Below are 57,671 nucleotides of genomic sequence, written 5' to 3' on the forward strand. Positions count from 1 at the left end.
TACATCGCTTCACTAATAATATACTCACGTAGCATTGGACCGAGTGCAGCACGACCATCACCGCGGCGTGAATATGGAGTTGGACCGGAACCTTTCAATTGAATATCAAACCGTTCGCCTGAAGGAGTAATTTGTTCTCCAATTAAAAGGGCACGACCATCTCCTAACATGTTGAAATGACCAAATTGGTGCCCAGCATACGCTTGAGCTAGTGGATGAGCTCCTTCTGGAATAGTATTACCAGCTAAAATGGCGATTTCAGCGTCCTTTTTTAGTTCCTCAGGATTAAAGCCAAGAGATATTGCTAAAGAATTATTTAGTTTAATTAACTCCGGTGAGTGTACAGGAGTTGGGGGGATTTCTGTATAAAATGATTGTGGTAAAGTCGTATAACTATTATCTAAATTCCAACCTGCTTCATTATTTTTAGTCATTTTATCTCCTCCTTGTTTATTTTTTTATTATGTATTTGTACGTATGTATTCTTTGTAAAATTAGCTAAAAGTATAATATGATATTTCCCCTTGAAATCTATTGTAAGGACTTCATTGCACTATGTCTATTTAACAGCAAATAATAAAACTCCATTTTAAAAAAATGGAGTTTTATTATTATTTGATTTTTACAATTATCTTTCCTTTTGCTCTTCCAGACTCTGAATATTCCATTGCTTTTTGAGTATCTTCAAAAGGGAAAATGCGATCGATTATAGGTTTGATTTGTCCAGATTCAATATACTTTGCAATTATACGTAATTGATCTCCGCTTGGTTTCATAAACAAAAACGAATATTGAGCATTATGCTTTTTTCAAGTGCAGTAAGTTTTTTGCTTGCTAATGAAAATAAGAGTGTTTTGAAAAATCCTGAACCAAATTCTTTACCGAAGCGAGCATTCGGCATTCCTGAAACGGAAACAATGTTCCCTTCGCTTTTTATAATATCGAATGATTTTTCAAGTGTTGTACCGCCAAGTGTATCAAATACCGCATCATAATTTTTCAGTATATCTTCAAACTTTTCTTTTTTGTAATTAATAATTTCATCTGCGCCAAGAGACTTTACTAAATTTTCACCAGCTTCACTAGCAGTTGTTGCAACAGTGGCACCCATTATTTTTGCTAACTGAATTGCGAAAGTACCAACACCGCCGGATCCAGCGTGAATCAAAATCTTTTGTCCTTTTTGTAATTGCATGATGTCATGTAATGCTTGATATGATGTTAAGCCAACGAGTGGAATCGACGCCGCTTCCTCAAAAGTTAAATTTTTCGGTTTTAAGGCTATATCATCTTCATGAATGGCTATATATTCCGCAAAAGTACCGATCTTATCTTTTCTTGGACGTGCATATATTTCATCACCAACTTTAAATTGAGTCACCTTTGTTCCGACTTTTACAATGACACCAGAAAAGTCATTACCAAGAATAAGGGGCATTTTATATTTAAGTAACAACTTCACTTTTCCATCGCGTATTTTAAAATCAATTGGGTTAATGCTAGCTGCATGAATTTCTGCGAGCACCTCATACTCATTTATTTCAGGGGTGGGCATCTCAGTCATGCGCATTGGAACTTTCCCATACTTATCAATCACCATTGCTCTCATTTCTTATACCTCCAAATTTCAATAAAAGTTTTGCAGTAGCTTCTCAATATCTAATACAAGATTTTTTAATAATCCTAATTTTGTACGTATGTCAATATAATAAAAGTTCTTTGTACCTTCTTTACGCATTAAAATAATACCAGCTTCTCGTAAAATCTTAAGGTGATGTGATACTGCTGGTCGAGAAAGGTGTGTTTGTTTAGTGATTTCGCCAACACGTAATCCAGTTTGACATTCTGTTTTCATTAGAACTAACAAAATAGCTTGACGTGTTTCGTCACCAATTACCACTAATACTTTTTGACAATTAATAAAATCTTCTTTAATAACATTTAATTGTTCTTGTTTATTCATTTCAATCACTATACCTCCAATAATTAGTCGAAAGGTTTAAGATGATGAACCATTACATCGATACGGTAATGCTACATGAATGTTGTATGAGCTGCAATATTGAGAAAGAAAATCGAGACGAATCCATTTTTACGTATTGAAAATTATGGAGTATTTATTATAAGGAATAGAAGGATATATATATATATTTTCTATAGTAATTAATGAATTCAAAAGGTAGGAAATGATTTAACAATGCGTTGTCTGCCGAGGATAAAGGGTAGCCATTTAACAATAAAATAAGCGGTCGTAACCTTGTATAATTTACAAGGTTACGACCGCTTATTTTATTGTTATTATTTTTGATGTCTATATCAGAGAATAGTTCAAAGTAAAGTAGAGCCTTCTTTTTTATCCTTTCATACACACACAAATTAAGTGACTTGTAGATGTATGAAAGGATAAAAGTAATTTGGGGCGTAATCTATCTATATGATAATTCAAAATGAAATATAAGTCTATATTTTTGTTGGTTTTTTGATTATATTTATGTCACTGAGCTCAGAAGAATATATGTGGAGGGAAAATGTATGGAATCGAAACATGTACCAGTTTTAATTGTTGGAGGGGGATTATCAGGATTATCGTCTGCATTATTTCTTGCGAAACATAACATTGATTATGTACTTATTGAAAGGCATCCGTCTACTGCGATTCATCCGAAAGCGGGTGGAATTACATTTCGCACAATGGAATTATTCCGAGAACTGGGTCTAGAAAAAGGAAGTAGATTAGCTGGTAAAGCATTAGAGAATTGTCACGGGAGAATTGCAGTTCAAACAATAGCTGAGGTAAAGCATGAAGAGTTGGAACAAATAAGGGCGGCGCAGTATGAAAATAACGAAAATTCATTTCGTAAAGTGGAAGAGATTAGCCCATCAAAACAAACTGCTTGTTATCAAATTACTTTAGAAGAGATGATGTTACAATGCGCGAAAAAATTAGGCGGAGAGCTATCTTTTTATCATGAACTGGTTTCTTATGAACAAAATGAGAACGGAGTAATAGCAACTATTCGAAATCGTGACACGAAAGAAGATAGCATGATTCATTGTGATTATGTAATTGCAGCAGATGGAGCGAAAAGTAAAATACGTGAACAGCTAGGTATTCTAACTGAGGGCCGTGGTACAATCGGTGGTTATTATATGAACATATATTTTGAAGCGGATTTGAGTGAATTTATTAAAGGAGACGCATTCGGTTTTACTATGATACTTCATCCAGAAGTAATTGGTGCGCTTATTCCAGTCGATAACGAAAGTAAATGGATTTATCATGTAGCTTATGATCCAGTAAAAGGGGAGCGACCAGAGGATTTCTCTATAGAACGCTGTAAACAAATTATTCAAACTGCAATTGGAAGTACGGATATTAAGCCAGAAATAGTAAGTGTTTTGCCGTGGGAAGCGAGTGAAAGTACAGCGGTAAAATTTCAGGACAATCGCATCTTTTTAGTTGGTGACTCAGCGCATATTATGCCGCCAACAGGAGGATTCGGTTCAAATACAGGAATACAAGATGCACATAATTTAGCTTGGAAATTAGCGGCTGTTATAAAAGGGAAAGCAAATCCAAAATTGTTAGAAACGTATCATGACGAGAGATATCCTGTTGCAAAATTAACGACCGCTTATGCAAGTAGTTTACTGTTTCGTGCTGCGAATAGAGAGGAAGGCAGTTTGAATAATATAGATGGTTTAGCTGTTACAGTTGGATATCAGTATTGTTCAGAGGCGATTATAGATAATTCAGTCACTCCACATAGAATGGATAGCATAGAGTTGAACGGAAGACCTGGAACGCGAGCGCCACATTTATGGGGAACGTATGAAGGGAAGGAAGTTTCTATATTAGACTTATTCGGTAACAGTTTTGTATTACTTACAAGAGTAGAAAATAGTTCTTGGGCTGAAGCAGCACATACTGTTTCAGCTAAATTAGGAATAAATATAAAAGGGTATCGTGTTGGCTTAAGTGGAGACTTTATTGCTCCAGAAGATATTTTTAGCAAATTATATGGTATAGAGAATGGAGGTGCTGTATTAATTAGACCAGATGGCTTTATAGGATGGTGTTCGGAAAAAGCGGTAGTAAATCCAGATATAGTATTGGACGAGGTAATGGGAATTTTATTATGTGATTTTTAAGTGAAAATAGAAGTATTGTCTTATATGGGACAATACTTCTATTTTTTTTAGCTGACAAAATAAAAATTATGAAGTGAAAAGACATTATTATTATAAAAATATGTATTAATTCTCTTTCTTTTTTTGTTGTTAGAATTTTTTTAGTTTTTAGTTTTAAACGTTGGTAATTACTAGATTGAATCATTTTTTTATTGTATTATATTTCTTAGAGATTACATATTACACTAGGGAGTGGGACTACTTGACTATTGAACCTCTTATTTTATCAAATAAAGAAGTATATGTATTAACTGGTATATTTGACCATGAAACGATGATTGGAATTGAGAACCCCTTTGAAAATTGGTCAGATGAGGAAATAGACAAAGAATTGGATGTAATGTACGAGAATTGGACAAACGAAGAGCTACTCATAATAAAAGAAGATGAAACATTATGTGACAAACAACTTTTAGAATATTTTCGTATTTGTTTAACTACAGGATTTGTTATTGAAGTACAGATAAGTAAAAACAGCGCTTTAGAAAAAAACATTTTCTATTTTAGTGAAAAAAGTTATACAAAATGTAATAACAGATGCTAACGGTGAAAAACAATGTACATTTAAAGAATGCGGGACACCAGAGGTAGCTTGGCAATTTATATATCAAGCATTACAGCCTAAAAATACTTTCTCTCGTCCAAATTATACATTTAAAATCCCTTCTTCTGCATATAAGGAAAACATTTTAAATCAATCAAACAAGCAATTAGTAGATTACTTGAAACTTTACTTAGATGATGAAGCTTCCTTAGAGTTAGCAAACATTATACATAATCGTGAAGAGTTAAATACTGTTCAAGTTCATTATTATATAAAAGACTCATGGTCTACAGACTGTATTCAGTTTTTATATAGTCAAAATCAATATTGGCTAATCCAAAAAGTTTTAGATAATGAGCAAACACAAACGAATTTTATTTGTCTTGACACCTTTACAATTACTGAAGAGATAAAGAAAATGGTACTTTATCTTAAATCATTAGGCGGTGAAACAAGGTGAGTGGCGAAATTAAGGTTACTCCTGACCATTTAAGGAAATTGTCTTCTAATATAGAACAAACAGCTCATGAGCTGTTTGAAACATATCAACGTATCAATCAGCAGTTATTTGATATTCCATTCCAGGTATCTGGAAGAGATGCTGTGTTGAATCAATCCCAATACGCAGGCTCAGTGTTAGCTACTATAACGACAGTTTTAAAAGAACAAAGTGATGCATTAAGAAAAATTGCTGATCGTTTTGAGAAGGTTGATCAACAAGAAGTTTCATTTGGGGAAGAAGCAATTGATATTAATTGGTTTGCACCGATGGGTGGCGATATTGATGATTGGAAAGATAACCCTACGGGATCTTTATTTACTTTACTTGGTACTGTAACTGAAGGTGCAGCAGCTTACAAGTTGGCAGCTTTACATAATAAAGGTTTGCGTGTAACACCCTACAAAAATAACAAAGGAAAAGAAATGGTAAGATTTCAAAATCGCACCGTACTAAAGGATAAAAATGGACTTAATGTGATAAGGCGTACAAAATTACCTTTAGCTGAAGTAAAGCAAATAGACGATGTAAAAAGACATGTTTTATCACCAAAAGAAATTCTGAAAGATTCATTGAAATTAAAAACAAATGCTTTAGGCTATGCAGCTATAGGATGGGATGTAATTAATGATACAAAGGAAAATATTGAAAATAAAGCGTCAAAAACTAAGATAGCTGGTGATATCATTGGTGATGCAGCAATTGGGGTTGGCTCTACTGCTGCTAGTGCCTGGACTGGTGCTGCAATAGGTACAGCAATTGGGGGACCAATTGGAACTGTAGTTGGGGCTGGTATTGGATTTGGTGCTTCTGTATTTTTAAGTGTGTTAACTGATGGGATTAAATTTAACAAAGGTGATTGGAATAATGATGGTAAACAAGATTCAGTAAAAGATAGAGTTAAATCAGGAATTGGAACTGTATTAGATAAAATCTTTTAATTTTTTATGAGGTGTATAATGGACAAATATAATGGCAACAGCATAGATGATTGTATACGAATATTAATACCATTTGATATAAGAAATATTGTAGGGGCTTTTGTGTGGTTTTTTATGAATTTTATGCTACTTATCATTCTATTCATATTTCCACCGTACAATATATACTCTTACATAGCTTTACCATTTTATGTGATATGTAATCTGTGGGGAATTTGGGTTTCTATTTATAAGCCTAGGCAGCCGCAATTGCAACATTTACTATACTCTGGATTTGTTGCATTAAGTATTTCATTTTGTAGTTTTATAGCTGTGCAAAAGTTAGCTTACGAATTCGTAGAAATAGAGTCTCCTTTATTTTTAATTTTATCACTTATTGCATATAGTTTAATTGGTTATAAATCTGTATTATTTTGGATTCAATATTTTACAGACCGCTTAAGAGGGACAACTAATCAAGAAGTAAAAATCCCTAAAATTGTACTTTTTTCAAGTTTAGGTTATATGGTTGGTCAAGTTATTATTGGTATTTTGAGTCAAAAGGCTATGGCTATCGTATTAATCATTCTCGCCTCATTGTTTTCCGTTGTTTTCTTAGCTCTAAGTACACATTTGTATTTTTACTTTGACTTCAAAAAACAATCTATTGCTTCAGGACATTTAAACAAATTACATTCTCAAAAGAAGCCTAAACTGTCAAGGAAGGAAAGGAGACAATCCACGGCTGCTTCGGGACATGTAAATACACCACATTCCCAAAAGAAACCTAAACTTACAAGAAAGGAGAAAAGACAATGAATTCACAACTGCTCCCTATAGGCTCTATTGTAATTTTAAAAGAAGGTACAAAGAAACTCATGATTTTTGGACGTAAACAACAAGTGGAAACAGATGAGATAAGAAAGTTCGACTATATGGGATGTCCTTATCCAGAAGGCTATATGAATCCAGATTTCACTTATTTATTTAACCATGATGATATTCAAGAAGTTGTTTCAACAGGATATGAAGATCAAGAAGAACGTACTTTCCAAGAAAATGTATTGTCTAAAATATAATAAGAAATAATGTGAAAAAACTGTTTAAATAAGCAGTTTTTTTTACATTATTCCTTAATTCCAGTTTGGATGTTTCATTCCATGTAAACTAGTACCACCTGTGACGATAATTTGTGCACCTAAACCTTGTTGATAAGCATGTAAAGGAGTTTGCCAATTACCAGGATGGGAACCACCGAAAACGAAAATTGCATCACACTGTTGTCGTGTTGATTCTTTTAGGAAAGCGATTTCGGTTATTTCTTCAATTTGTTTTTTCGTAAGATGTGGGACTTCAGGATATTTAGGGATTACCATATGAAAACCTCCTATAAACAAAAGTTCTCCTTCATCATAAAATCCATCTTCATCATGAATTATCTCTTGGAAATGCAATGTTTGGATGCTGTTAGAAATTGATATTTTCCATTCATGCCCGGAGTCGGAAGCATTGGAGAGGGGAATCCATTTTTGAAATTCATTATCTCTATTGAAAAAATTTTGAAAGTAGTCATCGTTTTTAAATATGATGATTTGTGAGTTCCATAAGCTTGCTATTTTGATCATAACAACGACTCGATATGTATTTGTATCGTTCGGTTTCATTGTCATTAATTGATTCGCTTGATTTAACAGGGTTTGAATGCACAATCGCTTTACTTTCCTAGGTGTTGTACTAGAATCGATAAAAGCTTGAGAGCCTGGTAAAGGCATATGCCAGTATTCATCGTTATAGAAAGTAGACGGAAATGCTTTAGTAGAGTCTTCAATTCTTTTTATAAGAGTTTTTGTTTTTCGTTTCATTCCGCGTATTTTTTTTTCACGCATTGTTGATCATCTCCATAAATTTTTGCAAGGCAGCTGAGTGGAAAATATCTTTTCGAATAATAAAAGTAGTAGGAACCTTTCTAAAGTGATTTGGTAATGTATTTAAAGATAAACCATGTTCGTAATCTGGAATAATAGATTTCAGCATAATAGCCGTACCCATACCTGATTTTACACATGCAAGTATTGCTTCAATTGTTCCGAACTCTAGTATTCTTTTAGGTGAAATCCCTTCTTCTTGAAGCCAGTTTTCTAATAGTTTTCTGTAATAACAACCTTGACTAAAAGCGAGTAAATTCAGTTCTTCTATTGTTTTAAAGGAAGATAGAGGAGTCTTGCTAATGAGAACGAGTTCTTCTTCTCGAAATGAAAGTGTATGAAGTTCAGTATGCTGAATATTTCCAGCGATAAGAGCCCCGTCTAGTTTTCGCTCTAAAACGAGCTGAGTTAATTGGTCTGTCGTATTTGTTTCTAGAATCAATTCAACTTCTGGATACTTTTCATAATAGGTCGTTAATATAGGCGGGAGACGAACGGCTGTTGTCGATTCTGTACACCCGATTTTTGGCTCGGTTCCGTTACTTTGGACAGCTTGAATGGATTGATCGATTAAATGAATGATTTGTTTTGCATATGTTAATAAAATTTCTCCGTTAGAAGTTAAAGTAACGCCTTTTCCATTTCGATAAAATAAAGGCACACCTAACTCAATTTCTAGTTGTTTTATACGCATCGTTACACCTGATTGTACATAGTTTAAGTTTTTAGCAGCATGAGATATATTTCCTACTGTCGCAACTTCGTAAAAAACCGTTAAATCTTTTATGTCCATTTATTATCACCCCGAAAAAGGTATCAATTTTTTTGATGGATTCTATTATTAACACTTATTTTACATGATATCAGAACCTTCATACAATGAAAGGGATATGGGGGAGATAACGTTGATAAGTGAAGAAAAAATTGAAAAGTACAGTAGTTCTAATAAATGGATCATGTTAACTTTGGCAACGGTAGCACAGGCAAGTACAACACTTATAACATATGGATTAGGGGTACTTGCGTTATTTTGGAAAGAGAAATATGCACTTTCGAATATGCAGGTTGGGTTGTTAATAAGTGCTGTAAATATTGGTCCGCTGTTTTGTATGCTTTTTGCCGGAAGGTTACTTGATCGATATAATGAAAGAATATTAATTGGAGCGAGCACTGTATTACTTGGCGGGGCACTTTTACTTGCTCATATGGCAAGGGGCTTTATTGGGTTATTATTTGTCCTTCTTTTAATAGGAACTTTTTATAGCGTATCTCAGCCAGGGGGAAGTAAAGTAATCTTGAAATGGTTTCCGAAAGAAATGCGCGGATTAGCTATGGGAATACGGCAAGCTGGTATACCTATTGGCGGGGCATTAGCAGGAGTAACGATCCCTTTGCTTACAATTAAATTTAGTTTAGCTTATACGATAAATGTAATTGCAACTATATGTATAATAGGCGGGTTATTGTTTTTCATATTTTATAAGGAATCGTACGTACGAGAACACACGAGCCAAGAAAATGTAAGTATTTCTTTTTGGATGCAGTTAAAAAAGGTAATATGTAAAAAAGAGCTGTATCCAATTTTTATTACAGGTATTTGCATGATTTCTTTACAAATGATATTAGTCGGACATTTTATAAAATTTTTAGTCATTGAAAAATCGATAACACCTATTGTAGCAGGGAAAGTATTTTCAGTTATGCTAGTTGCAGGAATGATTGGGCGAATTATATTAGCTACAATAAGTGATACATATTACAAAGGTGATCGTCGTACACCTTTATTAATAACTGTATGTATTTCTTTTTGCTTAATTTTAGTTGTTGTAATGAGTATAAACACAATGACACTTGAGGCATTGTTTGTGATGAGCGGACTGCTAGGGTTCTTTGCGATCGGTTGGTTTAGTCTTTTTATGGTTGAAGTTGCTGAGTCTGCAAGTGAGGAATTGGTAGGCGTAACAGTGAGCTTTGCGCTTACGCTTAATCAAATTGCTATTATCTTTGCGCCTGCTTTGTTTGGTTATATAGTAGATGGAAAAGGCTACACATATGCATGGATGGGGATAGCTGCATTACTAAGCGTTTCAGCAGTGAGTTTATGTAAAAGTAAACGAATATTAAAAATGTAAATCTTTTATGAAGAAAATCTAAAGAAATGTCGTGGGAGTGACATTTCTTTTTTAATATGTTGTATAATCAAGTTATAAATGAGATTCGTTTTCATTAACGCTCATTTCCTCTTTTGAAATTACCTGTAATTTTAGCCATAATAAGCTGTTTTTCTTTTTCGTTACTTGCCCGATTTATTTTGTTTGAAAATTTTTCAGCATCATTTCCTTTTAAAATTATAATCTGTTTTCCGTAATATTCAATTGAAACTATATTGTTTTTTGTTACTCGATAATGAAACATCATATCATCTAAACGATTGCGCTTAGCGGTCTTTTTCAAATTAACGCCTCCATTCTTGTTAATGTGTAACGAATGTTACATAAAAAATTAAAATTAAAGTTGGATGTATCCGATTGTAAGGTGGAAATTTTGTAAAAAAGAACTACAATAGAGAGTAGTTAAAATTTGAACGTTAGAAAAAGGAATCTAGTTTACTATGAGGAATAATAGAGTAGATAGATTATAAGATATTTAAAAACTAAAAGATATAGAATAGAATGGAAAAGTATAAAGTGAAACTAGATAAAAGAGGGTTCCCATATGTTTAAGAAATGGTTAATCGCTTTCTTTGTTTTTGCTATTTTTTGTGGGAGTGTCGCTGCACTTATACATGCAAATAAAGAAAAGAAATACAGTTTGAAGGCATTTTCAAATTTTGAGGATAAAGTTGGAAATGTTCAACCGAAAGTTGATGCGAATCAGCAAAAACGTTATGATAGTGCAGCAACGAAACTCGATCAATATTTAAAAGATAAAGGATTTAACGGGACAGTTCTCGTAACGGATAAAAATAATGTGGTTTTACGAAAAGGCTACGGGTATGCGAATGTAAAAGATAAAGTTTTAACAACGCCAAGAACAAAATATCGCATCGGTTCCATAACGAAAACAGTAGTTGCAATATCTATATTACAGCTAAGAGAAAAAGGGAAATTGAATATTGAAGACAATGTAAATAAGTATATTCCATCGTTTCCAGCAGATAAAAACATTACGTTACGAAATTTGTTAACACATACGTCCGGGTTACCAGATCAGGGACAAGGTAGTGTTGATGCGGCATCACGTTTAAAGTTAGTAACGTGGATTGGAGCGCAAAAGTTGCAATTTTCTGCAGGGACAGGATGGAAATATACAGATTATAATTATATGGTGCTTGCGTATATTGTAGAAAAGATATCGAATAAACCGCTTGCTGAATATGTGAAAGAAAACATTTTTACTCCTGTTGAAATGAATGAATCTGGTATGGGTGCAACTCTCCCTGAAGATATTTTCTTAGCAGAAGGTTACACGAAAAAAGATAATGAGTTAATAGCTGCACCCCGCTTAAAAATGAACTGGCTGTATGGTTGTGGTGAAATGTATACGACCGTTGAAGATATGAAAAGATTAGATGAGGCTATTATGGATGGAAAGCTGATTTCTAAACAAAGCTTATCAGATATGTTTACAGTATCACCTGCGAGAAAATATGGATTTAGCTTCTATATTTACCCAGATTATTATCATAACCACGGTGTATTAGCTGGCTGGAACACTTTTAATAATTTTAACTGGGATAAAAGAACGTTTGTAATATTATTCTCTAACGTACAAAATGGTATGAATGATACATTTAATCAAGAGTTTAGGAAATTAGCGAATGATTTAATAGAAGGAAAATAATTATTTAAAAATCGGTATTGATATAAAATTATCAATACCGATTTTTTTATTTAGTGAACAAGCATGTATGAGAGGGGATTAGTATTAGAATAAATTTATGAAGGAAGTTAAATGATATGGATGTTAAATATAGGAAGCGTATTTTGTGAATGTCATCTATTTGTATTGAAATTATGTGATTATCATGCGGAAGAATAATTGGTAATTTTTACATTGATGAAAAAGCTTGAGCTTCACACTATGTTAAGCCTTACAGTATTGTAGACATGAACAGGAGGTTGAAAAATGAAAAAAATAGTAAAGTTTTGTTTAATAGCTACATTATCTACAACGATTATTAGTGGATGTTCTTTTGAAGGGAATAATGAAAATGCTAAAGGGAAAGAGAAAGAGGATAAAAAAGTAGAGGTACAGAAAAACGCTGGAAAATATACGATGCCGGATGAAAAAGATAAACATGAAGGTACATGGCTACAATGGCCTCATGAATACACATATGGTCAAGAGTATAAACAAGAAGTTGAACCTATTTGGATTAAGATGGCAAGTGCTTTAACTGAGGGTGAAAAAGTCCACATTGTTGCATATGATGAGGAAGAGAAAGAGCGAATCAATAAGCTTTTAATAGATAAAGGGCTGAATATGGATAAAGTTGATTTCTTTATCGCTCCTACTGATGATGTGTGGGCAAGAGATAGTGGACCGATTTTTGTTTATGATAATAATAAAAATCTGAAAATATTAGATCCAGCATTTAATGGTTGGGGAAAGAAAACTCCATATAAAAATGATGCCCGTATACGTGAGAATGTTAGTAAACAATTAGGGATTGAAAGAATTGATTGGGGGAAATTTGTCCTTGAAGGTGGCGCAATTGAATTAGACAGCAATGGGACTGCTTTATTAACTCGAAGCGCAGTAACGAATAAAAATAGAAATCCTGATTTATCAGAAGCGGAAATTGGAAAATATATAAGTGACCTTGGGGTGACAAACTTTATTTGGTTAGATGGAGTGCCTAATTTAGATATTACTGATTTTCATATTGATGGATTTGCTAAATTCCATGATAAATCTACAATCGTAACGATGGCAGAAGATGACTTGGCTGAATGGGGCTTGTCAAACAAAGATATGGATAAATTGTTAGATGCAAAAAATGCTTCAGGACAGAAATATAAGTACGAATACTTACCGCTTAGTAAAGATAAAGTTACTTTAGAAGGTGGAAAAACTCTAGATTATAAGGGGTCGTATATCAATTATTATGTTGGGAATACAGTTATATTGGTGCCTAACTATAATGATCCAAATGACAAAATCGCAAACGATACGATTCAGAAATTATACCCGGATCGTAAAGTAGTGGGAATTGATGTGAGAGAGCTTTATAAAAATGGCGGAATGATCCATTGTGTGACACAGCAACAACCGATTCAATTGAAGTAATCGATTATAGTTTCGTTATGTTGCTTTATAGACAAAATAGGTGAAAAGCTATCTTTACTTATTTTGTCTTGTTTTAACATCTGTAACAAGAATAAAATGTATAATTTTAATGTAACGATAATTAAATATAAGTATATTGTCATTATTGTTTTATATGGAAAAGGAGAAAAATGTTTGTGGTAAAGAATTTAAAAAGAGTATTTTCGTTTTTCCCTATCGTTCTACAGTACATTATAAATGTAGCTTTGATCTGTTTGGGAATTGTTTTAAGTGTGTTTCTTATGAAAGAAGTCATTCAATTTATACAAGAACTTAAATTAAATAGTGAGGAATCTAGTTATCATTTAATTGATAGCATTGTCGTATTCTTTTTATATTTTGAATTCATTGTAATGATTATAAAGTATTTTCAAATGAACTTTCATTTTCCATTACGATATTTTATATATATAGGTATTACGGCTGTTGTTCGTCTAATTATTATAGACCATGATAATCCAATGGATTCATTGATATATGCTTGCGCGATTCTTGTATTAATTAGTGCTTTATTCATTGCAAATTCTAAAATAATGCGTCGTGATTTAGAAGAGTGAACGTTTGTTGTTTAAATCAAAAAAGATGTTTTATCTTTTGATAAAAAGGAGTAATAGTATTGAAAGAAATAATCTTAACCAGTTTTATAATAATAGGGTTTATGATTCTACTATTTAATTGTATACTTTCATAATTTAAAAGAATAAAAGGTTAATAAGGAAAGAGGTTTTTGTAAATATGGTTCATTACAATAATCAAAATAGTTTACATCAAATATTTACATTAAAGGGAACAGTTATAAGAGATATTTTCCCGCAAATTTTATTATATATATGTATTTCAACGATAGTAACTGTGATTAATTATTATTATGTAGAAATAAAAATTAATCAAACTCCTTGGGTAATTGTTGGAGGAGCTTTAGGGCTACTGTTAGTTTTTCGTACTAACACTGCCTATGATAGGTATTGGGAAGGTAGAAAGTTATTTGGCACGGTTGGTGCTTGTACTAGAAATTTGGCAGTTAGTTTTTTGTGTTATTGGGAGTCTGAAGGGAAAAAGACGGATCAGGAAAAATTAAAATTTTTACATTTGTTAATTGCTTTTCCAAAGATAGCGAAAGGACATTTGAGAGATGAAAAAGATTTATCCGAAATAAAAGCATTGTTTGATATTTGTTCTGAGAAGGAAAAAGAAATGTTGGCTGAGTCTATTCATTTACCGATTAGTATAGTTTTTATGTTAAAAACTATACTATCAAAAGGTTTGAAAACGGGTCAAATTCACCCAAATGCAATAATTAATATGGAAGCTGATTTGAATACTCTGCTTACGGCTGTGGGTGGATGTGATCGGATCAAAACAACGCCTATTCCTTTTGCATATTTTGCTCATATTAAAATTTTACTGCTCATATTTTGCGGGACTTTATCGATTGGTCTTGTTGATAGTCTTGGATGGTTTACAGTACTTGCAACTACGTTCATAAGTTTTGCATTTATAGGGATTGAAGCAATAGGGGTTGAAATTGAGGATCCATTTGGTCAGGATCCAAACGATCTTCCGCTAGAAGGGATTTGCATAGGGGTAGAAACACATTTAGTGAATTTATATAATCAAAACGCCCTGTTAGAAGTAATGGATTTGAATCTTGATAAAAAAATCATCTAATCCGTCATTGTGTACGGCGATTAAAATTTAAAAATCTTGTCAAGAGTCAGTTTATGGCTTAACGACGTCTTTATATTTTTTATATAAATATATAATATTTCTCCGTGCTATAATCCATTCATGAGATGTGCACGTTTCAAAAATTGTAATGAAAAGAGAAATGAATTGGGGAATAGTTGGCTTATTGAAAACAGTTATTCAATCATTATTAAAAAGCGAGGTAAGTAATATGGAACAAAAACATAGTGGCATTATTTTTACTGCAATACCAGATGAATCGAATGAATATTATCGACCATTTTATGAAGACATTATTTATTTTAATGAATACTTAAATGAAAATAAAGCATTTACCGATCAACTTATATCTTTATCTGTTGAAGAGCAAAACTTTCATACAAACTTTTTTGAGTATGATGATATTTGGCTAAGAGATGTTGCGCCAGTTGTAACAAATCATCTAGTTAAATTCAAATATCAACCAAATTACTTACCGAAAGATCAAGGACGATATTTAGATCAACAATTTAATAAATGGTTGAAAAAGAACGACTTTGAATATGTGACATCTCCATTGATATTAGACGGTGGAAATCTTATTTGGAATAAAAAAGATACCGTTATATTAACGGAACGCATATTTGATGATAATTATGATTGGACGGAAGAAGAAATTATAGAGCAACTGGAATGGGATTTAGATGTGAGTCGGGTTATTATTATTCCTGCTGAAGAGGGAGATGTACTTGCACACGCAGACGGGATGGTTAAATTTATTGATGAACATACAATGTTTATTAGTGATTTTTTAGGGGATCATGAATTTAGATATAAGGTTCAAGAGATTATTCAAGAGCAAATGCCAGAGGCTGAATTTATAGTTGTTCCTTCGTCATATACAGAGAAGGGTCAATACGATGAAGAGATAGCGTCAGCAAAAGGTTTATATATAAATATGTTAGAAACATGTGATACGCTTTACGTTCCTAAGTTTGGATTAGCTAAAGATGAGGAAGTTTTACGATATATTCAACAGCATACTGAGAAACAAGTTATTCAAAGTCATGTAGGAGAAATATCGACAATGGGAGGCGCCATGAATTGTTTAACGTGGTATTGTCCTAGTCATTTGTTACCTTCAAAAATGAAAAGGCTGAACGATCAGAATGAAGGTTCTTCAATCAGAAAAATATTTGATTGGTTTTAATAAATAAGCTTATATATAAGAAAATGTGTTCAAGGGGTATTTATATGTATACAATTACTGAATTTTCACGGATTTGTAAAATGAGTACACGAATGTTAAGGCATTATGATAAAGAGGAAATATTGAAACCAGCATATGTGAATCCGGTAAATGGATATAGATATTATGAGCAAGGACAGCTTGAAATAGCGTTGAAAATTAAAAAGCTAAGGGAGTACAAGTTCCCTTTACCGAAAATTAAAATAATTCTTCAATCATCAGATCAAGATTCATTTATTAAACATATGCAATCACAAATTATAGAGTTGTCTCATGAGGTGAAACAAAATTTACAGGTTATTTCAGAAATGAATGAAATGGTAAATATGAATCATGCTTTAAATACTGCTTGTCATAGAAATTACGATATATTTATTGGAATGAGAAATGAAATAACAGTAATTGCTCAAAGACTGCAAATAAATATAGATGATATGGATGATTATTTTTATGACTTATATGAAAAAGTACAAAAGCATAACTTACAAATGGTTGGTTCGCCCTCTACGGTCTTTTATGATGAAGAGTATATTCCAAATGAAAGTGATGTTGAATTAAGGATTCCGGTCATGCATGGGAACAATAAAGATGTAGTACAAGAATATGAAATAAAAAAATTAAATCCACATCAAATCGTTACTACTATGCATTATGGAAGTTATGACTATATAGGCTACGCTTATATTGCGTTAGAAAAATGGATTGAAAGAAATGGTTATGTAATAGATGGTTCACCATATGAGGTCTACATAAAGGGACCTGAATGTGATTGTTTAGTAGAGGAGTATGTGACACAAATTTGTTTTTTAGTTATGAAAATAGACTGAGAATAAGGATTGACATTAACATTATGTCAATCCTTATTCTATTTATGTAAGTAATTCATCATAATAAAAAGGAGAAAGAATATGAAAAGAACAATCATGATTATTTGTCTGATTCTAAGTATGACATGGGTTTCAGCGTGTACTCCTGGAGTAGGAGAAGGTGAGAATGGTAGCTTCGTTCTACCAAATCAGTTGCCAAAAAATGTAGTGTTTAAAAATGGTACAATCTATACTTCAAATGACAAGCAAGACATTGTAGAGGCTGTAGCCGTTAAAGAAGGGAAAATTACATTTGTTGGTTCAAACAAAGATGTAGAAGGATTTATAAATGAAGATACGAAAGTGGTGGATTTACAAGGGCGTTTTATTCTTCCTGGTTTTGTGGACAATCACAATCATATATTTGAGGCGAAATCACCAGCAGCAGGGAATTGTAGTGTTTCACCGGATGCTGCGCTGCAAGAACAACGCTCGTATTTAAAGGCTTGTAAAAAAGATGTGAAAGATGGCGAATGGATAAGCGGAACAGGATTTAGTTTGGAAGAGCTGTTAAAAGATATGGACGAAAAATCAGAACAACAAACGCCATTACAAGTTCTTGATGAGTTATTTCCTAATAACCCTGTATTAATTATGGAAAGAACTTCTCATTCTGTATGGGTTAACTCAAAGGCATTGGAATCAGCAGGAATAAATAAAGAGACGAAAGATCCGCAAGGCGGAAGAATCATCCGGGATCCAGAAACAGGAGAACCTTTCGGGCTTCTGTATGATACAGCAGGGGATATCGTGATGGAAAAAGCATGGAATTCCCAGCCCAATCTCTTTGAAAAAAATTATGAAGGTTTGTTAGACGGTTTAGATGAGGTTGCGAAGAATGGTATTACTACAGTCGGCGATGGACGTCTTTATTGGAAACGAGGCTGGTTAGATGTTTGGAATAAAGTTAATGATGAGAAAAAGTTAACGTCGCGAGTAGTACTTCGTCCGTGGGTATATCCGAACTTAAATGAAGCAGAGCAAATGGAGTATTTCAAAAAAATTAAGCGTGATGATGTATCATCTAGAATGCTTATTAATCAAGTGAAGATGTATAGTGATGGAATTAGCATTAACAGCACAGCTAAAATACTAGAAAAATATAAATTTGAGTGGTTTAAAGGAACACCGTACGGTTTGAACTATATTCCAGAAGAAAAAATGAAGTGGTGGTTGAGTGAACTCAATAAAATTGGTTACGGTGCACTCATCCACACAATTGGAGATGGCGGAGTAAGAGAAAGTTTAAATGCAATTGAAGCAGCGAAAAAAGAAGGGGCGAATCAACCTTATACGCTTACACATGTGGAAATGGTAGAAGATAGTGATATAAATCGTTTTGCTAAGTTAGGTATTAGCGCTGATTTCCAAGTAGGTCATGATTTTGCAGAAGATCCTAAACAAAGCTGGGCAAGTGCGTATTTTACAAATCAACAGATGAAACGAATTATGCCGTTAGGACGCATTTGGAAAACAGGAGCAAACGTATCACTTAGTAGTGATTGGGATGTAAATGAACTAAATCCACTTGTGACGATTTCGAATGCACTAAGTATTGATGAAAAGGGCTTGTCTGATGTATACGCAGCTATTGATGCATATACAATTAAGCCCGCCAAAGCATTAGGTCTTGATAATATTACTGGTTCAATTGAAGTAGGTAAATCAGCCGATATGGTATTACTAAATGAAGATATTACTAAAATGAGTGCCGATAAGATTCCGAATGCGAAAGTTTTAGTGACGGTTTTACAAGGAGAAGTAGTGTATCACAAGGGAAAATAAAGAATCGGTTTATGAAGTAGTTAATATATTTCTGTTGACCTTAACATGATGTCAAAGTTTAGACTGAACTTACATTCGAAGAAGGGGTGAACACGTATGAGAAATATAGAAAATAGTTTGTTTTATATGCCTGCTGAGTGGGAAAATCATGAGGGGACATGGCTCCAATGGCCTCATGATAAGGCTCATAGAGGCGAAGGTTACAGATCTAAGCTAGATGATATTTGGGCAACGATGGCAAAGGAGCTTCATTACGGAGAGAATGTGCATATTGTTGTATTTGATGAGGAAGAAAAAGTACATGTACAATCGAAGTTAACTGAAGCGAATGTAGATATGGATAAAATTGATTTTTTAATTGAAGAAACGGATGATGTTTGGATAAGAGATAATGGACCGATCTTTGTAAAAGATAAGGAAGGCAATCTCTGTTTAACACACTGGGTATTTAATGGTTGGGGGGATAAATATCCGTATGAAAATGATGCTGTTATTCCGGAAAAAATAAGTGGAATGTATAGCATTCCAAAAGTTAAATCTAGTGTCTGTATAGAAGGTGGAGGAATAGAGATAAATGGAAATGGCACCTTAATGGCGGCAAAAACTTCTATTATAAATGAAAATCGAAATCCTACACTAAATCAGGAAGAGATTGAAATAGAGTTAACGAAGTATTTGGGAGTAACGAATTTTATATGGATAACTGGTATTCGCGGAGAGGATAATTATGATGAAGATACAGATTACCATATTGATGGGGCAGCGCGTTTTGTAAATGAAAATACAATTCTTTATGAATATGATCCTTTTGGGGAGAGTGAATCCTACCTTTTGGAGGCGTACGAAAGGCATTATCAAGAATTGCGACAAGCAAGAACTATAGATGGAAAGCCATTTCAGCTCATACCAGTACCGGTAACAAGAAGTGTTGTAAAAGAAGCAGACTGTAAGGGCTCGTATTTGAACTTTTATATTGGAAATGAAGTTGTATTAGTTCCTATATATGGTGATGAACATGATAAGTTAGGACTTCAAATCATTGAAGGGCAGTTTCCAGGAAGAAGAATTGTCGGTGTTTATGTAAATGAACTGTTTGCGTATGGTGGTATGATTCACTGTGTGACACAGCAACATTTAGCATAAAGTAACCGAAATGAAAAAAGCATGCAGATTCTATAATCTGCATGCTTTTTTCTATAATGCTGAAAACTCTTCAACAAGTTGGGTGAATCGATTTAATGCACTTTCAATCGGTTCTGGTGTAGTTAAATCAACGCCAGCTTTTTTCAGTAAGTTTAATGGATAGTCAGAACTTCCGCCTTTAAGGAATTCAATATAGTTTTTCTGAGCATTTGGATCGCCGCTCAATAACTTATCAGCAATTTGGATTGCAGAAGCGAATCCAGTTGCATATTTGTACACGTAAAATGGACGATAGAAATGCGGTATTCTAGCCCAGCCGTATTTTACTTCTTCGTCAAATACGAGAGAGTCGCCATTATACTCTCTAAATAAGTTTTCATAAACTTCGCTAAAGACTTGGGCATTTAATGGTTTACCTTGTTCGGCCATTTCATGTGTGATTTTTTCAAATTCTGCAAACATGATTTGTGTAAAGAAAGTACCTTTAAAGCTATCGATAAAGTAGTTAATTAAATGATTACGTACGTTCGTTTCTTTTGCTTCTTTTAATAAATAATGAATTAATAGCACTTCATTTACTGTAGAAGCGACTTCTGCAACAAAGATAGTATAGTGTGCAGAAATTCTTGGCTGGTATCCGTGTGAGTAATGTGTATGCATGCCGTGTCCACATTCATGAGTAAGAGTGAAAAGGCTATTTAAATCATCATGATGATTTAAAAGAATGAAAGGATGAACACCGTATACACCAAAGTTATAAGCGCCAGAACGTTTTCCTGGTGTTTCTCTCACGTCTATATAGCGTTTATCTTTAAAGTTTTTTAATGTTTCGATATATTCTTTACCTAAAGGAGCTAGTGACGCGATCATTATATCAAACGCTTCGTCGTATGGAATGTCTTGTTTTACACCTTTTACTAAATCAACACTCAAGTCGTATTGTCGTAGTTCATCTACATTTAATTTTTCTTTTCTAAGTTCATTATACGTATGTAATGATTGAATGTTTTTTTTCGTTGTCTCAATTAAATTTTCATATACTTCTTTCGGAACCATGTCGCCAAATAATGATTTTTCTAAAGCTGATGGATATTTTCGTAGCTTTGAGACAGTAACATTGTTTTTAATAGCTGCGGACAAAGTAGAAGCGATAGAATTCTTTAATTGAACGTATGGTTTGTAATAAGCTTTATAGGCTTCTTCACGTTTCTCACGATTCTCATCTTCTATTAGCTTTGAATACATTCCACGTGTTAAGTTTACTTTTTCCCCATCATCAGTAGTCACTTCACCAAAAATTATATCTGCATTATTTAACATGCTAAATGTATGCTGCGGGGAGGAGAGTGCTTCACCCATTTGTGATAAAATCTCTTCTTGGTCTTTATTCAAAACGTGTTTTTTATAACGGTATAGCTCAAATAAGTCTTCTTTATAATAGTGTAAGCCTTCTGTTTCTTCTATGTAAGAATGTAATGTGTTTTCATCTACACTAAGTAAGAATGGGGAAAAGAAAGATTTAGCCGCACTTACTTTCACGTGTAATTGTGATACTTTATCGACAAGGGATTGAGCGTCAGTATCGCGTGTATCAAGATCAGATTGTAATCGTGCATAAGCGAACATTAAAGATATTATGCTAGATATTTCTTCACTCTTTGTTAAATAAGCTAATAAACTATTGCCATCGTGAATATTTCCATTAAACTTGTGTAATTCATTCGTTAATACTTCAATTTTATGAAAATCGCTTTCCCAATCTTCAATTGTATGATAAATATCCGTTAAATCCCATTTTTCTTTATCAGCTACTTGTAGTCGATCTTTAAGTTCAGTCATAATCATTTCCTTTCTAAATATGTAGTTATATTCCTATATAACTATGAAATACAACAAATTGCAAAAAATCCCTGCTGGAAAATGAAAAGCCTTGCCGAGAATGGCGAGGCTTTAAAAGTTATAATGTAATGCCGAACGTTGAATGAAGGAGGTTTGTATATTGCTCTTTTGTAATTGTTTCTTTTGTTTTATTTCTATTTTTCGTTACTGTAAGGCTATCTTTTGTTAATGATGCGTGCCCGTCATGAGTAAGTTTTACAACAAGAGGTACTTTGTTAAATGGTGAACCTTCATGTTCAACAATAATTTTTTGTGCTGCATTTGCTTTCGTTTCATCCACTTCTTCCAAGTAAAATGCATAACCTACTGTCCAATCATCAGTAGAAGATTGATCTAGAAACTCATTGCTTTTACGCATTTCTAAAATATAATTACCTTTTTCAGTCGTTTCTTTACGAATACGATAGTCGCCTGTTACAGAATGAACGATCTCACCTGAGAAAGGAACAGGGGAAAGGGGTAAATATGATCCGAAACCTACTTCAATTAAGTAAAGTTTATTATGATGTTGTAAAACAGTTGCGATATGCCCTGAATCTACAGCCCATATAGAATTTGCAGCGTTATAAACTGTTCCTGAAACGAGATGGACATCGAATTTAGAGTCTTTAAGGAAGTAATACATAGCCGGATTCAATTCATAACAAAGGCCGCCACGGTTGTTTATTAAAATTTTTTCTTTTAGATTTTTTTTGATATTTCTTTAAAGTTGTTTTCGAGAATATTTAAGTTTTCAAAAGGGACAGTTTGTGCCATTGCATACATAATGTTAGGTAAATCTTCAAATGAAACTTTGTGTTTTTCTTCTATATTTAATCTTGCGAAAAATTGTTTTTGAAAGTTTGTCATGAAAATCCCTCCGTTATGATTTTATAGGTAAATTGTAAACAATCTTGAATAAGATGTGAAATTTAAACTATGTGGGGGTACTTGTGGAATAGTTGAATTCATATTTTGAAAAATAATGTGAGAGATTAAAAGATTGTTACTTTACTAACTGTAGAACGAATATTATAATAACTTTAACGAATTATGCAAACGTTTTCTTGAAGGGGATGGTGTAAATATGTTGAAAAGGATTACGGTAGTCTGTTTATTGTTTATTTTGCTTTTTCCTAATATATATGAGGGAAATAAGGCAGAAGCAGCAACAGTGAACAATGGAACATTAATGCAGTATTTTGAGTGGTACGCTCCGAATGATGGGAATCATTGGAATCGTTTGCGTTCCGATGCTGAAAGTTTAGCTCATAAAGGAATCACATCTGTATGGATACCACCTGCATATAAAGGGACTTCGCAAAATGATGTAGGGTATGGGGCCTATGATTTATATGATTTAGGGGAGTTCAATCAAAAAGGAACGGTGCGGACGAAATATGGGACGAAAGCACAGTTGAAATCTGCAATTGACGCATTACATAAGCAAAACATCGACGTATACGGTGATGTAGTTATGAATCATAAAGGTGGGGCTGATTATACTGAAACCGTAACAGCTGTTGAGGTAGACCGTAACAATCGAAATATTGAAGTATCAGGTGATTATCAAATTAGTGCATGGACGGGGTTTAATTTTCCAGGTCGCGGAGATGCTTATTCTAATTTCAAATGGAAATGGTATCATTTTGACGGAACGGATTGGGATGAAGGAAGGAAATTAAATCGAATTTATAAATTTAGGGGTGTAGATAAAGCGTGGGATTGGGAAGTGTCTAGCGAAAATGGAAATTATGATTATTTGATGTATGCAGATCTTGATTTTGATCATCCTGATGTTGCGAATGAGATGAAAAATTGGGGAACATGGTATGCGAATGAATTAAATTTAGATGGCTTTCGTTTGGACGCTGTTAAACATATTGATCATGAATATTTACGCGATTGGGTAAATCATGCCAGACAGCAAACGGGGAAAGAAATGTTTACAGTAGCTGAATATTGGCAAAATGATGTTCAGGCTTTAAACAATTATTTAGCGAAAGTCAATTATAATCAATCTGTATTTGATGCACCGCTTCATTACAATTTTCATTATGCTTCAAAAGGAAATGGGAATTATGATATGAGAACTATTTTAAATGGAACAGTAATGCAAAATCACCCTGCACTCGCAGTTACTCTCGTTGAGAATCATGATTCTCAACCTGGACAGTCATTGGAATCTGTAGTAAGTCCGTGGTTTAAACCGTTGGCATATGCATTTATTTTAACACGTGCAGAGGGCTATCCTTCAGTTTTTTATGGTGATTACTATGGGACAAGCGGAAAGAGTAGTTATGAAATTCCAGCGTTAAAAGATAAAATTGATCCGATTTTGACGGCACGAAAAAACTTTGCATATGGTACGCAGCGTGATTATTTAGACCATCCAGATGTGATTGGCTGGACAAGAGAAGGTGATGGTGTACATGCTAATTCTGGTTTAGCGACATTACTCTCGGACGGACCAGGAGGATCAAAGTGGATGGATGTTGGAAAGAATAACGCTGGGGAAGTATGGTACGATATTACGGGTAATCAAACAAATACTATAACAATTAATAAGGACGGATGGGGGCAGTTCCATGTAAGTGGAGGCTCAGTTTCCATATATGTTCAACAGTAAATTGGTGATGAAAAAGAAGAGGTAGACTGAAATATAAGTTTTCTTCTTCTTTTTTACATTCTGCATAGTTATTAAAGTATGACACCTTTACTTCTTATAAAACATATAGTATGATGATTTCAATAAATTAGATTTCAATGAACATAAAATATAAATTAATGAGAGGTGCTTTTTGTGAGTGCGGTAGGTACTAAATAGGAAAAATTTAATGAAATAAATCGGATAAGACCAGGGGATTTTTATGTACATCATACCCCTAATTTTGTCATGGATTTATTTCGAAACCTATGAAGATACCTACAATACTTTATAAAGCGTGTAATAAGGGGATTGCCATCTGTTTTTTTATGGCTTATTTCCTCATATGTTATTACACTTGCCTTGTAAATGTAAAAGCTGCGGTATCCCCGCAGCTTTTTTGTATATGTTTTTAATGTATAAAAATGGTGATTGAATAATGTAGAATTCATTGGAATCTAATGAGTAGGTATCTTCATTGATGATAGAAATCAATCATAGTGAGGAGAAACAAAATGAATACGATGACTTTTGAAAAGTTACAGTATAACGAATTAATGGAAATAGTGAAATCTTATTGTGTAAGTGGATTAGGTAAGGAATTATTAAATAAATTAGAGCCGAGTACGAGTATAAAAGTAGTGAGAAATCGCTTAAATGAAACGACAGAAGCACGAGCTATAGTAGATGCAGAAGGGCACGTTCCTTTCTTCGGAATTTCTAATATTGCTAGTACAATTCAAAAATTAGAAAAAGGGATGATTTTAGATCCAGCAGAGTTAGTGAGTGTTTCAGACTTTTTACGTGGATGTAGAAAGATTAAAAAATTTATGTTAGATAAAGAATTCTTTGCGCCAGTATTATCTTCGTATGCAAATTCAATGACTGAATTTAAAAGTATTGAAGAGGAAATTAACTTTTCAATTAAAGGAAATAGCATTGATGCAGCGGCTAGTAAAGAGTTAAAACGAATTCGAAATAACATTGATTCTGTAGATGGAAAAATAAAAGAACGTTTAACGAAGTTTTTAAATAGTAGTGCAAATAAGAAATATATTCAGGAATTCTTTATTAGTAAGAAGGACGATAGGTATACGATTCCAATTAAATCTTCTTATAAAAATCAAGTTGCGGGAAGTATTGTTGAAGCATCTGCAAAAGGTTCTACTGTATTTATAGAACCACATACGGTTACAAAGTTAAATGCGGAACTAGCAAGTTTGAAAGCAGAAGAAGCGATGGAAGAGTATCAAATTTTAGCGACATTATCAGGAATGGTATTAGAAAACATTTATCATATAAAAATTAACATGGAATTGATTAGCCAATATGATATGGTATTTGCGAAAGCGAAGTTTAGTAAATCAATCGATGGAATAGAGCCGAAATTAAATGATCATGGCTACATTCATTTAGTGAATTGTAAGCATCCGCTTTTAAGTGGGAAAGTAGTACCATTAAACTTTGAAATCGGTCAAAACTACCGAAGTTTAATTATTACAGGACCAAATGCGGGCGGGAAAACAATTGTGCTAAAAACAATCGGATTGTTAACATTAGCGACAATGTCAGGCCTGCACATCGCTGGAGATAAAGAAACGGAAATTGCTATTTTTGAAAATGTGTTTGTAGATATTGGTGATAATCAAAGTATTGAAAACGCACTAAGCACATTTTCATCTCATATGAAAAATCTGTCTGAAATTATGAGGATGTCAAATAATAATACGTTACTACTATTTGACGAAATAGGAAGCGGTACAGAACCGAATGAAGGTGCGGCGCTTGCGATATCTATTTTAGAAGAATTTTACCTTGCGGGATGTATTACAATTGCGAGTACGCATTACGGTGAAATTAAGCGCTTTTCAGAAATGCATGGTGATTTTATGAACGCGGCAATGCAATTTAATAGTGAAACACTAGAGCCACTTTATAAATTAGTTATCGGTAAATCAGGCGAAAGTAATGCACTTTGGATTGCGAATAAAATGAACGTAAAAGAACATGTACTGCAAAGAGCGAAAGAGTATATGGGAAATAAAGAATACGCTATAGAAAAAGTGAATGAAAGTAAAATTAGAAAACCGAAATTCGTACAAGAAAAAAGAGGAAATGACTATGAATATAAAATTGGCGACCGTGTGAATTTGTTAGATCATGATGATTTCGGAATTGTATATAAGGAAAAAGATAATTTCTATAATGTCGTTGTATATTATAACGGTGAATTTATTGAAGTGAATATAAAACGTATGAACTTAGAAGTAGCAGCGAAGGAATTATACCCGGAAGGATACGATTTAAATACACTATTTGCCGATTATACAGAAAGAAAAATGCAGCATGATATAGAGCGCGGATCGAAAAAAGCGCTTCGTAAAATCCAAAAAGAAATAAGGAAGAATAGAGGATAATATAGAATGGTAACGATTAGACAAGAACAACAAAATGATTATAGTAAAACTGAAGAAGTTGTAAAAGCAGCATTTTTAAATGAAGAATTCAGTGATAAAACAGAACATGAACTTGTGAGTCGTATTAGAAAATGTGACGCGTTTATTCCCGAATTATCAATCGTTGCGGTAGATGAAGAAATTGTTGGGCACATTCTGTTATCAAAAATAAAGATAGAACAAGGTGCAACTTCTGTAGAATCATTAGCACTTGCACCAGTTTCAGTAGCACCAAGCCATCAGAAGAAAGGAATTGGTGGAAAGCTTATCACGGCTGCTTTAGAAAAAGCGAAAGAATTAGGATACGGGTCAGTTGTAGTATTAGGGCATCCAGAGTACTATCCGAAATTCGGATTTAAAAAAGCAAGTGAGTGGAATATAAAAGCACCATTTGAAGTGCCTGAAGAAGTGTTTATGGTAATGGAATTAACAGAAAATGCTCTTGAAGGTGTAGAAGGAATTGTACAATATTCGAGTGCTTTTGCTGAGTAGGAGTATCGGTTAAGAAATGTAATCATAAAAGATGCTATCTTTTTGTAGGGATATACAGAAAGATAGCTTTTCTTATTAAGCAAATGCACTTACGTATATTTTGCTCAATGAATAATTGAAGTGGTAAAATTGATATAGAAATGTAAAGGGAGAGAATAGAATGAAGAATCGAGAAACAGATAGCAATGAGAATGTAGTTACGTTATATGTTACAAGACACGGTAAAACAATATTAAATACGAACCATCGCGCGCAAGGTTGGGCAGACTCTCCATTAGTAGAAAAAGGTGTGGAAGTAGCCACAAATTTAGGAACGGGATTAAAAGATATTCATTTTACGAATGCGTACAGTAGTGATAGCGGCCGCGCGATTGAAACTGCTAATTTAGTATTAAAATATAGTGAGCAATCAAAATTGAAACTTGAGAAAAGAAAAGATTTGCGAGAATTAAATTTCGGTATTTTTGAAGGTGAAAAACTTGAAAATATGTGGGATGTGGTTGGAAAAGCTGCAGGCGTTGCATCACCAGAAGAACTTATGAAGTTTTCTATTCAAGAAGTTATTGATCTTATTAGAGCAGCAGATCCTACGAAACAGGCGGAAGATTGGGAATTATTTTCTACTCGTATAAAAGCAGAGATTGATAAAATTAGTGAAGAAGCTGCTACAAATGGAGGCGGCAACGTTTTAGTTGTCGTTCATGGGCTTTTGATAACTGCATTAATAGAAATGATAGATCGTAGTAAAACAAAGCTTGGAGTGGAGAATGCAAGTGTAACGAAAATTTTATATAAAGACGGGGAATATGTCGTCGAGTCGGTTGGAGATATGAGTTATGTTGCAAAAGGAACAGAAAGTGTGGAAATATAATCCTATCTCAAATAGATATAAGAAAAGGAAGTTAGTAAAATCTAGCTTCCTTCTTTATTTTGTGAATTATGGGATTAATAAAATCTTCCCTGTGCTTTTTCGGCTTTCTAATAATTCATGTGCAAGAGCACCATCTTGTAAAGAGAATGTAGTAGGGCTCGCAATGTTTAATTTTCCAGTAGCGATCCAATCAAATAATTGAGTAGAGCGCTGCTTGCGTTCTTCAGAAGTAGTAAGCACGTTCCAAAGGTCTCCGCCAGTTAAAGTTTTTGAAGTATCCATAAGCATACGTGGATCAACTGGTGCAGGATTACCACCGGCCATTCCATAAAATACGACAGTACCACCAGTTTTAGTTGCGTTAAAACTTTCCTCTAATGTAGAACCTACTGATTCATATACAACATTTACTCCATCACCGTTTGTTATTTCGACTACCTTTGTATGCCATGCTTCAGTATATAAAAATACGTGATCAGCACCAGCTAACGTGGCTATCTTTGCTTTTTCATTTGATGACGTGAGGCCGATTACTTTTCCGCCCTGTAGTTTAATCATTTGGATGAGAAGTTGACCAACACCACCAGCTGCGGCATGTACTAAAGCTATATCACCCTGTTTTATTTGATAGCTATCTTTCGTTAAATAATGTGCTGTTAATCCTTGTAATAAGACAGAAGCGGCTGTTTCAAAAGAAATAGAATCTGGAAGTGTAATTGCTTTTTCAGATGGAACGGCAACTAATTCTGCATTTGAGAATGGAACGTCAGCAAATGCAATGCGGTCTCCAGGATGGATATTCGTAACGTCAGCTCCTACTTTTTCAACAATACCAGCCCCTTCATAACCTAATATATAAGGTGGGTTGCCAGCGAGATGATAATCGCCGCGGCGTCTATAAATATCAGCGAAATTTAAACCGATTGCTTGCATGCGAATAAGAATTTCATTTGGATTTATGATTGGATCAGGTATTTCTTTATATTGTAGTACATTAGCGTCTCCAAATGTTTCGAAACAAAGTGCTTTCATATGGAATACCTCCATTTATATTGTTTGTCGATGTTCTTTATCATACAATACAAATATCAATAGACAAAGAGGATTATTTCGATAAAATCAATCGGAAATACCGATTGAAAAGAGGGATGATAAATGGAGATAAAACAATTAATTACATTTAAAGCAGCAGCAGAAAGTTTGAATTTTACACAAACTGCGAAGAAATTAAACTTCGCTCAGTCGAGCGTGACAGCGCAAATTAAAACTTTGGAGGCTGAGCTCGGTACGCCATTATTTGAGAGGTTAGGAAAACGTCTTTTCTTAACTGAAGCAGGAAAGAAGTTTCAACTATATGCTGATAAGATGATTGCGCTTAGTAACGAAGCGAAAATGGCTGTGAAAGATGATGAGGAAATGGCAGGTACGTTAATAATTGGTGCACAAGAAAGTCAATGTACATACAGGCTTCCTGCCATATTAAAAAGGTTTAAAGCACAATTTCCCCAAATAAAGCTTATATTTAAACCTGCACATTCAAATAAAGATGCGAAGGAACAATTGATGGAGGGGAAAGTAGATCTTGTATTTATTTTGGACGAATGTAAAACAGAGGATATTTTACATGTGGAGCCACTTATGAAAGAAGAATTAAAAGTAGTAGCGGCGCCAGGGCATCGTTTACTTGAACAACCTTCCGTTTCTACAAAAGATTTAGAGAGTGAAACACTTTTACTAACAGAACTAGGTTGCTCGTATCGGACTTTATTTGAAGAGTTATTCCGTGCGGAAGATGTATACCCAGCAAATAAGATTGAATTTGTTAGTGTCGAGGCAATTAAACAATGCGTTATTGCAGATTTAGGTATAGCAGTTTTGCCAGCAATAGTAGTAGAAAAAGATATACGAGAGGGAACGATAAAGGAATTAGTCTTAAAGAATACAATCACTCCGATCTATACGCAAATCGCTTGGCATAAAGATAAATGGATGACATCGCCGTTACAGCAATTTATTGAGGTAACGAGGGAGTCTTTTGCAATGAATTAAGTGGAGAAATATTTGTTTTATATGTAAGAAAAAATGGCACTTTTGTATAGAGAGAACCGATACTTGGATGAAACAAGTATCGGTTCTTTATAGCATATTTTTATAATCATTTTTAAGTATTGCCATAATAATTTCATCCGAGTACGTATAATTATAAAATAAGGATTGACGTAAGGTTCCTTCTTTTACAAACCCAACCTTTTCATAAGCTCTAATTCCACGTAAATTATGGCTAAATACTTCTAACTGTAAACGATTGAATGTGAGTTGTTCAAAAACAAATCTTAAAACTATTTTCATAGCTTCAGTTCCGTAGCCTTTCCCTGTTAATGAAATAGAAAGCATAGATATTCTGAATCCAGCTCTTTGGTTCTCCTCATCGATATCAAAAATCGATAACTCTCCAATCATTTCGTCAGTGCTGTTTAAACAAATAGCGAAATCATAGCGATTTGAATCATTATTTATATTATCTATATGTGCTTTAATTTGCTCCAATGAAAAAGTAGGCTTGGTTCCAGTCATATATCTTATTTCTTCATCCATTGTACTTTCTAATATAATGGGCGCATCTAGCTCGCAAAGGGGCCTTAAATAAATTCTTTCACTCTCTAATCTCATTATAAATTTCTCCTTAAGGTTGGTGATAGAGTATATAAATATTTTTGATATACATTGAAGAAGAGTTTTATTTTGTGTATTGTTTGAAAAGTATGTATCTTACTTTGATGTTACATGAATTTTATAATGGTATGGTATACCTAAAACAAATAATAAAAGTTTTATACACAACAAAATGTATCAACAAGTTTTTTGATAATACTATTATTATTGCTTTTCATTCCACTTTTAAATGAACATGAATTTTTTATAAATATTTTTAGTGGAAAATAAGCCTTTCCCACTAATTTGCACCGTAGTTAAACAAGAATTAAATAACGTTATTGTCACTTTACAAGAGCATGTTTTGATTGGTTCTCAAAACATGCTCCTTCTTTTGTTTGTTTATCCCGTATTAACGGATAGTGAGACTCCAACTTCGAACCTTGATCGAAGCAAAGTAGGTAGGAGTCGGCCTATCCAGAAAAGCCTGATAGAGTAGGGAGGTTCCTTTAATGTTTTGGAATAATTTAGCATAAGTGATTTTCATATCTCTAAATTTATGCTCTAATTAAAATAAAGGAGGCAAGTAAATGGGGAATGAGATTAAACGATATGTAATACGAACTTTTATATTTACATGGGTACTATGGGGGCTATTAATTAGCTTAATAAAATTAAACATTACGACATTTGGTACACCGCTAGCGATGATATTATTTGTTTTCGGGGGAATCATGCCGGCAATCGTTGCAATTAGTTTAAAGAAAAAATATGGATCAAAAGAAGAGTTCAGAGTGTTTATTAAAAATATTGTTAATCCTAGGCATCACTTTGTATGGTATGTTCTAATCGTTGTTCTAGCTTTTATTAGCTGTTATCTTCCAACGATATTTGGTGGAGCAACGATGCAAAAACCATTATACGTGGCATTACTTAGTTTTCCAACAATGATCGTTGGTGGTGGTCTTGAAGAAATTGGATGGAGAGGATTTTTACAACCTGCCCTTCAGAAAAAAAAATCGGCATTTTTTAGTACGGTTATTGTGAGTGTTATATGGGCTATTTGGCACTGGCCGTTATGGTTTATTCCAGGCACGAATCAAACTCAAAGGGATTTTATAGCCTTTATAATTACGACAATTGCCGTATCTTTCTTATTAACTACAATTTTTAACGCAACTAAAAGTATTTTTATGTGTCTAATTTTTCATGCGCTTCTTAATTCTTTTTGGAGTGTGTACGTGCCAAATGATAAAGTGTTACCAGCATTTCCAACTTTTATTTTCGGAATTTTCGTATTTATCGTGTATAAAGTCATAATAAAAAGAAAGAACCTCTTATTGATTAGGTAACTGAAATAATAAAAGGAAACATATTAATATATTTTTTATGGATATGAAACTAATTAATAAGAACACGACACAAACATAATTAAAATATAATAAAAGTTTGTGCCGTAAAAAAATTTGCAAAACTATAAACAACATCAAAAAGAATGAAGAGCCTTTCCGTATACATAAACAATGCTAACGACAGTTATAGTAATTCATTTGTTAGAACAATTGAATTAACTAAGGTCTGTGTCAGGAGGAGTATATCCAAGGTGACGAGTCATTGATACAATTTGGCCTTTATGATGAAATTCATGTGTTTCCGCATGAGTTAAAAGCCATAGCGGAGTTGTGCTCCAAGGTTCTTTTTGCCATTTCACTTCATTTGCTATATTTTCGAGCCACCGGTCATTGTATTCATCTAAAAAACGTTGTACAGTCTCATCTACTAACTTAAATCTAGCACGGACTTTCGCGACATCTGCATGCTCAATTTCATAATCGCTAGCAAATGAAAATTCTGCTCGTTTTTGTTTAAATGCGAATGATCCAAGCCAGTATCGATAGCAATCGGCTACATGAATATGCGTCTTCATAATGCTACCGCTTCCGAAATTAGGAACCGTACTGTGCAATTTTTCTTGTGGAATTTCTTCCAAAAATGTAAATAGATTTTCCCTTGTAGAACTAATAAGATTATATTGTTGTTTTAAAACATCTACCATGTAATTACACTCCTCTTTTGTTTACTAAAATATTTGCGCTGTAAGTAATTCTATATTTACGGGGGTGTACCTTTTAAAAAAACATATTTTCGAAGTGCGTTAAGCATATTAGATGTTTTTCTTAATTGTTTCTGATAGATTAAACAAGGTGAAACTTTAATAAGTTTAACATCCTTAGTTCATAATAAATTGTACATAAAAAAGGAGACGATAAAATGAATAGAATAATTGGTTTAAAACAATTTGAAATAACGCGTGGGGCATTACTTCAATTTATGGAAACGTTAGATGACAAAACTGCGGATACGCAGCCGGAGGGCTTTAACAATACAATTCGCTGGCATATCGGTCACGTGTTAACGGCGGCAGAAGTTTTCATGTTTGGAAAAGAATTCAAACAATTACCAACTGAATATCCAGGTATGTTTGGATATGGTTCAAGACCATCTAAATGGAAAACAGAAGGGCCATCATTAGAAGTGTTAACGGCTCAATTAAAAGAACAAGCGAAGCGCATTCAAGAAATTCCAGCAGAAGCATTTGAAAATAAACTTCCAGAGCCATTCCTAGGATTGGAAACAGTAGGAGAGCTATACGGTATGATGCTTTATCATGAAGCAGACCATATTGGGCAAATGAAGGCGATGGAACGTATTATTAAGGCTCTTTAGTTTTGGGTAAAGTTAAATAATATATAGACAAAAAAGGGTAGATAATTTATTATCTATCCTTTTTTGTTGTTGAACTTCTTGAAGGATTAAGGATTATGAACGCTAATCATCGTGATGCTGATGAAGAAGGAAAGAAAACCAACCAACCAATTAGGATAAAGAAACATCCTAAATTTTATGGTAGTTATTATTTTTTTTGTATTACTTAATAGAAAAATATTGAAAATAATACAGAAGAAAGTATAAGGTTGCAAAATCTGTATGAAATAGGGTATTCCTAAATATGGAATATACGTATAATAAAAGAGAGGAACTAGAAAATGGGGGAATACTATGATTACATTGGAACAAAAGTTGGAGCAATACACACATACATATGCACAGTTAAAGGGAGAACTAAAATGGAAAACGAGTGATTCTCGAACAGGTATGATGATTGCTGCTATGTATGCAGGTAGTGATAAACTGTTTGATCTCGGACGTTTTTTAGAAATTAGTAGTTATATTAAGAATCAGGTAGGGATGTTTTCATACTTAAAGTCTTATCATCGCTTTGTGGTGTCCGCAACATTAGATATTCACTTTACAGATTACAAGGAAGCTTTTCAGAGGTTTTTAGATTTATATGAACAATTGGTCGCTGGTGGCTTTAGCCGGAGTATATTTACTTATCTCGCAGCAGCTGTGCTTTTAACAGAAGAAAATGAACAGCATGGCACGCACATTCAGCGTTCGATGCAAGTATATAAACGGATGAAAGAGGATCATCTTTTTCTTACAGGTACAAATGATTATCCACTCGCGGTTTTACTAGCAGGACAATCAGAGAATGTAGAAACACTTATGGACCGAGTAGAACGTCTTTATCAGAAACTAGCGAAAGCTGGTTTGCGTAAAGGGAATGATCTTCAGTTTTTAAGTCATATCCTCTCACTAAAGAAGGATGTCCGTGAAGAAATGTTAGTTGCAAAATGCACAAACATATGGAAGTTGTTAAAACAAGAAAAGGTAAAAGTGAAACAGATGCATTATCCAGCTATCGGGCTACTAGCGTTACTTGAGGATGGAGAAAAAGAGATTCATTCTATTAAAGCGTTGATTGAAAAATTGCAGGGGGAGAAATTATTCCGTTGGCATACAGATACGAATATTCTTATTGCTATTCAACTGTTTGTAAGTCAGAAAGGTGAGGAGAGTAAAGCTACCAACACAGGTTTACAAACTATGATAGAAGTCCTCATACAAGCACAACAGGCAGCTATGATGGCAACGATTGCCGCTTCATCTGCAGCAACCTCTTCTGCTAGTACTAGTTCATAATGTGCAACTGCTTATGCTCTCGTAAATTATGATGAACCTATAATGCCTTTGATGAGGAGGGTTTAAAAAAGGCCCATCACTCTCTAATGAGTGATGGGCTAACTGTTTTTACATAATCAGCATTATCTTTTCGACTGCTTCAAATGTTTGAGTTGTGTAACAATCATAATGCTAATAACAACGAGTAAAAACCATGAGCTAATTTTGCTTAAGTGAACGAGGCTCCATGTTTCCCGTTGATTTGGATATTGCCATGCTCCGAAGAAGGTAGCGATGTTTTCTGCAATCCAAATAAAGAATCCAATAAGGAAAAATGAGAGTACGAGCGGCATTTTATATGTAACGCCTCGTAATGAAAATTCCACAAATGTGCGAAAGAAAACAATGAATAAAATTAAAGTTAATACCCATCTAAAGTCATATAGAAAATGATGTGTAAAAAAATTAAAGTAAATCATTGCTCCTAGAGGTATTGCAAAAATAGCTTTCGGCCAATGATGCATTTGTAAATGCAATCTTCTCCACGCTTGGCATATGTAACTTGCGACACTCGCATACATAAAACCGCTGTAAAGCGGAACTCCGAAAACTTTTGAATACGCCTCTTCAGGATAACTCCATGAACCGAAATGTACTTTATATATTTCTAGTAAAAGGCCGATGAGGTGGAAGACAGTAATTACTTTTAGTTCATCTTTTGTTTCAAGACCTGTTTTGTACATAATCCACTGCATAAGAAGACATACGATGAGTATGAAATCATATCGGTACAGCCCTGGAATCGAAATGATTTTTGAAAGAGCAAGTGTTAAAAAAATAACGACAGGGAACAAACAGGATAATGCTTGTTCATAAGTAAAATAGAGTAGTTGTTTTACATAAAACATGTTTTCACCTTCAGGATTATTATTTGAAAAATCAAAATAATAATTTAGTATACTACAAATTTTAAAATAAAACAGTACATCATTTTGCATGTATTTGGAAGTTTTAGAAGGGAATTGTAATAAGTATTTTGATAGTTTAACAAAGTAAAAAAATAGTTTGCTATTTAAAAAAAGTGGGGATATAATATCTAAATGAAAATGATAATTATTATCAATAATGATTATAAATAAAAAATAATTGTAAAAAAGAACTGAATATAAAGGATGAAATGAAACATGTTACATAAGTCTACTGTACATGCTGGCAATAATCGCTGGATACATATTAAGTTCATATGTTTCATGAGCTTAACAATTATATGTTTAATTGGAGCTATATTTTTAGCCGTTGCATTTGGTGCAAAGGATATCCATTTGCAAACTGTGTGGGCAGCGGTTTTTGATTATAATCCGAAATTAACACAGCATCAAATTATTTATGAATTAAGGCTCCCAAGGGTAATTGGCGCAGCAGTTGTAGGAGCTGCTTTTGCAGTCGCTGGAGCTGTTATACAAGGGGTAACACGAAATCCTTTAGCTGATGCAGGTGTACTTGGAATAAATGCAGGTGCGATGTTTGTAGTAGCACTTAGCTTTGCTTTTTTCCCGCATATGCCGTATTCCTATTTAATGATTGTCTCCTTTATTGGAGCAGTTTTAAGTACAGTACTCATTTTTATTATTGGATCAGCAACATCAGGCGGGCTAACGCCGATGAGGTTAACGATTGCAGGGGCAGTTATGGCCGCGCTTTTACATTCGTTAAGTTCAGGTGTCGCGATTTATTATGACTTAAGCCAAGATTTAGCGTTTTGGTATGCTGGTGGTGTTGCGGGAGTTAAGTGGGAACACTTGAAATTTTTAGTGCCTATTATTCTCATAACAATTGTTTTTGCGACAGCGCTAGGGCGATCTATTTCACTCATATCCATGGGGGATGATGTCGCTACAAATTTAGGTGTAAAAACGAACCGAACGAGAATACTCGGGATGATTATGGTAGTGATTCTAGCAGGTGTTTCTGTTTCAGCTGTTGGTTCCATTGGATTTGTAGGATTGGTCATCCCGCACATTGCTAGAAAATTAGTAGGTGTTAATTATCAACTTATTATTCCTATGTCAGCATTATTAGGAGCTATTTTATTAGTTTTAGCTGATTTAGGAGCAAGAACAGTAAATCCTCCTAAAGAACTTGCGATAGGAATTATGGTAGCTCTTGTTGGAGTTCCATTCTTCCTCTATATAGCACGTAAAGTTGGGAGTGAGCTATAAGTGAAGAATCTTTTTAGCACGGATAAAAAGAAAGCTATTACTGTAACTACAATTTTCGGATGTATAAGTATTGCTATAGTTTTGATTAGCTTAAATACGGGAACGCTGAGCATCGCACCGCTCAAAGTAATTCAAACGCTTTTTGGCTATGGTGATTTTGAGAGTGCAACCGTGCTATACGATTATCGTATGCCAAGAATTATAATCACAATGTTAGCTGGTATTGGCCTTGGAGTTTCCGGTGCGATTTTGCAAGGATTATCTCGGAATGCTCTCGCAGATCCTGGTATTCTCGGATTACACTCGGGTGCATCTTTCGGGCTTATTGTATTTGTTACTTTCTTTCATTCTATTAACGAGAGTGCATCGATTTTAATACCGTTATTTACATTTGGCGGAGGAGTGTTAGCTGCATTTCTTATTGTTTTGCTTGCGAGTGATCGGTCGAAAGGTTTACTTCCCATTAGACTTATTCTTGTTGGTATTGCAGTTTCAGCTGGTTTTAGTGCACTTTCGTTATTTTTCTCGCTCAAGTTAAATGATGAGACGTATACATTCGCTTCTAGGTGGTTAGTTGGTAACGTATGGGGAAGAGATTGGATTCATGTCCTAGCATTATTACCTTGGATTTTGATACTAACTCCGTACGCATGGCTGAAATCCAAAACGTTAAATGCACTGTCACTAGGTGATAGTGTAGCAGCAGGACTTGGTGTATCTGTTCAAAAAGAACGGTTACTGCTTTTAGCTACAGCGGTAGGATTGTCTTGTGCAAGTGTATCAATGGCAGGGGGAATTGGCTTTATCGGCTTAGTTTCTCCGCATATCGCAAGAAAGTTAGTAGGTAGTACATATCAACATTTCATTCCGTTAGCTGGCATAATTGGAATGATTATTTTAGTACTCGCGGATACGATAGGGCGATCTTTATTTGAGCCAAACTCTATTCCAGCTGGCGTAGTAGTAGCGGCTTTAGGTGCGCCATATTTTCTTTATTTACTTACAAAAACAAAATAAATACTTCAAAGAGGAGAACATATGAAAAAGAAACTTACTATTTTATTTAGCATTATGTTTATTTTAGTATTATCAGCATGTGGTCAAACGAAATCTAGTGAAGAGGCAACTAAAAAAACTGAAAAAAGTAATGATCCAAAAATTGCTTCTATGTCTATTCATTTAACGAATAACTTACTTGCATTAGGAATTACACCGGTAGGTTCTGTAATTGGTGGAGATTTAAAAGATTTCTTACCTCACGTGAAAGAACAGTTGAAAGATACGAAGAAACTTGGCGTTGTAACAGATCCGAATATGGAAGCGTTACTTCAATTAAAGCCATCTGAAATTTATGTTGATGAAAAATATGCTGGTAAAGATTTAGCGAAATACGAAAAAATTGCAAAAACACATACTTTTAATTTAGATGAAGGTACGTGGAGAGATCATTTAAAAGAAGTAGGTAAACTTGTAAACCGTGAGAAAGAAGCAGATAAATATATTCAAGACTATGAAGAACAATCAAAACGAGTAAAAAGTTTAATAGATAAAGAGTTAGGTAATAACGAAAAAGTAATGGCAATTCGCGTTACTGCAAAAGAATTACGTGTATTTAGTACGAAAAGACCGATGGGACCAATTCTATTCCAAGACTTAGGATTACAACCTGCAAATGGTGTAGAGAAAATTGATGGAAACCGTCCTTTCGAAGTAATTTCACAAGAAGTATTACCTGACTTTGATGCGGATGCTATTTTCGTTGTCGTAAACAGAGACGATAAAGCGAAAGCAGCATTTAAACAACTGCAAGAAACACCAATTTGGAAAGACTTAAAAGCTGTTAAAGGTAAGCACGTATACATTATTAATGACCAACCATGGCTTGACTATTCTGCTTTAGGTAACAAAATGGCGATGGATGAAGCGGAGAAAATGTTTACGAAATAATACAGTTTTGCTATTAGGAAAGGCCCTCTAAATTTGGAGGGTCTTTTTATCGTTGTTATTGTTAGAATAAATGAAAAATTATACAATGAAGTTAATTCAATGCAAGGGAGATGTGCCAATGTCAGCGCTTATTGTAAGTATCCCGTTAAAACAACAGTTCAAAGGACAAGGGGATAATAGGCCAGAATAATTGTCCCCGCTATTTTAAAAAAGGGGAGTTTTAGATGACGATGAATCTTTTTCAAAATAAAACTATTAAATTATCAGCTATTAGAGAAGCAGATGCTGAAGTAATGGCTATGTGGCAAGAGGATAGTGAGTACTTAAGAAATGTAGATACAGACTTGGCATTCCCGCAATCGTTACATGAAATAGCGAGTGATGGGCTATTAAAGGGACGGAGATCGAATAGTGTTTCTTTCATGTTAAGAACAGTTCAAGATGATCGCTTAATTGGTTTTGTTGCAATTCACGGCATAGAGTGGAATAACAGAACAGGTCTATTAGCAATTGGTATAGGAGAGGCAAATGATAGAGGAAAAGGGTTTGGGAGAGAAGCAGTGCATCTTGTTTTAAAGTATGCGTTCTATGAAATGAATCTACACCGCGTCGGTCTCGATGTTATTTCTTATAATAAAGCAGCCATTGTACTGTATAAAAAGATGGGATTTCAGATGGAAGGATGTATGAGGGAAGCAGTTCAAAGAGATGGAAAGTGTTTTGATCGTATGATTATGGGGATATTGCGTGATGAATGGATAGAGCTGCAGAACTAGCAAAAACATACAGAATAATTGTGTAGTGTAGAGTGAAAAGTTGTAATATTTGGGTAATGATGAGCGGAGGAGTGTACTAATGGAAGGTTTATCTTCATTAAGAGAGTGTTTATATCAGCTAGAGGAACAATTACTTAAACCAGGGGTTCGCACATCTCAAAAGGAGCTTAAAAAGATACTTGCCGCTGATTTTTTTGAGTTTGGGAGTTCTGGTAAAGTTTTATATAAAAATGAGGATATCGATAAAAATGGAATTGGTGTGGTAAAAATGACTTTGAGTGATTTTGAAGTACATCCATTATCCAAAGATGTAGCATTAACTACTTATCAAATATTCAATGAAATGAATAATCAACACTCGTTACGTAGTTCGATATGGAAATTTAGAGAAGGAAGATGGCAAATGTATTTTCATCAAGGTACACCTGCTAAATTTTAGTGAAGCTTTTTGTATGAAAAAGAAACTATAAAGAATAGAATTGTTGAATATATTAGTCCTTTATATATATAAAGAACTAATGAAAGTTGTCTTTCTAAAATATCTAAATTTGTTCTTAAAAGGGTCTTGTTAATAAAGGTACATTCCATATTATATATGTAGTATGCAGGAGATATAACGATAATTGGCGAAAATTTACTGTGAACTGATTGAATTTATAAGGAGTTATGCGAGATGAACTTAGAAAAAAGTAAGCCAGTAAATGAAGAGGTCGCTGAATTAAAAGAACTAATTAAAGAATTACATGGAAGTGTACATCAACTTCAAAGTGAAGTGCAGCAACTAAGGCACGAAAGGCCGGTTGTTGAAGTGAGGAAAGGTGTTCAATTATCACCAGCAATCATCGGACAAATTGGCGGTATGATTTTAGGTGGTTTAGCAATTATAGGTATATTTTGGTGATGAAAAAAATGTATGCAGCATAGTGCTGCATACATTTTGTATTTGACGACATAATTTCATGCAATACAACTTCTACATTAAATAACGTAAATAAATGTAAGCATGTGATAACAATAGCGCAATGATCGTTAAGGGGAAACCGATTTTTAAGAAGTCCATATAAGAGAACCCATGTCCTTCACGTTTTGCAATACCAGCAACGACTACGTTTGCTGATGCTCCAATTAATGTTCCGTTGCCTCCTAGGCAAGCTCCAAGTGATAACGCCCACCATAGTACTTCAATTTGCGGAGAATCGACAGATAGTCCGAGTCCTGTAGCTAAATCTTGAATAAGTGGAATCATCGTTGCGACAAATGGGATGTTATCAATTGTCGCAGATGCGATGCCAGATACCCATAAGATAAGTATAGCAGCGAAACCGATATCGCCATTTGTTACGTCGAGTACTTCTTTTGCGAGTGAAGAAATAAGTCCGATATCAATTAATCCGCCAACGAGAACGAATAGTCCAGCGAAGAAGAAAATTGTTACCCATTCAACGTGGGCAAATACATCTTCAATATCATGTTCTTTCACACCGATTAACATAAGAAGTGTAGCACCTGTCATCGCAATAACGGCAGCGTCTACATGAATAATAGAATGAAGTACAAAGCCTAAAATAGTTAGTCCTAAAATCGTAATGGATTTTAAAAGGAGGCTCTGATCTTTAATATAATCTTTTTCATTTAATGCCATTAGCTTTTCGATTTGCTCAGGCGTTGTTTTTAGTTTGTTGCGATACATGAAGTAAATAATGCCAAGTGTAACGATAGAAATAATGATTACGATTGGAGCTAAGTTTAGTAAAAAGGCATTAAAGTCTAAATGCTTATTAGCTGATCCAATCATAATGTTCGGTGGGTCACCAATTAATGTTGCTGTTCCGCCTATATTTGAAAATAGTACTTCTGAAATTAAATAAGGAACAGGATTTACTTTTAAAATACGTGTAATGGATAGTGTAACAGGTACGATTAATAATACGGTTGTTACGTTGTCCAAAAATGCAGAACCGACAGCAGTTAATAGGGATAGTAATAATAAAATGCGGATTGGTTTTCCGCCAGCTGCTTTTGCTGCTTTTATGGCTACAAATTCAAATACGCCTGATTGACTCGTAATATGTACGAGAATCATCATCCCAATTAAAAGGGTAATCGTTTCCCATTGAATATGCGATGTGAAAGCAGTATGTAAATCTACAATTCCAAAAATAATCATAATAGCAGCACCGAATAGTGCGATTACAGCACGATTCAATTTCTCAGAAATAATAAAACCGTACGTGACTAAAAATACGGCAATTGTAAAATAATATTGCCAATTTGCTACTTCATGTGCTGATTGTTCCAATCATGTCACCTTCTTTAAAGTATGTATTCAATTGTAAAAATGCATCCCTCTGCGTAATTTATATTGTAGCAAATTCAAAAAAGAAAGAAAACTATTTAACAAAGTGAAGGAAAAAACATCAATTCTACATATGATATAAAAAAATAAAAAAACACAGTGCAAATTATTAGGAAAAGTGGGCGTTGTCCTCTAATATAGAGATAGCAATTTACATTATTTTTGCGTAAAATGGTTTAAAGAGGTGAATTCCGATGGAAATAGTAAAAGATAGTTCTCTTATTCAAAATGAAATCGAACGTTTTGTAAATAAAGATGTATATATTCATTTAGAAACGACAAACGGAGCGTATGCGTCACACTTTAATGAAAAGATGATGACAGTAGGAGCATTCATTCGAAATGCAATTATTCGCTTTGAGCGTGGGAAAATAACTGGAACAAACCCATACCGAGTTGGTTTGAAAATGGATCATGGCTGGGTATATGCAGAAGGCATTACGCACTGGGAAGTAGACGATAAAGAGCGTTTATTACTAGCAGGGCATGATAACCAAGGCCGCTTAGCGGTAGCGCTTGAGCTAAGCTTAACGCCATTTAAGTAAGAAGGAGGGAAACTTATGGAGAGACATGTACTTGTTGTATTTCCGCATCCAGATGATGAAGCATTTGCTGCGGGAGGAACAATTCGCTTATTAACAGATCAAGGAGTACCTGTAACGTACGCATGTGGTACTCTTGGACAAATGGGACGTAACATGGGGAAAAACGTATTCGCTAACCGTGAAACGATTCCAAATATACGTGAAAAAGAATTAAAAGATGCATGTGAAGCGATGGGGATTCAAGATTTAAGAATGCTCGGTTTCCATGATAAAACGTTAGAATTTGAAGATGTTGATTTTGTTGCCGATAAAATCGAAGCGATAATTCAAGAAGTAAATCCATCTCGAATTATTACATTTTATCCAGAACACGGCGTACATCCGGATCATGATGCATTTGGCCGCGCTGTAGTTCGCGCTGTATCACGTATGCCAAAAGAAGAACGTCCAGCCATTCATGCGGTTGCGATTACGAGAAATCGCGAAGTAGTACTCGGTGAACCGGATGTTGTAAATAATATTAGTGAAGTATTTGAACATAAATTAGCTGCACTAGGCGCGCATCGTTCACAAACGGAAGCGATGCTAGAAGAAACGCATGCAAAAATAAAAAACAAAGATGCAGCAACATTAAAATGGCTGCAACTTGAACAGTTTTGGACTTATAAATGGGAGTAGGCTAGAAGGGTACCTTCTAGTAGCTCTTACATAGAAAAAGCGCCGTCACTTGTGATGGCGCTTTTTCTATTAAAGACTATATATTTCTTAGAGCCGTACTTCAAATTTTAAAATTAGCGTGCAGTATAGCCTCCATCAACAAGAAGTGTTGTACCATTAACAAAGCTAGCATCATCACTTGCTAAAAATAAGACAGCTTTGGCTATTTCTTTTGGTGTTCCAAGTCTGCCTTGTGGATGAAGTGAAGCTAAATATTCTTTCTGTTGAGGATTAACACTACCAAGTAAAGGGGTGTCAATATAGCCAGGGCACACCGCATTAATACGTATTCCATATTTAGCGTAGGCAGTACATAAATTTTGAGTTAATAGTTTCACACCACCTTTTGCAGAGGAGTATGCTGTTGGGGTAGGTAATGAAACAAAACTATGAATCGAACCAGCGTTAACGATGACACCGCCTGTACCTTGTTTAAGAAATTGTTCAATCGAATATTTATCAGAAAGGAATACCCCAGACAAGTTAATATCAATGGTTCTTTTCCATTTTTCATAGGACAGTTCGTTTGCCGGTGCATCATCAGCAACGCCGGCATTGGCATACATAATATCTAATTTACCGTATTTACTTACTGTCTCATGGATTAGCTGTTTAATATCTGCTTCTTTTGTTACATCAGTTTTAATAAATAATGTATTATATCCATGTGCATTCAATTCATCTGATAGGCCTTTTCCACGTTCAGAAAAGTCAGCAATAACTACTTTTGCACCTTCTTCAATAAAAAGGCGAACAGTGGATTCACCAATTCCACTTGCACCACCAGTTATGATTGCTACTTTGTCTTTTAATTTCATATAAACCTCTCCATTCATCAATGAATTTAAGTCAAATTTTTTAGTCTGGTTATATCACTATTAACCTTAAATAATAAGTAGATAGAAGAAAAAATTAGAGTTTACTTAATTGTGAGAGTACTAATTTTTTTCTTTATTTACTTTCTTTCTTTCTTTTTTGCACTTAATCCTTTTAGAAATGATATTTAGTAATAGTATATAAGAAGCGTATATTTTGAATTATTTAATAGATTGATATATATTTATATTGATTAAATGATTTTAGTTTGTTAAAAATGGGGAAATCGATATGAAGATTAAATTTGCTGTAATAAAAGATGAAAATTTTGATTTTAGTCTATTAGAAACAAAATTATTGAAAACCTTTAAAGAAGTGGATAGTAAAGCTGATATTGTAAAAGTTGAGGATGAAATTTTTGAAAACAATGCTATTCAAACACATTTAGTGGAAATCAGCATTAATGTTCATGGGAAAAATATCGGATATAGATCTGCTTCAGCTAGTATATTTCTTGTACTAGAGAGTTTATCAATACAGCTAGTTCATATTAATATTAGTATACATTAAGTAGCTAAAAAAGATGATTTTTAAGAAGAGAATACTGACTATATTGAGTTTTAAATGTGAGAATGGTGATTTAAATAATAGTAATTATCGTAGGTGCTACCGCATGTTGGATTGCATCTTGTTTGTTGTTAAAAAAATAAAAAAGGCTTTAAATATGCTACAGGTCTTTATGAAACGGCATATAAAGAGTACTTAGAATACATTATTAAAGTGGAATAATGAGATTTCTTTTTATACCACATATTATCTAAACGAAGACTTATATATAGGAGAATGGAAACGTGTAAGTAATTCAATTAGATTGTACAAATAATTTGGTGTGCGGATATACGGAATGTATTCACAGGTAAGAGGGTTGTCTCATAATATATATATATAGTTTTTTCTATTGAGATGAACAGATGGTGTGAATATATGGAAGATGTTTACGCTAAAATTGACAGTCTCAAGGCGGAGCAAAAAGAAATTATGAGAGACATTCGTAATTTAGAAACGCGTACCACTATTAATGAGAAAGACATAGCAACAATCAATAAGCAATTGGAAAAAATAAGTACAAACATAACTTGGATTTTGCGAATTATTATAAGTGCAATAGTAATGTCAGTTTTGGGGTTGATATTAAAAGGGATGATTTAATCTTGTGAAATAGGACGATATAAAAGAAAGAGGGGAGCTTCCCCTGTCTTTTATGTAAATGAGAAGCTATAAATTTTCCGTTTCTTTTTTATCTGCATATTTTTCCTCTAAGGAAATTAATAGAGGAATTGATATAGTTACAAGAATGATTAAAGTGGTTATAAAAGATTTAGAAAGAGAAAAAGAACCTTCGATTAAAGGTGATAAAAACTTGAATGAAAGTATACTTGTTATTAAGGAAACTACTAAAAAGCTAAAAAGAGACACATTTTTATTTTTGATAGATGTTTCTATAAAATCTTTAAGACAGCTTATGACGACAAATATAGTTAATATAATAAGAGAAATAAAATAATGTGTTAAATTTGTCATACTAATAGTAGAGTCGTCTATTATGTAAGCAAGTAACTTAGATACTAACATACCTCCAAACAATAAAATAATAAAAGCAAGTAATCCTTCTGATATATAAGTGCTGAAATTATCTTTCTTGTTAAATAGTTTATAGTTTAGAGTAGATTGGATTATTTGAATTAGGAATAGGGTAATAATCCACACATAATATACAATTGGTAATTCTCCTGAGAATAGAGAAATTAGGAAGTTTACTATGGTCCTTAAAATTTCAATCATTACAAAAGTCCTCCTGTTTGTAAGCTTTGCGACATTAAAAAATGCTAGTCTATCGTTTGATAATTAGATCCATTAATTCGAACTATTCCTAATTATTCCATAAAAAGGTGATGGTATCAAGTTATCCTTCTAACAAATCCTCCAAGGCTCAACACTAGAAAAAGAAATGTAATATGTAATATAATTGAAAAAGCATATATTAAAATCAATGTTAATATTACCCTCCTATATGTATTAACATGCGTAATTGAGGTGTTTTCTTTGTTGTTGTATGATCGAATTTCTATAATGGCCCCTCCTGTTCCGTAGCTAAGGAAAGTCTATTCATTTCTGAGATTTTCAAAGTTATAGGAGGGTATTAAAAATGAAAAAAGTCTCAGTACCATCACTTTTGTTAATGATCATTCTAGTCGCATTTCCGCAAATTAGTGAAACGATTTACACACCGTCTTTACCTGATATTTCAAAGGCGTTACACGTAAGTAATAATGAGGTGCAGTTAACACTTAGTGTGTATTTTGCTGGATTTGCTTTAGGTGTATTTTTTATTGGGTGGTTATCGGATATAATTGGCCGTCGCCCGGCAATGTTATTTGGAATTGTTGTATATGGCGCTGGGAGTTTCTTATGCTTTATTGCAAATTCCCTTGAAGTTTTATTGCTAAGTCGTTTTATTCAAGCGTTTGGAGCAAGTGCTGGCTCTGTTGTTACACAAACGATTCTTCGTGAAAGTGTAGAAGGACATAAGAGGCATGTTATGTTTGCTCAAATCTCGGCAGTCATTGCTTTTACACCAGCGATAGGACCGTTAATTGGTGGCTTTCTTGATCAGATGTTTGGATTTAAAATCGTATTTTTAAGTTTAGTAGTTATGAGTATCGGGATTTTTCTGTATACGTTTGTTTCTCTTCCCGAAACAAAGGCGGACTCCGTAACGAATAAAATAAATGTGTTTTCAGTCTTGAAGAGGTTAATTACAAATCCGAAAGTAGTAACATATGGGTTATTAATTGGAGGAGCGAATGGTGTTTTATTTAGCTATTATGCAGAAGCGCCGTTTATCTTTATTGAATACTTTCAGTTATCGCCTAGTATGTATGGACTTCTAGGAATTGTTGTTGCTTCCGCTTCTATTATTGGAGCGAAAGTTTCAAAGCGGTTACTTGCTACTTATAAACCAGAGAAAATTATATATATCGGTTGTCTTGTAATGACAGGAGGAGCTATCTTCTTAACTGTTATTAATTCATTTGGATCAAATCCAAACATAATATATATGATTGGATTTTTAGTAGCGATGTTTATATTGCTATTAGGAATTGGGGTAGCATTGCCTAACTGTTTAAGTTTAGCATTAGTAGATTTTCAAGATGTCATTGGTACAGCTGGAGCATTGTTTAGCTTAGGCTACTATGTAATTGTAACGATGACAATTTGGGGAATGAGTCAGCTTCATACGGGCTCGTTAATGGTGATGCCGCTTTATTTTCTGGCTATAGTAGTTATCATGATGGTATTTACTAAAGTGTTTATTTTAGGTAAACAAACTTCAAAAATGATTTAAATATGAAATTGTAAAAGAGTCTCATTTTTTAATGAGACTCTTTTATATTTTATGAACATAACTATAGGTATGAATATGTAATTAATATTAAAATATAACAAAGTTGTATAGTTATAGTTATAGTTATTGGGGAGGGTGAAGATATGTTAATGAATTTAGCATGCGCTCTACTAATCATTTCCGGACTTACAGTAGTTATACGAAAAACTTTCATTGTAAACCACTATCTTTGTAATTTAATGGCATTCTTTTGCGCTTATATGACAACATCTTCCTACGTATTAGAGAAACTTTCGTTAACAAAAACCATATTGATACTATGTTTGTTGCTGATAACTTTTATTCTTATATACTCACATTTCGAGATTAGAGGGCTCGCTTTTAACGATTATACGGTATTTAATCTACCTTCTAGCCGAGTGAATATATTAGTGAAAGACGGGTTAACCGAAGCGAACATAGAATTTACATTGGATAAAAATAATATATATTTATCAGAATCTCCTGTTAAAATTCGAATATTGAATAGACCATTACATACAACTAATATTTTATTTAGAAAATGCCCAGAGGATATAAAGACAAAAATTAAAGGTATTATTAAGGAAAAGATAAAAGCTGAGGAGAAGAGTTTTCCTCTTTCCGGTGTATTGTTGATTGTTTTAAGTGCGGTTATATTTTTCTTAAAGTAGGAGATGGGAAAGAGAATTTTCAGCTGTGATAATGGGATAATTAAGAAAAGTAGAAGTTAGTGACTTTGTAGTTCTACTAATATATTAAATTTCTGCGTGATACGTTAATCGCATGTGTAAGCAATTACAGTACAAACTATAAAGAGTGAAGTATATACAGTATGAAACCGAGGCGGATATTTTCTCCTCGGTTATTTATATTGTAATAACATTCATACCGGAATCATATTGAATAGATGTATTTTATTGTTAATTTAGTTAAAAATTAATCAAACTAATATATAATAATTTACTGAAAAAATAATTGAACTTTTCAGATAAATGAATTAATATGAAGTGAGCAATTTTAAATTTTATAGAAAATAGGAAGATGAGGGGTTTTGGAAATTTTATAAGAGGCAAAATGAGATTTTAGGATAGCTTTAAAGTTAGTCTAAAATGACGTTTGTTTCATCATTTTCAGGGCCAAACAGGAATTAGGGTACACCATCTTACTTTAAATGCGGCTATGAATCATCTAAGAGGGGGAAATGAAGTGGCAAACAAAGAATTGAAACGAGGTTTAGAAGCACGTCATATTCAAATGATTGCTTTAGGCGGAACAATTGGTGTTGGTTTGTTTATGGGGTCAGCCAGCACGATTAAATGGACAGGTCCGTCAGTAATGCTTGCATATGCAATCGCAGGTGTTTTCATCTTCTTCATTATGCGTGCCATGGGAGAAATGTTGTATATGGAGCCAAGCACAGGTTCATTTGCGACATTTGGTCACAAATATATTCATCCGTTAGCTGGTTATATGACAGCGTGGAGTAACTGGTTCCAGTGGGTTATTGTTGGGATGTCAGAGATTATCGCAGTTGGAGCGTATATGAAATATTGGTTCCCGGATTTACCGGCTTGGATACCTGGTATTATCGCGATGGTTATTCTTGGTGCGGCTAACTTAATTTCGGTTAAGTCATTTGGTGAATTTGAATTTTGGTTTGCGATGATTAAAATCGTTACGATTTTATTAATGATTATTGCCGGATTCGGCCTCATTTTCTTCGGAATTGGGAATGGAGGAGAAGCAATCGGCATATCTAATCTTTGGGCAAACGGCGGTTTCTTCACAGGTGGTTTTTCAGGATTCTTCTTTGCATTATCACTTGTAGTTGGGGCGTATCAAGGTGTGGAATTAATCGGGATTACTGCTGGTGAAGCGAAAGATCCGAAGAAGACACTTACTAGAGCAATTCAAAGTACAATTTGGCGTATTTTAATTTTCTATATTGGTGCTATTTTCGTTATTGTAACTGTTTATCCTTGGGATCAATTAAGTTCAATTGGTAGTCCGTTCGTAGCAACTTTTGCGAAAGTTGGTATTACGGCAGCTGCGGGACTTATTAACTTCGTTGTTATTACAGCCGCAATGTCTGGTTGTAACAGTGGTATTTATAGTGCTGGACGTATGCTTTATACACTAGGTGTAAATGGACAAGCACCGAAATACTTTACGAAGATCTCGAATAACGGTGTACCTTTATTCGGTACAGTTGGTGTAATTGTCGGTTTAGCGGTTGGTGTTGTTTTAAGTTATATTGCACCGAAAAACTTATTCGTATATGTATATAGTGCGAGTGTACTTCCAGGTATGGTGCCATGGTTTGTCATTTTAATTAGTCAAATTCGTTTTAGAAAAGAAAAGGGAGCAGAGATGAAAGATCATCCATTCAAAATGCCATTTGCTCCTGTTACAAACTATTTAACAATTGCCTTTTTAATTATGGTATTAATCGGAATGTGGTTTAACGATGATACACGTATTTCACTAATTGTAGGTATTGTTTTCTTAGCTATCGTAACAATTAGTTTCTATGCTTTCGGAATAGGGAAGCGAGCTCCGTTAGACGTTCAAAATGATCAAGAGATTTCAAGTAAATAAAGGTAATAAAAAAGTCCGATTTCTTATTTAGAAATCGGACTTTTTGTTATTAAAATTTCTCTAATACAATCTTCCCAATTGTACGTCCACTCTCAAGCAATGCATGTGCTCTTTTAAGGTTTTCTGCATTTATTGGTGTTAACGTGTCGTTTAAAGTTGTATGAAGGATACCTTCATCTAATAGCTCACTCACTTTATTTAATAGTTCGTGCTGCGTAATCATATCACCAGTTTCATACATCGCTTTTGTGAACATAAACTCCCAAACGAATGTAGCACTTTTACTTTTCAAAATCCCCATTTCAAGAGGGTGCTCATTTTCTACGATAGAGCAAATTTTTCCTTGTGGTTTAATGAGGTCACATATTGCTTGCCAATGTTGATCTGTATTGTTTAAGCAGAAAATATAATCTACATCTTTTAGCCCAAACTCTAATATTTGATCTTTTAAAGGTTGGTGATGGTTAACGATATAATCGGCACCGAATTTTTCGACCCAGTGTATCGTTTCATTGCGGGATGCAGTTGTGATTACATTCAGTCCAGCCCATTTTGCTAATTGAATAGCAATCGAGCCAACACCACCAGCTCCGCCAATAATTAAAATGTTTTTGAATGTATTTGTATCTTTCTTATTATAATCAATTCCTAAACGCTCGAATAAACCTTCCCATGCTGTAATAGCTGTTAAAGGAATTGCTGCAGATTCAGCATCACTTAACGTTTTTGGTTTTTTACCAACGATTCTTTCATCAACTAGATGGTATTCACTGTATGTACCTTGCCTTGTAATGCTTCCAGCGTAAAACACTTCATCGCCTTCTTTAAATAACGTACAACCATCGCCAGTTTGCACGACAACACCACTAGCATCCCAGCCGAGTATTTTTGCTATATCTTCTTTTTTATCTTTCGGAGATCGAACTTTTGTATCAACTGGATTAACGGAAATAGCGTTAATTTTTACAAGTATATCTCTTCCTGTGGCAATAGGTCTTTCAACTTCAATATCAATTAAACTGTTTTCTTCTTCAATAGGTAAGTATTCATGTAAACCAATTGCTTTCATTTCTATTCCCTCCATTAAAGTAAGAGTTTTTCTCTTTTATTATAGTAGGTAAAGTGTCATTATGTAAAAAGTTGAGTCCTTTCCATTTTCTAAAAGGCCTGTTTCAGCCGCATTTAGTACTTTGTAACTGGAGAGGACCAGTCATCGTTTTGATTTTATAAGCGTCGGATGAAAGGTATACTTATTTTTCCAGTGTACCTTGCAATGAACAATACCGAGTGTTATATTATACTTGTAGTTACTTATTATAAAACAGTACTAAATAATAAACAGTAGTAGATGTCAATTAGAATAGGGTGAATGAATATTGAATGTACAATTTAAAAAAGGAGTTTTAGAACTTTGTGTTCTTGTCTTACTTGATCAGCAAGACCGTTATGGGTATGAATTAGTTCGAAGTATTTCCAATCAAATTGAAATATCAGAAGGGTCTGTTTATCCTCTACTTCGTAGATTAACTAAAGAAGAATATTTTACAACGTATTTACAGGAGTCTTCAGAAGGGCCTTCAAGGAAGTATTATACACTGACGGATAAAGGTAGAACGTATTTGTACCAACTTTTGGAGGAATGGAATGAGTTCTCACAAGGTGTCAATCAATTAATAAAAGAAGGTGTACGTAATGACGAAAAATAAATTTTTACAACAATTAAATGCATCTCTAAAAAGATTATCTGAAAAAGAGCGTGCAGATATTTTAAAAGATTATGAAGAACATTTTACTTTCGGATTAGAGGAAGGGAAAAGTGAAGAAGAAATTGTAGCTTCATTAGGTTCTCCAGCTCAAATCGCCAAAGAGTTATTAGCAGATTATCATATTGAGAAAGTAACAACAAGTGCAACAACAGGAAATGTTTTTCGGGCAATTTGGGCAGTAATTGGATTAGGTTTTTTCAATTTGTTAATCGTACTTGGACCTGCAATTACATTAGCGGCATTGATTTTTTCAGGATGGGTTCTAGGTATCTCATTTTTAGGTGCACCATTACTTGTTTTAGTTGATACTATTATACATCCAAATACATTCTTGTTATTTAATCTTTTCGTTTGTTTAGCACTTTGTGGACTTGGATATTTCATTGTTATTGCTATGTTATTTTTGACGAAGCTAGCAAAGAATGGATTTGTTCGTTATTTAAAGTTCAATATAGCACTAGTAAAAGGTGGTTTGAAGCATGATAAATAAAAAAAGTCTTTCAATTATTGCAGGTATTATTTTCATTATTGGTATTATCGGAAGTTTATTCACTTATCGTTTAATTGCTGCAGTACCAATTTCAGAAGAAAAGGTCATTAATAATAATGTGTCAAGCGTCATTATCGATACGAATAACGTTCGTGTTAACATCAATCCTACAACAGATAGTAACATTAAAGTAAAATTAGATGGCGAAGTTAATCCTAACATAAAAAGAACATTAGCTACGGATGAGAAAGATTCGACGCTTCTTATTTCTTACGAAGAAAAACAACAGAGCTGGTTCAATTTTAATATTTCTGAAGTATTGGCGCCATTAACATTAAATGTGTATCTACCCGAAAAACAATATGATTCATTAAAAGTTTCTAATAGTAATGGTTTCGTTTCTATAAAAAAATTAAACACAACGCATTTGAATGCAAATACAAACAATGGACGTGTTGGATTAAGAGAAATCAATTCGCCAAAAATTATCGCGGAAACAAACAATGGAATTATGGATTTCAAAGATATATTGGCACAAAATATTCATGTGAAATCGAGCAACGGACGAATAATGCTAGACCATGTTGAAGGTGAAATAGAGGGGCAAACTAAAAATGGAAGTCTTACTCTGAAAACGAATGAACTGGATCGAAATCTCAATTTTACGGCTCACAATGGAAAAATTAATATTGAAACCGAAAAAGAACCAATTAATGTGCAATTTAATGTTTCTGTCGACAATGGCAACGCGAATATCCTGGATAAATATAACGGGAATACGGTTATTGGAAAGGGAGAAAATGTAATTAAATTAAACACACATAACGGAAATATTACAGTAAAAAAACAATAGCATATTATCTTTTATAAACTCAGCTCGCCACACATAAAGAGCAATAATAAATAAGAAAAATAACCGACTCCTTTTCTCAACATGTAGGTAGTCGGTTATTTTATATGTAACATTCGTTTAAGTGTGTATCCTTTCCATTCGTATACTAGCGTTTGTTTCTGTATTGCTTAAAGTACTTTCTTACTTCGAACTTTATTTCAGAATACAAACAGTTGTTTTATTACTCTCGATTTTTAGGAGGTAACGAATAGTAATTAACGATGTAAGGAGAATTTGTGAATGACTCAAAAATAATAGCTGAAACAATGAAAAGTGAGAAGGAGTTTATTTCTAACAAGAGGAATTCTTTACTGTATTGTTTTATTCAAAACTAAATGTAAAGGTGGATACATAATGACGGTAAAGAAGCTTTATTTCGTACCAGCTGGTCGTTGTATGCTGGATCATTCGTCTGTTAATAGTACGCTCACTCCGGGGGATTTATTGAGCTTACCTGTATGGTGTTATCTTTTGGAGACAGAAGAGGGGCCTATTTTAGTAGATACAGGCATGCCAGAAAGTGCGGTTAATAATGAAGGCCTTTTTAACGGTACATTTGTTGAAGGGCAGATTTTACCGAAAATGACTGAAGAAGATAGAATCGTAAATATTTTAAAGCGTGCAGGGTATGAGCCAGAAGACCTTCTGTATATTATTAGTTCTCACTTACATTTTGATCATGCAGGAGGAAATGGTGCTTTTACAAATACACCGATTATTGTGCAGCGAGCTGAATATGAGGCGGCACAACATAGTGAAGAATATATGAAAGAATGTGTATTGCCGAATTTGGAATACAAGATCATTGAAGGGGATTATGAAGTCGTACCAGGAGTTCAATTATTGTATACACCAGGACATACTCCGGGGCATCAGTCACTATTCATTGAGACAGAGAACTCTGGCCCAGTGTTATTAACGATCGATGCATCGTATACGAAAGAAAATTTTGAAGATGAAGTGCCGTTCGCAGGATTTGATCCAGAATTAGCTTTATCTTCAATTAAACGTTTAAAAGAAGTTGTTAGGAAAGAGAACCCAATTGTTTTCTTTGGACATGATATAGAGCAGGAAAAGAGCTGTAAAGTGTTCCCTGAATATATATAAAAGAGAAAGTCATGAGCTAATGTGCCCATGACTTTCTTTTTTATATAATTTTTTTAAATAAATTATATACTTTTTTTGAATTGGCTTCATTTAATTGATAATAAGTAAGATCTAAGTCATCAAGATTGTTTTGATGGGCAATCATAATTTCACTACTGTTGTTATCTACTATCCAAAGTAAATATTGTTTATAAGTTCCATCTTGGAAAGTAATCCACATGTTACAATCTACTAAATCAGAACCTTCTTCATCTAGCGTTAAATCGCCTTTTTTTGCTGTATCCATACTGTTAATGAATGTTTTTAATTCATCTGTTTTTGTAAGGAAGATAGATTTTTTTGTCTTAAGCGACTCTACATGTATATCTTTTATTTCCTGTTTTCCTAAAAAAACAGGAGGTGCATTTGGGTCTCTTTGAGTTGAAATAATAGTAGCTTTTTTCTTTGGTTTACTTGCTGTATAGAGATCTTGAATAGATTTTCCAGAGTTTAAAAACCATACGGTTCCAAAAATAATCAATGCGCTACCTAGCAGTAAAATGATTTTCTTAATAGAATATTCTCCTCTCTATTACTTCATGTGAAGAGCTTTTCTACTAATATATGATAGGTAAGCGTAAAGTATTATAGTTGAACGTGATTATGCTTCACGGTTTTTATAGGGCGATCAATGAGTAAATTGTAAGTGAGCCCTGTTAATACGAGAATTCCACCGATAATTTTTCCGGTTGATAGTTCGTGTGACAGGAAGAAATCGATGATAGTCCCCGTAAACAATTGTCCGATAAAGATGAGTAACGTTAAATAAAATGCTGATATTTTAGGAGTAATATAGTTTGATAATGAGATGACGATAACGCCTACTAATCCGCCTAAGTATACAGCGATAGGTATGGATTGTAACGTATGACTAGAAATATACAACGAATCTGAACTGAAAATTAAAAATAACATGGAGAAAAATAATCCAGTAATATAATTGAAAAATGTGCCTTCCCAATTTCCAATTTCCTTTGCTAAATTCGCGTTAATAATTCTAGCAACAACGATAGAAACACCAGCTAAAATAGCGATACAAATATATAACATTTTCTTACCTCCATTAATAAATTGTCATGACTATAATTCCAGAAGAGATGAATACTAATCCAATTAATTTTTTCTTATCAAACTTCGAAACTTTCATTCCTAATAAACCGAAATGATCAATAACTATGGAAGCGATGGATTGACCAAGTAAGCTTAATGCAATCGTAATAGAGGCACCAAGAGCAGAGAAACTTATATTATTAAAAAGAACAGTGAATACTCCAATTGCTCCAGCGCTATATAAAAAAAGTGGAATACCTTTATCAAAATGGAGTTTATTTTTGTTAAGGATTAAAACGAAAATAACTGCAATTAAACCGACAAGGTGAATGACAACGCTCGCTGTGTACTTGCCAATTAACTCAGATAATATCCCATTCAATGGGAGCATAATGGCAATAAGCACACCAATAAAGACAGAAAGAAAGTTATACAATGTAATATCCCCTTTTTATATTTCATATTTGTAATGACTGTATCATGCTGAAATTGTGTATTACTATGACATATGTCATAGTGAAAGAAGAAAATTTTGTTTACAATTGGGATGAGTTGTAAAGGTGGGGGACTATGAAGAAAGTATGTAATTCTAATAAATTAGCAGAGTATATGAAACAAAATAATATTGATTCATTTTTTAGTAGTGATATGAAACCATATATGGAACTTATATTTTTTAAAAAGAATGAGTTCATTTGCAGAGAAAACGAAGAGATAGATTATTTATATTTCTTTGTTGAAGGAAAAGCGAAAGCGTTTAACACATTAAGTAACGGGAAATCGGTATTATTATGTTTTTATGATAGTTTGCAGTTGCTAGGAGATGTAGAGTTAATTCACTCTCAAAAGACTGCTTCAAACGTACAAGTGATGGCAGATTCGTATTGTGTTGGGCTACCTTTAGGGAAAGTGAGAAACCAATTATTTCATGATGCGAAATTTTTGAGATGTATTTGCGGTTCTTTAGCCCATAAATTAAATCGACTTTCAAAAAATAGTACAATTAATTTACTGTATCCACTTGAAAATCGACTTGCGAGTTACATGTTAGCAGCAGGGGAACGGGCGGTTCAGCACGGAAATAGAATTGTGTTTAGTGGGAATTTAACGGAAATAGCTGAATTGTTAGGGACGAGTTATCGTCATTTATTACGTACATTAAATGTTTTTTGTGATAAAGAAATTATAAAGAAAAGCAATGGTTGTTTTGAAGTGATGAATGTAGATGTTTTGCGGGAATTGGCGGCGGATGTTTATAAATAGGAGGGTATTATAAATGATTACACCTATATTTAGAATTTTTGATATTGAAAAGGCTCAGTTATTTTACTTGAATTTTTTAGGGTTTAAACTGGATTGGGAACATCGGTATGAGGAAAATATGCCATTATATATGCAAATTTCGTTAAATGATACTGTAATACATCTTTCTGAACATCATGGGGATGCTTCACCAGGCGGTGCAATTCGTGTGAAAATAGAGGATTTAAAAAGTTATTATGCTATTTTATCAAGTAAAGATTATGCGTATTCAAAACCTGATATAGAGAGAACACCTTGGGATACAATTGAATTAACTGTGATTGATCCGTTCTCAAATAGAATTACATTTTATGAGGAAAGGGTTTAGAAATTGAGGTGTTATAAATAATTTATCAAAGTAGGGGTTACAATGAAGAGAAAAATAGCGATGATTTCAGATATTCATGGGAATAGTCACGCTTTAAAGGCGGTATTAAAAGATATTCGAAATGATAATAAATTTAGGTGATAGTGTGTATGGGCC

General features: G+C 33.7%; 55 protein-coding genes and 7 pseudogenes (2 of these 62 running past the window's edge). 42 read left to right on the forward strand and 20 right to left on the reverse strand.

All coding sequences use genetic code 11. The features are described 5' to 3' along the window. From JFU54_RS14505 to JFU54_RS14515, 3 genes and pseudogenes are all read right to left on the reverse strand, one after another. A protein-coding gene (locus JFU54_RS14505; RefSeq protein ID WP_201064916.1) for a protein adenylyltransferase SelO crosses the window boundary here: on the reverse strand, window positions 1–434 show its start. The gene continues 1,033 nt to the left of window position 1, outside the view; the window shows 434 of its 1,467 coding nt (coding positions 1–434); the start codon lies at window positions 432–434; its stop codon lies off the left edge, out of view. Between the two features lie 177 nt (window positions 435–611). Next, window positions 612–1,609: pseudogene (locus JFU54_RS14510) on the reverse strand (NADP-dependent oxidoreductase). An 18-nt stretch (window positions 1,610–1,627) separates the two neighbouring features. Then, window positions 1,628–1,972, reverse strand: a complete 345-nt coding sequence (locus JFU54_RS14515) for an ArsR/SmtB family transcription factor (protein WP_201064919.1) — start codon at window positions 1,970–1,972, stop codon at window positions 1,628–1,630. A gap of 560 nt (window positions 1,973–2,532) precedes the next feature. Here JFU54_RS14515 and JFU54_RS14520 point away from each other — a divergent pair. The 5 genes and pseudogenes from JFU54_RS14520 to JFU54_RS14540 all read left to right on the forward strand — a co-directional run bounded on the left by JFU54_RS14520 (window position 2,533) and on the right by JFU54_RS14540 (window position 7,233). Next, complete coding sequence (locus tag JFU54_RS14520) at window positions 2,533–4,152, forward strand: FAD-dependent oxidoreductase (RefSeq protein ID WP_201064922.1); 1,620 nt, start codon at window positions 2,533–2,535, stop codon at window positions 4,150–4,152. Between the two features lie 241 nt (window positions 4,153–4,393). After that, window positions 4,394–5,195: pseudogene (locus JFU54_RS14525) on the forward strand (hypothetical protein). Further along, window positions 5,192–6,175 carry a type VII secretion target gene (locus tag JFU54_RS14530; RefSeq protein WP_069356030.1) on the forward strand — a complete coding sequence of 328 codons (984 nt, stop codon included), beginning with the start codon at window positions 5,192–5,194 and terminating at the stop codon, window positions 6,173–6,175. The pseudogene JFU54_RS14525 and the gene JFU54_RS14530 overlap by 4 nt, the downstream one beginning before the upstream one ends. Window positions 6,176–6,193: 18 nt before the next feature. Next, window positions 6,194–6,973: a hypothetical protein gene (locus JFU54_RS14535; RefSeq protein ID WP_069356029.1), complete on the forward strand. Its 780-nt coding sequence runs from the start codon at window positions 6,194–6,196 to the stop codon at window positions 6,971–6,973. Then, entirely contained in the window at window positions 6,970–7,233 is a 264-nt protein-coding gene (locus JFU54_RS14540; RefSeq protein ID WP_098168578.1) for a DUF4176 domain-containing protein, read from the forward strand. Before JFU54_RS14535 ends, JFU54_RS14540 begins: the two co-directional genes overlap by 4 nt. Before the next feature lie 57 nt (window positions 7,234–7,290). Here JFU54_RS14540 and JFU54_RS14545 read toward each other — a convergent pair. The 3 genes and pseudogenes from JFU54_RS14545 to JFU54_RS14555 form a co-directional block, all read right to left on the reverse strand. Next, window positions 7,291–7,530 (reverse strand): annotated as a pseudogene (locus tag JFU54_RS14545) (hypothetical protein); the annotation flags it as partial. Window positions 7,531–7,539: 9 nt separating this feature from the next. Then, window positions 7,540–8,040: pseudogene (locus JFU54_RS14550) on the reverse strand (DUF3916 domain-containing protein); the annotation flags it as partial. Continuing rightward, window positions 8,033–8,872 carry a LysR family transcriptional regulator gene (locus JFU54_RS14555; RefSeq protein ID WP_201064924.1) on the reverse strand — a complete coding sequence of 280 codons (840 nt, stop codon included), beginning with the start codon at window positions 8,870–8,872 and terminating at the stop codon, window positions 8,033–8,035. The pseudogene JFU54_RS14550 and the gene JFU54_RS14555, both read right to left, overlap by 8 nt. 112 nt (window positions 8,873–8,984) lie before the next feature. On the opposite strand from JFU54_RS14555, the gene JFU54_RS14560 reads away from it, so the two are divergent. Then, complete coding sequence (locus tag JFU54_RS14560) at window positions 8,985–10,211, forward strand: MFS transporter (RefSeq protein ID WP_201064927.1); 1,227 nt, start codon at window positions 8,985–8,987, stop codon at window positions 10,209–10,211. 94 nt (window positions 10,212–10,305) lie between these two features. Here the strand turns inward: JFU54_RS14560 and JFU54_RS14565 are convergent, their stop codons facing one another. Then, window positions 10,306–10,533, reverse strand: a complete 228-nt coding sequence (locus tag JFU54_RS14565) for a hypothetical protein (protein WP_201064931.1) — start codon at window positions 10,531–10,533, stop codon at window positions 10,306–10,308. A 261-nt stretch (window positions 10,534–10,794) separates the two neighbouring features. Here JFU54_RS14565 and JFU54_RS14570 point away from each other — a divergent pair, with 261 nt between their 5' ends. From JFU54_RS14570 to JFU54_RS14605, 8 genes are all read left to right on the forward strand, one after another. Next, on the forward strand, window positions 10,795–11,922 hold the full coding sequence (locus JFU54_RS14570; RefSeq protein WP_201064933.1) for a serine hydrolase domain-containing protein: 1,128 nt from the start codon (window positions 10,795–10,797) through the stop codon (window positions 11,920–11,922). 285 nt (window positions 11,923–12,207) lie between these two features. After that, window positions 12,208–13,371, forward strand: coding sequence for an agmatine deiminase family protein (locus JFU54_RS14575; RefSeq protein WP_201064936.1), 1,164 nt, complete (start codon window positions 12,208–12,210; stop codon window positions 13,369–13,371). 176 nt (window positions 13,372–13,547) lie between these two features. Further along, window positions 13,548–13,967, forward strand: coding sequence for a phosphate-starvation-inducible protein PsiE (psiE, locus tag JFU54_RS14580; protein ID WP_201064938.1), 420 nt, complete (start codon window positions 13,548–13,550; stop codon window positions 13,965–13,967). Window positions 13,968–14,145: 178 nt separating this feature from the next. Then, on the forward strand, window positions 14,146–15,078 hold the full coding sequence (locus JFU54_RS14585; RefSeq protein ID WP_002087673.1) for a bestrophin family protein: 933 nt from the start codon (window positions 14,146–14,148) through the stop codon (window positions 15,076–15,078). A gap of 229 nt (window positions 15,079–15,307) precedes the next feature. Continuing rightward, window positions 15,308–16,285 carry an agmatine deiminase family protein gene (locus JFU54_RS14590; RefSeq protein WP_063218608.1) on the forward strand — a complete coding sequence of 326 codons (978 nt, stop codon included), beginning with the start codon at window positions 15,308–15,310 and terminating at the stop codon, window positions 16,283–16,285. 44 nt (window positions 16,286–16,329) lie between these two features. After that, window positions 16,330–17,151, forward strand: a complete 822-nt coding sequence (locus JFU54_RS14595; RefSeq protein WP_201064940.1) for a MerR family transcriptional regulator — start codon at window positions 16,330–16,332, stop codon at window positions 17,149–17,151. Between the two features lie 81 nt (window positions 17,152–17,232). Further along, a complete protein-coding gene (locus tag JFU54_RS14600) occupies window positions 17,233–18,975 on the forward strand; it encodes an amidohydrolase (protein ID WP_078185502.1) in 1,743 nt (580 codons plus the stop codon). A 96-nt stretch (window positions 18,976–19,071) separates the two neighbouring features. Beyond that, on the forward strand, window positions 19,072–20,118 hold the full coding sequence (locus tag JFU54_RS14605) for an agmatine deiminase family protein (protein WP_201064942.1): 1,047 nt from the start codon (window positions 19,072–19,074) through the stop codon (window positions 20,116–20,118). 51 nt (window positions 20,119–20,169) lie between these two features. On the opposite strand, the gene pepF is transcribed toward JFU54_RS14605, so the two are convergent. Next, window positions 20,170–21,957, reverse strand: a complete 1,788-nt coding sequence (gene pepF / locus JFU54_RS14610; RefSeq protein ID WP_201064953.1) for an oligoendopeptidase F — start codon at window positions 21,955–21,957, stop codon at window positions 20,170–20,172. Window positions 21,958–22,075: 118 nt separating this feature from the next. Beyond that, window positions 22,076–22,866: pseudogene (locus JFU54_RS14615) on the reverse strand (arylamine N-acetyltransferase family protein). 217 nt (window positions 22,867–23,083) lie between these two features. Here JFU54_RS14615 and amyS point away from each other — a divergent pair. From amyS to JFU54_RS14635, 4 genes are all read left to right on the forward strand, one after another. Next, the gene (gene amyS / locus JFU54_RS14620; protein ID WP_201064956.1) at window positions 23,084–24,625 is read left to right on the forward strand and encodes an alpha-amylase; all 1,542 of its coding nucleotides are present in this window, start codon (window positions 23,084–23,086) and stop codon (window positions 24,623–24,625) included. Window positions 24,626–25,158: 533 nt separating this feature from the next. Beyond that, window positions 25,159–27,060, forward strand: a complete 1,902-nt coding sequence (locus tag JFU54_RS14625; RefSeq protein ID WP_002014197.1) for an endonuclease MutS2 — start codon at window positions 25,159–25,161, stop codon at window positions 27,058–27,060. A gap of 6 nt (window positions 27,061–27,066) precedes the next feature. After that, a complete protein-coding gene (locus JFU54_RS14630; RefSeq protein ID WP_002014199.1) occupies window positions 27,067–27,591 on the forward strand; it encodes a GNAT family N-acetyltransferase in 525 nt (174 codons plus the stop codon). Between the two features lie 160 nt (window positions 27,592–27,751). Beyond that, on the forward strand, window positions 27,752–28,462 hold the full coding sequence (locus JFU54_RS14635; RefSeq protein WP_002066534.1) for a histidine phosphatase family protein: 711 nt from the start codon (window positions 27,752–27,754) through the stop codon (window positions 28,460–28,462). Window positions 28,463–28,528: 66 nt separating this feature from the next. Here the strand turns inward: JFU54_RS14635 and JFU54_RS14640 are convergent, their stop codons facing one another. After that, complete coding sequence (locus JFU54_RS14640) at window positions 28,529–29,494, reverse strand: quinone oxidoreductase family protein (RefSeq protein ID WP_201064959.1); 966 nt, start codon at window positions 29,492–29,494, stop codon at window positions 28,529–28,531. Window positions 29,495–29,617: 123 nt separating this feature from the next. Between JFU54_RS14640 and JFU54_RS14645 the strand changes: the two genes are divergently transcribed. Continuing rightward, on the forward strand, window positions 29,618–30,511 hold the full coding sequence (locus JFU54_RS14645; RefSeq protein WP_201064962.1) for a LysR family transcriptional regulator: 894 nt from the start codon (window positions 29,618–29,620) through the stop codon (window positions 30,509–30,511). An 87-nt stretch (window positions 30,512–30,598) separates the two neighbouring features. On the opposite strand, the gene JFU54_RS14650 is transcribed toward JFU54_RS14645, so the two are convergent. Continuing rightward, window positions 30,599–31,132, reverse strand: coding sequence for a GNAT family N-acetyltransferase (locus JFU54_RS14650; protein ID WP_201064964.1), 534 nt, complete (start codon window positions 31,130–31,132; stop codon window positions 30,599–30,601). A 572-nt stretch (window positions 31,133–31,704) separates the two neighbouring features. On the opposite strand from JFU54_RS14650, the gene JFU54_RS14655 reads away from it, so the two are divergent. Further along, a complete protein-coding gene (locus JFU54_RS14655) occupies window positions 31,705–32,466 on the forward strand; it encodes a CPBP family intramembrane glutamic endopeptidase (protein ID WP_201064966.1) in 762 nt (253 codons plus the stop codon). A gap of 215 nt (window positions 32,467–32,681) precedes the next feature. Here the strand turns inward: JFU54_RS14655 and JFU54_RS14660 are convergent, their stop codons facing one another. Continuing rightward, entirely contained in the window at window positions 32,682–33,170 is a 489-nt protein-coding gene (locus JFU54_RS14660) for a DinB family protein (protein WP_201064968.1), read from the reverse strand. A gap of 215 nt (window positions 33,171–33,385) precedes the next feature. Here JFU54_RS14660 and JFU54_RS14665 point away from each other — a divergent pair, with 215 nt between their 5' ends. Together JFU54_RS14665 and JFU54_RS14670 are read left to right on the forward strand one after the other, a co-directional pair. Beyond that, window positions 33,386–33,841, forward strand: a complete 456-nt coding sequence (locus tag JFU54_RS14665; RefSeq protein ID WP_088039895.1) for a DinB family protein — start codon at window positions 33,386–33,388, stop codon at window positions 33,839–33,841. Between the two features lie 283 nt (window positions 33,842–34,124). Beyond that, window positions 34,125–35,161, forward strand: a pseudogene (locus JFU54_RS14670) (DUF4003 domain-containing protein). 122 nt (window positions 35,162–35,283) lie between these two features. Here the strand turns inward: JFU54_RS14670 and JFU54_RS14675 are convergent. After that, window positions 35,284–36,048 (reverse strand): DUF817 domain-containing protein, encoded by a 765-nt coding sequence (locus JFU54_RS14675; protein WP_002142605.1) that lies wholly within the window; start codon window positions 36,046–36,048, stop codon window positions 35,284–35,286. Window positions 36,049–36,324: 276 nt separating this feature from the next. On the opposite strand from JFU54_RS14675, the gene JFU54_RS14680 reads away from it, so the two are divergent. The 6 genes from JFU54_RS14680 to JFU54_RS14705 all read left to right on the forward strand — a co-directional run bounded on the left by JFU54_RS14680 (window position 36,325) and on the right by JFU54_RS14705 (window position 40,983). Next, complete coding sequence (locus tag JFU54_RS14680; protein ID WP_201064970.1) at window positions 36,325–37,359, forward strand: FecCD family ABC transporter permease; 1,035 nt, start codon at window positions 36,325–36,327, stop codon at window positions 37,357–37,359. After that, window positions 37,360–38,376 carry a FecCD family ABC transporter permease gene (locus JFU54_RS14685; RefSeq protein ID WP_201064972.1) on the forward strand — a complete coding sequence of 339 codons (1,017 nt, stop codon included), beginning with the start codon at window positions 37,360–37,362 and terminating at the stop codon, window positions 38,374–38,376. 21 nt (window positions 38,377–38,397) lie between these two features. After that, the gene (locus tag JFU54_RS14690) at window positions 38,398–39,306 is read left to right on the forward strand and encodes an iron-hydroxamate ABC transporter substrate-binding protein (protein ID WP_002014213.1); all 909 of its coding nucleotides are present in this window, start codon (window positions 38,398–38,400) and stop codon (window positions 39,304–39,306) included. Window positions 39,307–39,530: 224 nt separating this feature from the next. Continuing rightward, complete coding sequence (locus tag JFU54_RS14695; protein WP_201064973.1) at window positions 39,531–40,082, forward strand: GNAT family N-acetyltransferase; 552 nt, start codon at window positions 39,531–39,533, stop codon at window positions 40,080–40,082. A 79-nt stretch (window positions 40,083–40,161) separates the two neighbouring features. Beyond that, entirely contained in the window at window positions 40,162–40,521 is a 360-nt protein-coding gene (locus JFU54_RS14700; RefSeq protein WP_149190791.1) for a nuclear transport factor 2 family protein, read from the forward strand. A 234-nt stretch (window positions 40,522–40,755) separates the two neighbouring features. Continuing rightward, window positions 40,756–40,983 (forward strand): coiled-coil domain-containing protein, encoded by a 228-nt coding sequence (locus JFU54_RS14705; RefSeq protein WP_002111012.1) that lies wholly within the window; start codon window positions 40,756–40,758, stop codon window positions 40,981–40,983. Window positions 40,984–41,055: 72 nt separating this feature from the next. Here the strand turns inward: JFU54_RS14705 and JFU54_RS14710 are convergent, their stop codons facing one another. Beyond that, a complete protein-coding gene (locus tag JFU54_RS14710; RefSeq protein ID WP_002014220.1) occupies window positions 41,056–42,381 on the reverse strand; it encodes an ArsB/NhaD family transporter in 1,326 nt (441 codons plus the stop codon). Window positions 42,382–42,632: 251 nt separating this feature from the next. On the opposite strand from JFU54_RS14710, the gene JFU54_RS14715 reads away from it, so the two are divergent. Together JFU54_RS14715 and bshB2 are read left to right on the forward strand one after the other, a co-directional pair. Further along, window positions 42,633–42,983, forward strand: coding sequence for a YojF family protein (locus tag JFU54_RS14715; RefSeq protein WP_000407039.1), 351 nt, complete (start codon window positions 42,633–42,635; stop codon window positions 42,981–42,983). A gap of 15 nt (window positions 42,984–42,998) precedes the next feature. Beyond that, window positions 42,999–43,661 (forward strand): bacillithiol biosynthesis deacetylase BshB2, encoded by a 663-nt coding sequence (gene bshB2, locus JFU54_RS14720; RefSeq protein WP_201064975.1) that lies wholly within the window; start codon window positions 42,999–43,001, stop codon window positions 43,659–43,661. A gap of 113 nt (window positions 43,662–43,774) precedes the next feature. Here the strand turns inward: bshB2 and JFU54_RS14725 are convergent, their stop codons facing one another. Further along, window positions 43,775–44,518 carry an SDR family NAD(P)-dependent oxidoreductase gene (locus JFU54_RS14725; RefSeq protein WP_002087632.1) on the reverse strand — a complete coding sequence of 248 codons (744 nt, stop codon included), beginning with the start codon at window positions 44,516–44,518 and terminating at the stop codon, window positions 43,775–43,777. A gap of 289 nt (window positions 44,519–44,807) precedes the next feature. On the opposite strand from JFU54_RS14725, the gene JFU54_RS14730 reads away from it, so the two are divergent. Further along, window positions 44,808–45,086 (forward strand): hypothetical protein, encoded by a 279-nt coding sequence (locus JFU54_RS14730; protein ID WP_002087631.1) that lies wholly within the window; start codon window positions 44,808–44,810, stop codon window positions 45,084–45,086. Window positions 45,087–45,500: 414 nt separating this feature from the next. Next, window positions 45,501–45,725 (forward strand): hemolysin XhlA family protein, encoded by a 225-nt coding sequence (locus tag JFU54_RS14735; RefSeq protein WP_002066432.1) that lies wholly within the window; start codon window positions 45,501–45,503, stop codon window positions 45,723–45,725. Window positions 45,726–45,791: 66 nt separating this feature from the next. Here JFU54_RS14735 and JFU54_RS14740 read toward each other — a convergent pair whose 3' ends face one another. Next, the gene (locus tag JFU54_RS14740; protein ID WP_002087629.1) at window positions 45,792–46,358 is read right to left on the reverse strand and encodes a DUF5823 family protein; all 567 of its coding nucleotides are present in this window, start codon (window positions 46,356–46,358) and stop codon (window positions 45,792–45,794) included. A gap of 364 nt (window positions 46,359–46,722) precedes the next feature. Here JFU54_RS14740 and JFU54_RS14745 point away from each other — a divergent pair, with 364 nt between their 5' ends. From JFU54_RS14745 to JFU54_RS14755, 3 genes are all read left to right on the forward strand, one after another. Continuing rightward, window positions 46,723–47,922, forward strand: a complete 1,200-nt coding sequence (locus tag JFU54_RS14745; RefSeq protein WP_201064978.1) for a multidrug effflux MFS transporter — start codon at window positions 46,723–46,725, stop codon at window positions 47,920–47,922. Window positions 47,923–48,065: 143 nt separating this feature from the next. After that, entirely contained in the window at window positions 48,066–48,614 is a 549-nt protein-coding gene (locus JFU54_RS14750; RefSeq protein WP_088039886.1) for a hypothetical protein, read from the forward strand. A gap of 535 nt (window positions 48,615–49,149) precedes the next feature. Beyond that, entirely contained in the window at window positions 49,150–50,541 is a 1,392-nt protein-coding gene (locus tag JFU54_RS14755) for an amino acid permease (protein ID WP_016100922.1), read from the forward strand. 49 nt (window positions 50,542–50,590) lie between these two features. On the opposite strand, the gene JFU54_RS14760 is transcribed toward JFU54_RS14755, so the two are convergent. Then, the gene (locus JFU54_RS14760; protein WP_088039884.1) at window positions 50,591–51,610 is read right to left on the reverse strand and encodes a zinc-binding alcohol dehydrogenase family protein; all 1,020 of its coding nucleotides are present in this window, start codon (window positions 51,608–51,610) and stop codon (window positions 50,591–50,593) included. A 307-nt stretch (window positions 51,611–51,917) separates the two neighbouring features. On the opposite strand from JFU54_RS14760, the gene JFU54_RS14765 reads away from it, so the two are divergent. The 4 genes from JFU54_RS14765 to aiiA all read left to right on the forward strand — a co-directional run bounded on the left by JFU54_RS14765 (window position 51,918) and on the right by aiiA (window position 54,796). Continuing rightward, window positions 51,918–52,247, forward strand: coding sequence for a PadR family transcriptional regulator (locus tag JFU54_RS14765; protein WP_016100924.1), 330 nt, complete (start codon window positions 51,918–51,920; stop codon window positions 52,245–52,247). After that, entirely contained in the window at window positions 52,234–52,797 is a 564-nt protein-coding gene (locus JFU54_RS14770; RefSeq protein ID WP_016100925.1) for an HAAS signaling domain-containing protein, read from the forward strand. Before JFU54_RS14765 ends, JFU54_RS14770 begins: the two co-directional genes overlap by 14 nt. Beyond that, window positions 52,787–53,650: a DUF4097 family beta strand repeat-containing protein gene (locus JFU54_RS14775; RefSeq protein WP_201064981.1), complete on the forward strand. Its 864-nt coding sequence runs from the start codon at window positions 52,787–52,789 to the stop codon at window positions 53,648–53,650. Before JFU54_RS14770 ends, JFU54_RS14775 begins: the two co-directional genes overlap by 11 nt. 393 nt (window positions 53,651–54,043) lie before the next feature. Then, entirely contained in the window at window positions 54,044–54,796 is a 753-nt protein-coding gene (gene aiiA, locus JFU54_RS14780; protein WP_201064983.1) for a quorum-quenching N-acyl homoserine lactonase AiiA, read from the forward strand. 40 nt (window positions 54,797–54,836) lie between these two features. On the opposite strand, the gene JFU54_RS14785 is transcribed toward aiiA, so the two are convergent. From JFU54_RS14785 to JFU54_RS14795, 3 genes are all read right to left on the reverse strand, one after another. Beyond that, window positions 54,837–55,316, reverse strand: a complete 480-nt coding sequence (locus tag JFU54_RS14785) for a YhfM domain-containing protein (RefSeq protein ID WP_061689261.1) — start codon at window positions 55,314–55,316, stop codon at window positions 54,837–54,839. Window positions 55,317–55,420: 104 nt separating this feature from the next. Continuing rightward, window positions 55,421–55,885: a DMT family transporter gene (locus tag JFU54_RS14790; protein ID WP_012261337.1), complete on the reverse strand. Its 465-nt coding sequence runs from the start codon at window positions 55,883–55,885 to the stop codon at window positions 55,421–55,423. A gap of 13 nt (window positions 55,886–55,898) precedes the next feature. Next, the gene (locus tag JFU54_RS14795; protein ID WP_061689262.1) at window positions 55,899–56,321 is read right to left on the reverse strand and encodes a DMT family transporter; all 423 of its coding nucleotides are present in this window, start codon (window positions 56,319–56,321) and stop codon (window positions 55,899–55,901) included. 134 nt (window positions 56,322–56,455) lie between these two features. Between JFU54_RS14795 and yeiL the strand changes: the two genes are divergently transcribed. The 3 genes and pseudogenes from yeiL to JFU54_RS30215 form a co-directional block, all read left to right on the forward strand. Then, entirely contained in the window at window positions 56,456–57,148 is a 693-nt protein-coding gene (gene yeiL / locus JFU54_RS14800; protein ID WP_002165330.1) for a transcriptional regulator YeiL, read from the forward strand. 13 nt (window positions 57,149–57,161) lie between these two features. Next, window positions 57,162–57,515, forward strand: coding sequence for a glyoxalase superfamily protein (locus JFU54_RS14805; protein ID WP_002014124.1), 354 nt, complete (start codon window positions 57,162–57,164; stop codon window positions 57,513–57,515). Window positions 57,516–57,557: 42 nt separating this feature from the next. After that, window positions 57,558–57,671 (forward strand): annotated as a pseudogene (locus JFU54_RS30215) (metallophosphoesterase family protein); its annotated part runs 64 nt beyond the window's last position; the annotation flags it as partial.

It is taken from the genome of Bacillus sp. TH19 (assembly GCF_016651075.1).
GTDB classification, from domain to species: domain Bacteria; phylum Bacillota; class Bacilli; order Bacillales; family Bacillaceae_G; genus Bacillus_A; species Bacillus_A mycoides.

Bases quoted from the DNA above. Each gene is read 5' to 3' on its own strand.
- JFU54_RS14635 (WP_002066534.1), top strand. From the start codon at position 27,752: ATGAAGAATCGAGAAACAGATAGCAATGAGAATGTAGTTACGTTATAT.
- JFU54_RS14630 (WP_002014199.1), top strand. From the start codon at position 27,067: ATGGTAACGATTAGACAAGAACAACAAAATGATTATAGTAAAACTGAA.
- JFU54_RS14595 (WP_201064940.1), top strand. From the start codon at position 16,330: ATGTATACAATTACTGAATTTTCACGGATTTGTAAAATGAGTACACGA.
- JFU54_RS14760 (WP_088039884.1), bottom strand. From the start codon at position 51,610: ATGAAAGCAATTGGTTTACATGAATACTTACCTATTGAAGAAGAAAAC.
- yeiL (WP_002165330.1), top strand. From the start codon at position 56,456: ATGAAGAAAGTATGTAATTCTAATAAATTAGCAGAGTATATGAAACAA.
- JFU54_RS14535 (WP_069356029.1), top strand. From the start codon at position 6,194: ATGGACAAATATAATGGCAACAGCATAGATGATTGTATACGAATATTA.
- JFU54_RS14585 (WP_002087673.1), top strand. From the start codon at position 14,146: ATGGTTCATTACAATAATCAAAATAGTTTACATCAAATATTTACATTA.
- JFU54_RS14575 (WP_201064936.1), top strand. From the start codon at position 12,208: ATGAAAAAAATAGTAAAGTTTTGTTTAATAGCTACATTATCTACAACG.
- JFU54_RS14665 (WP_088039895.1), top strand. From the start codon at position 33,386: ATGAATAGAATAATTGGTTTAAAACAATTTGAAATAACGCGTGGGGCA.
- JFU54_RS14740 (WP_002087629.1), bottom strand. From the start codon at position 46,358: ATGATTGAAATTTTAAGGACCATAGTAAACTTCCTAATTTCTCTATTC.
- JFU54_RS14640 (WP_201064959.1), bottom strand. From the start codon at position 29,494: ATGAAAGCACTTTGTTTCGAAACATTTGGAGACGCTAATGTACTACAA.
- JFU54_RS14520 (WP_201064922.1), top strand. From the start codon at position 2,533: ATGGAATCGAAACATGTACCAGTTTTAATTGTTGGAGGGGGATTATCA.
- JFU54_RS14650 (WP_201064964.1), bottom strand. From the start codon at position 31,132: ATGAGATTAGAGAGTGAAAGAATTTATTTAAGGCCCCTTTGCGAGCTA.
- bshB2 (WP_201064975.1), top strand. From the start codon at position 42,999: ATGGAGAGACATGTACTTGTTGTATTTCCGCATCCAGATGATGAAGCA.
- JFU54_RS14645 (WP_201064962.1), top strand. From the start codon at position 29,618: ATGGAGATAAAACAATTAATTACATTTAAAGCAGCAGCAGAAAGTTTG.
- JFU54_RS14705 (WP_002111012.1), top strand. From the start codon at position 40,756: ATGAACTTAGAAAAAAGTAAGCCAGTAAATGAAGAGGTCGCTGAATTA.
- JFU54_RS14680 (WP_201064970.1), top strand. From the start codon at position 36,325: ATGTTACATAAGTCTACTGTACATGCTGGCAATAATCGCTGGATACAT.
- JFU54_RS14750 (WP_088039886.1), top strand. From the start codon at position 48,066: ATGTTAATGAATTTAGCATGCGCTCTACTAATCATTTCCGGACTTACA.
- JFU54_RS14715 (WP_000407039.1), top strand. From the start codon at position 42,633: ATGGAAATAGTAAAAGATAGTTCTCTTATTCAAAATGAAATCGAACGT.
- JFU54_RS14540 (WP_098168578.1), top strand. From the start codon at position 6,970: ATGAATTCACAACTGCTCCCTATAGGCTCTATTGTAATTTTAAAAGAA.
- amyS (WP_201064956.1), top strand. From the start codon at position 23,084: ATGTTGAAAAGGATTACGGTAGTCTGTTTATTGTTTATTTTGCTTTTT.
- JFU54_RS14570 (WP_201064933.1), top strand. From the start codon at position 10,795: ATGTTTAAGAAATGGTTAATCGCTTTCTTTGTTTTTGCTATTTTTTGT.
- JFU54_RS14725 (WP_002087632.1), bottom strand. From the start codon at position 44,518: ATGAAATTAAAAGACAAAGTAGCAATCATAACTGGTGGTGCAAGTGGA.
- JFU54_RS14605 (WP_201064942.1), top strand. From the start codon at position 19,072: ATGAGAAATATAGAAAATAGTTTGTTTTATATGCCTGCTGAGTGGGAA.
- JFU54_RS14660 (WP_201064968.1), bottom strand. From the start codon at position 33,170: ATGGTAGATGTTTTAAAACAACAATATAATCTTATTAGTTCTACAAGG.
- JFU54_RS14790 (WP_012261337.1), bottom strand. From the start codon at position 55,885: ATGTTATATATTTGTATCGCTATTTTAGCTGGTGTTTCTATCGTTGTT.
- JFU54_RS14735 (WP_002066432.1), top strand. From the start codon at position 45,501: ATGGAAGATGTTTACGCTAAAATTGACAGTCTCAAGGCGGAGCAAAAA.
- JFU54_RS14590 (WP_063218608.1), top strand. From the start codon at position 15,308: ATGGAACAAAAACATAGTGGCATTATTTTTACTGCAATACCAGATGAA.
- JFU54_RS14690 (WP_002014213.1), top strand. From the start codon at position 38,398: ATGAAAAAGAAACTTACTATTTTATTTAGCATTATGTTTATTTTAGTA.
- JFU54_RS14695 (WP_201064973.1), top strand. From the start codon at position 39,531: ATGACGATGAATCTTTTTCAAAATAAAACTATTAAATTATCAGCTATT.
- JFU54_RS14555 (WP_201064924.1), bottom strand. From the start codon at position 8,872: ATGGACATAAAAGATTTAACGGTTTTTTACGAAGTTGCGACAGTAGGA.
- JFU54_RS14730 (WP_002087631.1), top strand. From the start codon at position 44,808: ATGAAGATTAAATTTGCTGTAATAAAAGATGAAAATTTTGATTTTAGT.
- aiiA (WP_201064983.1), top strand. From the start codon at position 54,044: ATGACGGTAAAGAAGCTTTATTTCGTACCAGCTGGTCGTTGTATGCTG.
- JFU54_RS14625 (WP_002014197.1), top strand. From the start codon at position 25,159: ATGAATACGATGACTTTTGAAAAGTTACAGTATAACGAATTAATGGAA.
- JFU54_RS14770 (WP_016100925.1), top strand. From the start codon at position 52,234: ATGACGAAAAATAAATTTTTACAACAATTAAATGCATCTCTAAAAAGA.
- JFU54_RS14700 (WP_149190791.1), top strand. From the start codon at position 40,162: ATGGAAGGTTTATCTTCATTAAGAGAGTGTTTATATCAGCTAGAGGAA.
- JFU54_RS14775 (WP_201064981.1), top strand. From the start codon at position 52,787: ATGATAAATAAAAAAAGTCTTTCAATTATTGCAGGTATTATTTTCATT.
- JFU54_RS14600 (WP_078185502.1), top strand. From the start codon at position 17,233: ATGAAAAGAACAATCATGATTATTTGTCTGATTCTAAGTATGACATGG.
- JFU54_RS14745 (WP_201064978.1), top strand. From the start codon at position 46,723: ATGAAAAAAGTCTCAGTACCATCACTTTTGTTAATGATCATTCTAGTC.
- JFU54_RS14655 (WP_201064966.1), top strand. From the start codon at position 31,705: ATGGGGAATGAGATTAAACGATATGTAATACGAACTTTTATATTTACA.
- JFU54_RS14805 (WP_002014124.1), top strand. From the start codon at position 57,162: ATGATTACACCTATATTTAGAATTTTTGATATTGAAAAGGCTCAGTTA.
- JFU54_RS14675 (WP_002142605.1), bottom strand. From the start codon at position 36,048: ATGTTTTATGTAAAACAACTACTCTATTTTACTTATGAACAAGCATTA.
- pepF (WP_201064953.1), bottom strand. From the start codon at position 21,957: ATGACTGAACTTAAAGATCGACTACAAGTAGCTGATAAAGAAAAATGG.